This window comes from Pseudarthrobacter sp. O4 (genome assembly GCF_050157025.1).
GTDB lineage: Bacteria > Actinomycetota > Actinomycetes > Actinomycetales > Micrococcaceae > Arthrobacter.
On sequence record NZ_CP189591.1, the window covers coordinates 687,749 to 744,752 of the forward strand.

General features: G+C 65.1%; 49 protein-coding genes, 2 tRNA genes, 2 pseudogenes and 1 other annotated feature (1 of these 54 only partly in view). Of the genes and pseudogenes, 15 read left to right on the forward strand and 38 right to left on the reverse strand.

The window, feature by feature from the left end:
* The first annotated feature begins 250 nt into the window (after nt 1-250).
* Entirely contained in the window at nt 251-1,453 is a 1,203-nt protein-coding gene (locus tag ACQCSU_RS03135; protein ID WP_426978233.1) for an IS30 family transposase, read from the forward strand.
* 55 nt (nt 1,454-1,508) lie between these two features.
* Here ACQCSU_RS03135 and ACQCSU_RS03140 read toward each other — a convergent pair whose 3' ends face one another.
* From ACQCSU_RS03140 to ACQCSU_RS03150, 3 genes are all read right to left on the reverse strand, one after another.
* Complete coding sequence (locus tag ACQCSU_RS03140) at nt 1,509-1,907, reverse strand: DUF898 family protein (protein WP_426978234.1); 399 nt, start codon at nt 1,905-1,907, stop codon at nt 1,509-1,511.
* Between the two features lie 92 nt (nt 1,908-1,999).
* On the reverse strand, nt 2,000-2,650 hold the full coding sequence (locus ACQCSU_RS03145) for a DUF4352 domain-containing protein (protein WP_426978235.1): 651 nt from the start codon (nt 2,648-2,650) through the stop codon (nt 2,000-2,002).
* A gap of 45 nt (nt 2,651-2,695) precedes the next feature.
* On the reverse strand, nt 2,696-3,355 hold the full coding sequence (locus ACQCSU_RS03150; protein WP_426978236.1) for a hypothetical protein: 660 nt from the start codon (nt 3,353-3,355) through the stop codon (nt 2,696-2,698).
* Between the two features lie 237 nt (nt 3,356-3,592).
* Between ACQCSU_RS03150 and ACQCSU_RS03155 the strand changes: the two genes are divergently transcribed.
* From ACQCSU_RS03155 to ACQCSU_RS03180, 6 genes are all read left to right on the forward strand, one after another.
* Complete coding sequence (locus ACQCSU_RS03155; RefSeq protein ID WP_426978238.1) at nt 3,593-5,656, forward strand: hypothetical protein; 2,064 nt, start codon at nt 3,593-3,595, stop codon at nt 5,654-5,656.
* Nucleotides 5,656-7,299: a type I restriction-modification system subunit M gene (locus ACQCSU_RS03160; protein WP_426978240.1), complete on the forward strand. Its 1,644-nt coding sequence runs from the start codon at nt 5,656-5,658 to the stop codon at nt 7,297-7,299. Before ACQCSU_RS03155 ends, ACQCSU_RS03160 begins: the two co-directional genes overlap by 1 nt.
* A gap of 89 nt (nt 7,300-7,388) precedes the next feature.
* Nucleotides 7,389-8,504 (forward strand): restriction endonuclease subunit S, encoded by a 1,116-nt coding sequence (locus ACQCSU_RS03165; protein ID WP_426978241.1) that lies wholly within the window; start codon nt 7,389-7,391, stop codon nt 8,502-8,504.
* Nucleotides 8,501-9,634 carry a PDDEXK nuclease domain-containing protein gene (locus tag ACQCSU_RS03170; protein WP_426978243.1) on the forward strand — a complete coding sequence of 378 codons (1,134 nt, stop codon included), beginning with the start codon at nt 8,501-8,503 and terminating at the stop codon, nt 9,632-9,634. Before ACQCSU_RS03165 ends, ACQCSU_RS03170 begins: the two co-directional genes overlap by 4 nt.
* Before the next feature lie 37 nt (nt 9,635-9,671).
* Nucleotides 9,672-11,081: a hypothetical protein gene (locus tag ACQCSU_RS03175; protein ID WP_426979698.1), complete on the forward strand. Its 1,410-nt coding sequence runs from the start codon at nt 9,672-9,674 to the stop codon at nt 11,079-11,081.
* On the forward strand, nt 11,078-14,281 hold the full coding sequence (locus ACQCSU_RS03180) for a type I restriction endonuclease subunit R (RefSeq protein WP_426978245.1): 3,204 nt from the start codon (nt 11,078-11,080) through the stop codon (nt 14,279-14,281). The genes ACQCSU_RS03175 and ACQCSU_RS03180 overlap by 4 nt, the downstream gene beginning before the upstream one ends.
* Before the next feature lie 327 nt (nt 14,282-14,608).
* Here the strand turns inward: ACQCSU_RS03180 and ACQCSU_RS03185 are convergent, their stop codons facing one another.
* On the reverse strand, nt 14,609-14,869 hold the full coding sequence (locus ACQCSU_RS03185) for a type II toxin-antitoxin system RelE family toxin (protein ID WP_354243498.1): 261 nt from the start codon (nt 14,867-14,869) through the stop codon (nt 14,609-14,611).
* Entirely contained in the window at nt 14,866-15,114 is a 249-nt protein-coding gene (locus ACQCSU_RS03190) for a type II toxin-antitoxin system Phd/YefM family antitoxin (protein ID WP_354243501.1), read from the reverse strand. Before ACQCSU_RS03190 ends, ACQCSU_RS03185 begins: the two co-directional genes overlap by 4 nt.
* Nucleotides 15,115-15,641: 527 nt before the next feature.
* Between ACQCSU_RS03190 and ACQCSU_RS03195 the strand changes: the two genes are divergently transcribed.
* The 3 genes from ACQCSU_RS03195 to ACQCSU_RS03205 all read left to right on the forward strand — a co-directional run bounded on the left by ACQCSU_RS03195 (nt 15,642) and on the right by ACQCSU_RS03205 (nt 17,769).
* On the forward strand, nt 15,642-16,121 hold the full coding sequence (locus tag ACQCSU_RS03195) for a DUF2087 domain-containing protein (protein WP_354243504.1): 480 nt from the start codon (nt 15,642-15,644) through the stop codon (nt 16,119-16,121).
* 636 nt (nt 16,122-16,757) lie between these two features.
* Entirely contained in the window at nt 16,758-17,264 is a 507-nt protein-coding gene (locus ACQCSU_RS03200; protein WP_354187901.1) for a hypothetical protein, read from the forward strand.
* Between the two features lie 130 nt (nt 17,265-17,394).
* Nucleotides 17,395-17,769 carry a hypothetical protein gene (locus ACQCSU_RS03205; RefSeq protein ID WP_354187900.1) on the forward strand — a complete coding sequence of 125 codons (375 nt, stop codon included), beginning with the start codon at nt 17,395-17,397 and terminating at the stop codon, nt 17,767-17,769.
* 1,240 nt (nt 17,770-19,009) lie between these two features.
* On the opposite strand, the gene ACQCSU_RS03210 is transcribed toward ACQCSU_RS03205, so the two are convergent.
* The 6 genes and pseudogenes from ACQCSU_RS03210 to ACQCSU_RS03235 all read right to left on the reverse strand — a co-directional run.
* A complete protein-coding gene (locus ACQCSU_RS03210; protein ID WP_426978248.1) occupies nt 19,010-19,282 on the reverse strand; it encodes a hypothetical protein in 273 nt (90 codons plus the stop codon).
* Nucleotides 19,283-19,374: 92 nt separating this feature from the next.
* Nucleotides 19,375-21,132 carry a thiamine pyrophosphate-dependent enzyme gene (locus ACQCSU_RS03215; RefSeq protein ID WP_354243723.1) on the reverse strand — a complete coding sequence of 586 codons (1,758 nt, stop codon included), beginning with the start codon at nt 21,130-21,132 and terminating at the stop codon, nt 19,375-19,377.
* A 266-nt stretch (nt 21,133-21,398) separates the two neighbouring features.
* Entirely contained in the window at nt 21,399-22,913 is a 1,515-nt protein-coding gene (locus ACQCSU_RS03220) for an amino acid permease (protein WP_426978250.1), read from the reverse strand.
* Between the two features lie 74 nt (nt 22,914-22,987).
* The gene (locus tag ACQCSU_RS03225; RefSeq protein ID WP_354243516.1) at nt 22,988-23,932 is read right to left on the reverse strand and encodes a glutaminase; all 945 of its coding nucleotides are present in this window, start codon (nt 23,930-23,932) and stop codon (nt 22,988-22,990) included.
* Nucleotides 23,929-25,527 carry a PucR family transcriptional regulator gene (locus ACQCSU_RS03230; protein WP_354243517.1) on the reverse strand — a complete coding sequence of 533 codons (1,599 nt, stop codon included), beginning with the start codon at nt 25,525-25,527 and terminating at the stop codon, nt 23,929-23,931. The genes ACQCSU_RS03225 and ACQCSU_RS03230 overlap by 4 nt, the downstream gene beginning before the upstream one ends.
* Nucleotides 25,528-25,755: 228 nt before the next feature.
* Nucleotides 25,756-26,061 (reverse strand): annotated as a pseudogene (locus ACQCSU_RS03235) (fumarylacetoacetate hydrolase family protein); the annotation flags it as partial.
* A gap of 223 nt (nt 26,062-26,284) precedes the next feature.
* Between ACQCSU_RS03235 and ACQCSU_RS03240 the strand changes: the two are divergent.
* Nucleotides 26,285-26,599, forward strand: a complete 315-nt coding sequence (locus ACQCSU_RS03240; RefSeq protein WP_426978252.1) for a transposase — start codon at nt 26,285-26,287, stop codon at nt 26,597-26,599.
* Nucleotides 26,554-26,688 (forward strand) — a sequence feature (AL1L pseudoknot). (Overlaps the previous gene by 46 nt.)
* A 374-nt stretch (nt 26,689-27,062) precedes the next feature.
* Here ACQCSU_RS03240 and ACQCSU_RS03245 read toward each other — a convergent pair.
* From ACQCSU_RS03245 to ACQCSU_RS03295, 11 genes and pseudogenes are all read right to left on the reverse strand, one after another.
* Complete coding sequence (locus ACQCSU_RS03245) at nt 27,063-27,230, reverse strand: hypothetical protein (RefSeq protein ID WP_426978253.1); 168 nt, start codon at nt 27,228-27,230, stop codon at nt 27,063-27,065.
* 47 nt (nt 27,231-27,277) lie between these two features.
* On the reverse strand, nt 27,278-27,574 hold the full coding sequence (locus ACQCSU_RS03250; protein ID WP_354243523.1) for a hypothetical protein: 297 nt from the start codon (nt 27,572-27,574) through the stop codon (nt 27,278-27,280).
* A gap of 177 nt (nt 27,575-27,751) precedes the next feature.
* A complete protein-coding gene (locus tag ACQCSU_RS03255; protein ID WP_426978254.1) occupies nt 27,752-28,189 on the reverse strand; it encodes a DUF1003 domain-containing protein in 438 nt (145 codons plus the stop codon).
* Between the two features lie 288 nt (nt 28,190-28,477).
* Nucleotides 28,478-28,848, reverse strand: a pseudogene (locus tag ACQCSU_RS03260) (transposase); the annotation flags it as partial.
* A 182-nt stretch (nt 28,849-29,030) separates the two neighbouring features.
* A complete protein-coding gene (gene nrdF, locus ACQCSU_RS03265) occupies nt 29,031-30,005 on the reverse strand; it encodes a class 1b ribonucleoside-diphosphate reductase subunit beta (protein ID WP_024368367.1) in 975 nt (324 codons plus the stop codon).
* A gap of 95 nt (nt 30,006-30,100) precedes the next feature.
* On the reverse strand, nt 30,101-32,221 hold the full coding sequence (nrdE, locus tag ACQCSU_RS03270; protein ID WP_426979699.1) for a class 1b ribonucleoside-diphosphate reductase subunit alpha: 2,121 nt from the start codon (nt 32,219-32,221) through the stop codon (nt 30,101-30,103).
* Nucleotides 32,222-32,277: 56 nt separating this feature from the next.
* Entirely contained in the window at nt 32,278-32,754 is a 477-nt protein-coding gene (nrdI, locus tag ACQCSU_RS03275; protein ID WP_426978255.1) for a class Ib ribonucleoside-diphosphate reductase assembly flavoprotein NrdI, read from the reverse strand.
* Nucleotides 32,755-32,781: 27 nt separating this feature from the next.
* The gene (nrdH, locus tag ACQCSU_RS03280) at nt 32,782-33,027 is read right to left on the reverse strand and encodes a glutaredoxin-like protein NrdH (RefSeq protein ID WP_426978257.1); all 246 of its coding nucleotides are present in this window, start codon (nt 33,025-33,027) and stop codon (nt 32,782-32,784) included.
* Nucleotides 33,028-33,567: 540 nt separating this feature from the next.
* On the reverse strand, nt 33,568-34,962 hold the full coding sequence (locus ACQCSU_RS03285) for a class I SAM-dependent methyltransferase (protein ID WP_426978259.1): 1,395 nt from the start codon (nt 34,960-34,962) through the stop codon (nt 33,568-33,570).
* Nucleotides 34,959-35,690 carry a DUF1365 domain-containing protein gene (locus ACQCSU_RS03290; protein WP_426978260.1) on the reverse strand — a complete coding sequence of 244 codons (732 nt, stop codon included), beginning with the start codon at nt 35,688-35,690 and terminating at the stop codon, nt 34,959-34,961. The genes ACQCSU_RS03285 and ACQCSU_RS03290 overlap by 4 nt, the downstream gene beginning before the upstream one ends.
* Nucleotides 35,687-37,150 (reverse strand): NAD(P)/FAD-dependent oxidoreductase, encoded by a 1,464-nt coding sequence (locus ACQCSU_RS03295; protein WP_426978261.1) that lies wholly within the window; start codon nt 37,148-37,150, stop codon nt 35,687-35,689. Before ACQCSU_RS03295 ends, ACQCSU_RS03290 begins: the two co-directional genes overlap by 4 nt.
* A gap of 313 nt (nt 37,151-37,463) precedes the next feature.
* Here ACQCSU_RS03295 and ACQCSU_RS03300 point away from each other — a divergent pair, with 313 nt between their 5' ends.
* Entirely contained in the window at nt 37,464-38,384 is a 921-nt protein-coding gene (locus ACQCSU_RS03300; protein ID WP_426978263.1) for a LysR family transcriptional regulator, read from the forward strand.
* On the opposite strand, the gene ACQCSU_RS03305 is transcribed toward ACQCSU_RS03300, so the two are convergent.
* Nucleotides 38,371-39,777 (reverse strand): aldehyde dehydrogenase family protein, encoded by a 1,407-nt coding sequence (locus ACQCSU_RS03305; RefSeq protein WP_426978265.1) that lies wholly within the window; start codon nt 39,775-39,777, stop codon nt 38,371-38,373. The two genes, ACQCSU_RS03300 and ACQCSU_RS03305, sit on opposite strands and share 14 nt — an antisense overlap.
* A 99-nt stretch (nt 39,778-39,876) precedes the next feature.
* Between ACQCSU_RS03305 and ACQCSU_RS03310 the strand changes: the two genes are divergently transcribed.
* Nucleotides 39,877-40,383: a DUF2004 domain-containing protein gene (locus tag ACQCSU_RS03310; protein ID WP_426978266.1), complete on the forward strand. Its 507-nt coding sequence runs from the start codon at nt 39,877-39,879 to the stop codon at nt 40,381-40,383.
* Between the two features lie 91 nt (nt 40,384-40,474).
* Here ACQCSU_RS03310 and metE read toward each other — a convergent pair whose 3' ends face one another.
* Together metE and ACQCSU_RS03320 are read right to left on the reverse strand one after the other, a co-directional pair.
* Nucleotides 40,475-42,805: a 5-methyltetrahydropteroyltriglutamate--homocysteine S-methyltransferase gene (metE, locus tag ACQCSU_RS03315; RefSeq protein ID WP_426978267.1), complete on the reverse strand. Its 2,331-nt coding sequence runs from the start codon at nt 42,803-42,805 to the stop codon at nt 40,475-40,477.
* Between the two features lie 49 nt (nt 42,806-42,854).
* Nucleotides 42,855-43,841, reverse strand: a complete 987-nt coding sequence (locus tag ACQCSU_RS03320; protein WP_426978268.1) for a methylenetetrahydrofolate reductase — start codon at nt 43,839-43,841, stop codon at nt 42,855-42,857.
* Nucleotides 43,842-44,317: 476 nt separating this feature from the next.
* On the opposite strand from ACQCSU_RS03320, the gene ACQCSU_RS03325 reads away from it, so the two are divergent.
* On the forward strand, nt 44,318-45,058 hold the full coding sequence (locus tag ACQCSU_RS03325; protein ID WP_426978269.1) for a hypothetical protein: 741 nt from the start codon (nt 44,318-44,320) through the stop codon (nt 45,056-45,058).
* A gap of 91 nt (nt 45,059-45,149) precedes the next feature.
* Nucleotides 45,150-45,353, forward strand: a complete 204-nt coding sequence (locus tag ACQCSU_RS03330; protein ID WP_426978270.1) for a hypothetical protein — start codon at nt 45,150-45,152, stop codon at nt 45,351-45,353.
* 61 nt (nt 45,354-45,414) lie between these two features.
* On the opposite strand, the gene ACQCSU_RS03335 is transcribed toward ACQCSU_RS03330, so the two are convergent.
* The 13 genes from ACQCSU_RS03335 to obgE form a co-directional block, all read right to left on the reverse strand.
* Complete coding sequence (locus tag ACQCSU_RS03335; RefSeq protein ID WP_426979700.1) at nt 45,415-46,617, reverse strand: ROK family transcriptional regulator; 1,203 nt, start codon at nt 46,615-46,617, stop codon at nt 45,415-45,417.
* 133 nt (nt 46,618-46,750) lie between these two features.
* Complete coding sequence (locus tag ACQCSU_RS03340) at nt 46,751-47,911, reverse strand: class I SAM-dependent methyltransferase (protein WP_426978271.1); 1,161 nt, start codon at nt 47,909-47,911, stop codon at nt 46,751-46,753.
* Nucleotides 47,912-47,948: 37 nt separating this feature from the next.
* The gene (locus tag ACQCSU_RS03345) at nt 47,949-49,142 is read right to left on the reverse strand and encodes an NAD(P)-binding domain-containing protein (RefSeq protein ID WP_426978272.1); all 1,194 of its coding nucleotides are present in this window, start codon (nt 49,140-49,142) and stop codon (nt 47,949-47,951) included.
* 33 nt (nt 49,143-49,175) lie between these two features.
* The gene (locus ACQCSU_RS03350; protein WP_426978273.1) at nt 49,176-49,364 is read right to left on the reverse strand and encodes a PhnA domain-containing protein; all 189 of its coding nucleotides are present in this window, start codon (nt 49,362-49,364) and stop codon (nt 49,176-49,178) included.
* Between the two features lie 105 nt (nt 49,365-49,469).
* Nucleotides 49,470-49,542 (reverse strand) — tRNA-Ala (locus tag ACQCSU_RS03355).
* Between the two features lie 176 nt (nt 49,543-49,718).
* A tRNA-Ala gene (locus ACQCSU_RS03360) sits at nt 49,719-49,791 on the reverse strand.
* 153 nt (nt 49,792-49,944) lie between these two features.
* A complete protein-coding gene (gene rsfS / locus ACQCSU_RS03365) occupies nt 49,945-50,346 on the reverse strand; it encodes a ribosome silencing factor (protein WP_426978274.1) in 402 nt (133 codons plus the stop codon).
* Nucleotides 50,347-50,434: 88 nt separating this feature from the next.
* A complete protein-coding gene (locus tag ACQCSU_RS03370) occupies nt 50,435-51,814 on the reverse strand; it encodes a hypothetical protein (protein WP_426978275.1) in 1,380 nt (459 codons plus the stop codon).
* Between the two features lie 7 nt (nt 51,815-51,821).
* Nucleotides 51,822-52,502 carry a nicotinate-nucleotide adenylyltransferase gene (gene nadD / locus ACQCSU_RS03375; protein ID WP_426979701.1) on the reverse strand — a complete coding sequence of 227 codons (681 nt, stop codon included), beginning with the start codon at nt 52,500-52,502 and terminating at the stop codon, nt 51,822-51,824.
* Between the two features lie 55 nt (nt 52,503-52,557).
* On the reverse strand, nt 52,558-52,797 hold the full coding sequence (locus tag ACQCSU_RS03380) for a hypothetical protein (RefSeq protein ID WP_426978277.1): 240 nt from the start codon (nt 52,795-52,797) through the stop codon (nt 52,558-52,560).
* A 78-nt stretch (nt 52,798-52,875) separates the two neighbouring features.
* Nucleotides 52,876-54,288 carry a glutamate-5-semialdehyde dehydrogenase gene (locus tag ACQCSU_RS03385; RefSeq protein WP_426978278.1) on the reverse strand — a complete coding sequence of 471 codons (1,413 nt, stop codon included), beginning with the start codon at nt 54,286-54,288 and terminating at the stop codon, nt 52,876-52,878.
* Nucleotides 54,289-54,314: 26 nt separating this feature from the next.
* Nucleotides 54,315-55,526, reverse strand: a complete 1,212-nt coding sequence (proB, locus tag ACQCSU_RS03390; protein ID WP_426978279.1) for a glutamate 5-kinase — start codon at nt 55,524-55,526, stop codon at nt 54,315-54,317.
* On the reverse strand, nt 55,516-57,004 hold the 3' portion of the coding sequence (gene obgE, locus ACQCSU_RS03395) for a GTPase ObgE (protein WP_426978280.1). 101 nt of this gene lie beyond the right edge of the window; 1,489 of the gene's 1,590 nt are visible here — the last part of the coding sequence; its start codon lies off the right edge, out of view; its stop codon occupies nt 55,516-55,518. The genes proB and obgE overlap by 11 nt, the downstream gene beginning before the upstream one ends.

Below are 57,004 nucleotides of genomic sequence, written 5' to 3' on the forward strand. Positions count from 1 at the left end.
ATCTCGGCTCCCTGAGCGGGTCCCACGGAATCGGGAAGCTGGGCAGAGGAAATACACGCCTGCGCAGAAGGCTGAGTTCTTCGTCGTGTTCGACCGCGTCAAGAGCACGACGCAGGCCGCACGGGAGTTGGGACTGAATCCCGCAACTTGCGCCGGTTGGGTCCGTAAAGCCGGGCTGAAAAGCCATGGCAAAACGGGGACGGGTCCTCACCCAGGCCGGGATGAGTACTTCCGGCTGCGCAAGACCGGCGTGAGTCGGCGCAAAGCTGCCGCAGCGGTCGGGATACATCTCCGGACCGCCGAAGAGTGGGACCAGGGAATCCGTAAGTCCGGCGGCCGACGCATTTACCCGGATGGCCGAATCGTCGACTACAAACGTGGTGTGACCACCATGACCCCTCCCGCCGGCACGACCGGAACGACCCTGGTCCCCGTACCGGTATCAGCGTTGGAGAAATCTATCGATCCGCGGTTCCTGACCGTGCAGGAACGGGAGCTGATCCGGGACCTGCAGGCCGCCGGCACTTCGATCAGGGCGATCGCCCACGCCCTGGGACGATCGCCTTCAACGATCAGCCGCGAGCTGGCCAGGAATACCGATTCCCGGATGGGCTACCTGCCGCACGGGGCGCATCGGAAGGCCGCTGCCCGGCGGGCCCGGCCCAAGACGGCCAAGCTCGCTGGCGAGTCGGACCTGCGCGACTACGTGAAGGACAAGCTGCTCCTACGCTGGTCTCCGGAGCAGATCAGCCACACGCTGGTCGAAGAGTTCCCCGACAACCCGGAGATGCGTGTGAGCCCAGAGACGATCTATCAAGCCCTCTACGTCCAGGCCAGAGGCGGCCTCAAACGCGAGATACAGGCAGCGCTGCGCACCGGCCGGACCCGCCGCAAACCGCACCGCACCGGCGAGCAACGCACCCCCAGGTTCGTGGACCCGATGGTCATGATTTCCGAGCGCCCGCCCGAGATCGAGGACCGCGCCGTGCCAGGCCATTGGGAAGGGGACCTCATTACCGGCGCCTATAACCAGTCAGCGATCGCGACCCTGGTCGAACGGACCACCCGCTACGTGATGCTCGTCCACCTGCCACATGACCACACCGCCGAAACCGTCCGCGACGGCCTCGTCAAGACCATGGCCACCCTGCCCGCGCACCTGCGAGGATCCCTGACCTGGGACCAGGGCGCGGAAATGGCCACCCACAAATCCTTCACCCTTGCCACCGACATGCCCGTCTATTTCTGCGATCCCGCCAGCCCCTGGCAACGCGGCTCGAACGAGAACACCAACGGGCTGCTGCGCCAGTACTTCCCGAAGGGCACCGACCTGTCCGTCTACGGGCCTGAAGACCTCGAACACGTCGCGCAGGAACTCAACGGACGCCCACGCAAAACGCTCGGCTGGAATACTCCAGCCGAGCGTTTACGTGATTTACTACTAACCACCTAACCAACAGGTGTTGCAACGATCCCTAGAATCCAAGAAGGGTGCAGGGCCGTTCCGCTTAGGCGTAGACGGTCTTTTCGACCTTCCACTGCATCAGCCGCGGGTAGACCCAGAACGTGTAGATGCCCAGTGTGATGATGCTCAGGAGCAGCCACGTGATCCACAGTCCGAAGATGCCCCACCCGGTGCCGACAAACTGAAGCTGCCTACCGTGCAGGTAGGTGTTCTTGGCACGCCACCGTTCAACCAGAACGACGGCGAACGGGTAGCAGATCCCGATCGTGCAGATCGTGATCAAAACTCCGAGGATCTGGGTGCCGAACCACGTCGCGGCCCCACCGCGGAACTGGTAAATCTGGACAACGGGAACGGTTCCGACGCCGGCGGTCACCATGGTGCCGGGGCCTGCGGCAGGCGCCTGCCCATACGCCGAAACTTGCTCGTTGTTGATGCTCAAGGAATCCCCCAATTGATAATGCGATGCGTGAACAGTTGAACTGTAAAGCTTCACAATGGAGCCGGACGTTCCGACACGGCGCCGATGAAGCCCTACCCCGGGATCTGGATCCGTGCGGCTTCCTGCATCAGCGGGGTGGAGATCATCACGGTCGAAGCACCGGGCGCGATATCGAAAGCAATGAATCCTCGAGCCTTGTCACCCGGCAGAACGTCGCCGGAGCCAAGCTGGTTGTCCGCGAAGAGGCTCAGATCGGCTTTGCGCCCATTGGAGTCCTTGGCCGAGAAGTAGAACGGGTTGGAGCTGGTCTTCCCCGTCTCCGTTTCCCACAGGACGTCCAGGAGCAGGTAGCTGCCGTTCTTCGCAGGGGTCGCGAAGGCCGTGGTGGTGACAGCGTCCGTGCGAACTGCGGATACGACGGTGATCCGTGCGACGTCGCCGTTGCGCATCTTGGCGCTGAACGGAGCGCCGACGGCGGGTCCGGCCGGTGCCGCCGGTGAAGCAGCCGGCGCAGCGGCCGGTAGAGCAGTTGCCGAAGAGGCAGGTGCTGCTGCCGCAGGAGCCGAGGCCGCCGCCGGGCTCGCATCGCTGGCCTGCTTGGACCCGCCGGAGCAGGAGCCGAGGGCGATTCCCAGCACCAGGACTCCGGCCGGAATGAGAAAGCGCTTCTTCTTGAAGAACGGCCGCGGCTGAGGCGCTGCAATCGCAGCGGTCAAGGGCTGTCCGGAGTTCTCATGTGACATGTGGTGCCTTTCTAAAGGTGGATGAATTGTGTGTGCGTGCGGCTGCTACTGCTTTTCCCATTTGCCGCACCGGCTGGACTTGAAGTCCTGCCCGCCGGACAGCGCAACTGAGGGCCGGCCACCGCCGGGGAGATCGTTGTCGATGATGTTGCTGCCGTTGCTTCCGGTCGCGTAGATGCCCCAGTAGCAGGAGGAGCCGACGTCGGCTGCGGCCCGGTAGGTGCCGGCCTCGATGTCCTTGCCGACTGTCCAGGTGCCGTCGGCGATGGTGTTGGCTGCCTTGGTCTTCTCGGCGCCGGTCACCACCTCTTCGCGCTTCTTGACGGCCGCATCAGCAGTCTTCACGGCTGCATCTGCCTTGCCGACCTCTGCTTCGCGTGCCGTGACCTTCGCTTCGCGGGCGGCGATGCCGTTCTGGAAGGTGTCGTACTTCGATTTCATCGACTCGTAGCTGGACTTAGCCGAGTCGCGGTCCGACTCCACGGACGCTTTCTCCCCCGCCAGCGCCACGTAGGCGTCGCTGGACTTCGGGTCAGGCAGCGTCGTGCCGATGCCGAGTGCGCCGACCAACAGCGCCAGTACGGCGACGGCAGCGAAGATCCGCCTCTTTCGTCCCGGCTTTGCCTTTTCCCTGGCCGGCTGCGCCTCCTCCAGTACTTCTTTGATCTGCGTTCCCGCCGGCTCGTTGGTTTCGGTGTTCAACATGTTCTCTTCCTCTGTTCACGGATAGCTGCTGAGCGGCGGCGGGATACCGATCCCCCAATGCGTGGTTCCCCGCCGCCGTCGCAGCTCCGGAGGATTCCTTCGTAGCTGCAGAACGAAGCTATGGCTCCCTTGGGTGCCGCAGGTCAAAGAACACTGATAACCCCCGTTATCAGCACCTCACGCGAAAAGACGCCCCACACCGTTAGGCTGGGGGTCGACGTCGTCAGGAGGCGCAAAATGAACGAAACAGAAGCCCTGCGCATGACCCTTTCGGACGTCGCCGCCCTGGCACAGGTCCAGCGCCCCGTCGTTTCCATGTGGCGCCAACGCAGCGCCGGGTCTGCCCACCCGTTTCCGGAGCCGGCCGCGATCGAAGGCGGCCGCGAACTCTTCGACGCCGACCACATCGCCGCCTGGCTGGCCGCCACTCGACGGGGCAACAACCCGGAGGCGGCTAACGACGTCGCCGCCTTCGCCCGGATGCCCGGCACCGCCGCCGGCAGCGCCCAGAGAAACACACTCGACGCCCTCACAGCCCTGCTGACGCTCAAGACACTGACCGGCAAGGCGCTGGCGCAGCTGGGCCCGGCTGAGCTGCTGGACATCGCGGACGAGTGCGATCCCGATGACCTGTTCCTTTATTCGGAGCTGGAGGCCGCGGGAACGTCGCTTGCTTCCACGGCGGCGTTCGCCGACCGGCTGGTGGACAGTGCGTACAACGCGGCCGCCGCTTTCGAGCAACTGCTGGCGGCCCGGTTCCGGGCGGGGCTCCGGGAGCACGCAGATACCGCGCTCACCGACCCTGCCGTGGGGCTGGTTGCCGCGGCAGCTGTCGAACTGGCCGCGACGCTCGGCGGGAACCCCGTGTTTGCCGACTCCACACGCGGCGGCAGCGACCTCCTGATGGGCGTCGTGCACGCTTCCGGCGAAAGTGCTCCCGTCACCTTTCTGACAGCGGACGACGACGGCGGTGCAGGCCGCCTGGTGCGTCGCCGCCTGCGGGTTCATGGCGTGGACGGCGGACAGATCCGTGTCGATGCAAACGGTGAGTTTTCCGTCCGTGGAGCCGTGGTCCATGTGGCGCAGTATCCGTCCCCCGGCGAACCGGGCATGGACGCATCCCAGATCCTGTCCGCGGTGGAGCACCTTGCCCTGCAGATGGACGATCAGCAGCGGGCAGTCATCATCGCGCCGGCACGGGTTCTCTGCGATCTGCCGCTGGCCGCCGGGGCCGCCGGCCTGCGATCCGGGCTTCTGCGCACCGGCCGGGTGCGCGCCATCGTGCGGCTGCCCCAGGGACTGCTGCGTTCCAAGCCACGCGAGGCCCAGGCACTGTGGATACTGGGACCGTCGTTCGCAGAAGTGCCCATTGCCGAGCGTTGGACCATGGTGGCGGACCTCAGCACCCGTGCCCTCGCAGAAGACGTCAGCCAGGACCTCATCAGCGATATCGTCGCGTCGATGGGTGACCGCGCCACCATCCGCGCCCACTCCTTCCGCTTCGCCCGGCTGGTGCAGACCCGCCTCCTGCTGGCCAGCAGGAAGTCGTTGGTGGCAGCGCCTTCCCACGGCTTTACTCCGAGTTCCAGCGGCGCGGAGGCTGCCCTTCGGGTGGAAAAACTTGTACGCATGTTGCAGACCGGCGGACCTCAACAATCCGCCGAGGTGGCAGTACTCCCGGGAGATCCGAACGCGAAGGCTCAGCCCACCTCCGTCCAGGAACTCATCGCCGCCGGCAACCTCAAATACATCAAAGGGAACCGACTCGAGGATGCGGATCTGGCGCCACGCGGCGGGACTCGAGTCCTGGGGCCGGCCGAGCTGATCCACCCGCATACCGCCCCGTCCCGCCACCTCAGCCTCCTGGACTTCGCCGCCAGCAATCCGTCCGGGCGCCTCACCGAACCCGGCGACGTCGTCTTCTGCACCAGCCCCCGTCCCGCGGCGCTGGTGGACACGCAAGGCGGATCCGCCGTCGTCTTCCCCGCCCGCGTGCTGCGGATCGACGCCGGGGACCCCGGCGGGCTGCTGCCCGACGTCGTCGTCGCGGACATCAACAGCCTCCCGGCGGCGGACAAGTCCTGGCGCCAGTGGCGCCTGCGCAGCACGCCGGATGCCCAGCGTAAGAATCTGGGCGAATGGCTCGCCCAGCTGCAACACGAACAGCAAGAAGCCCGCGAACGCCTCGGGCGGCTGGAAGAACTCGCTACCCTGATTACGGACGGCGTCGCGGGCGGAAGCCTCACCCTGACAGACCCCAGCAGTAAGCTCGCCGAACCACAGACCGAAGGAACCCAGTAATGCCCGCCGCAAAGAGAAGTACAGCATTGAAGGTGGACCTCGCCCCGTCCACCATGAAGGAACTCAAGGACACCCTCTGGAAGGCCGCGGACAAACTGCGCGGTTCCATGGATGCCTCCCAGTACAAGGACGTGATCCTGGGCCTGGTGTTCCTGAAGTACGTCTCGGATGCCTTCGAGGAGCGCCGCGGGCAGATCCAGGCCGAGCTGGAGGCCGACGGGCTCAACGAGGAGCAGATAGCCCAGCTGATCGACGACGTGGACGAGTACACCGGCCGCGGCGTTTTCTGGGTCTCCGAACGGGCCCGCTGGACCTACCTGGCCGACAACGCGAAGGGCCTGCCGGCGATGGACGGCGCCGAGCCCAAGCAGAACGGCCAGCTCATCGACGAGGCCATGGACATGATCATGGCCGCCAACCCGACGCTGGCCGCCACGCTCCCCCGCATCTTCAACCGCGACAACGTGGACCAGCGCCGATTGGGCGAACTGCTGGACCTGCTGAACTCGGCCCGCTTCACCGGCCAGGGCGTCAGCAAGGCCCGCGACCTGCTCGGCGAGGTCTACGAGTACTTCCTGGAGAAGTTCGCCCGGGCCGAGGGCAAGCGCGGCGGCGAGTTCTACACCCCGGCCGGCGTCGTCCGGGTGCTCGTGGAGGTGCTCGAACCGAACCGCGGGCGGGTTTACGATCCCTGCTGCGGCTCCGGCGGCATGTTCGTCCAGACCGAGAAGTTCCTGGAGCACCACCAGAAGGAGGGCTCGGACATCTCCGTCTACGGCCAGGAGCTCAACGAGCGCACCTGGCGGATGGCCAAAATGAACCTCGCCATCCACGGCCTCAACGCCAACCTGGCCTCCCGCTGGGGCGACACCTTCGCCCGCGACCAGCACCCGGAGCTGACCGGCAACAACGGCGCGGACTTCATCATGGCCAACCCGCCGTTCAACATCAAGGACTGGGCCCGCTCCGAGTCCGACCCCCGCTGGAAGTACGGCATCCCGCCGGCCGGGAACGCCAACTACGCCTGGATCCAGCACATCATCTCCAAGCTCGCCCCGGGCGGCAGCGCCGGCGTGGTGATGGCCAACGGCTCCATGTCCTCCAACTCCGGCGGCGAGGGCGAGATCCGCGCCCAGCTCGTGGAAGCGGACCTTGTCTCCTGCATGGTGGCGCTGCCCACCCAGCTATTCCGCAGTACCGGCATCCCCGTCTGCACCTGGTTCTTCGCCAAGGACAAGTCGGCGGGCTCGCGGGGGTCCGTCGACCGGACCGGCCAGGTGCTCTTCATCGACGCCCGCAACCTCGGCTACATGGTGGACCGCGCCGAGCGCGCCCTGTCCGATGAGGACATCGCCAAGATCGCGGGGACTTACCACGCGTGGCGCGGCACCACATCGGCGGTTGAGGAAGGTCTGGCGTACGACGACGAAGCCGGCTTCTGCTATTCGGCCAGCCTCGCCGAGGTCAAGGCTGCGGATTACGCGCTGACGCCCGGCCGGTATGTCGGGGCGGCTGAGGTAGAGGACGACGGCGAGCCGATCGAAGAGAAGATCGCACGGCTGTCAAAGGAGCTATTCGAGCAGTTCGAGGAGTCCGAGCGCCTGGCGGCGGTTGTTCGGGAGCAGCTGGGGAGGGTCTTGTGAGGGCTGACATCAAATTCGGACAGCTATTCGCTGTCCCTCTTAGAAACGGCGTCAGCTATGCCTCGAGCCAACGAGGCTCAGGAATTCCGATGATCAATATGAAGGAGATATTTGCGTTTGACCGTATCTCTGATCAGAAATGCGAACTGGCGCCCCTCACCGAAAAGGAGCGTGGCCACAGTCTGCTGACGAGCTGGGACCTTCTCTTTGCCCGTCAGTCTCTGACCTATGAGGGAGCGGGCAAGTGTTCGATGGTGCTGCCGTTCGAGGGCGAACGCACATTTGAGAGTCACCTCATGCGAGTTCGAATATCTCGCGAGATTGCTTCTCCAGCTTTCTACTACTATTACTTTCGATCATCTCAGGGCCGCAGGAACATTGAAACAATCGTCCAACAGGTCGCAGCGGCCGGCATCCGCGGCTCCGATCTGGCAAGGCTGACCGTACCGTTTCCTCCACTTTCGGAGCAGCGGGCGATCGCGGAGATCCTGGGAGCGCTCGACGACAAGATCGCCGCCAACACCAATCTGGCTTCGACTGCGGAACAACTTGCGGCCGTCGAATTTCAACAACGAGTCCGGGCCCTGCCGTTTTCGGAGCAAACGTTTGGTGACGTAGCAAAGGTGAGCGGTGGTGGCACTCCGAGTACTTCCGTCCCGGAATTCTGGAACGGCGATGTGTTGTGGGCGACGCCGACCGATGTGACTGCTCTCCAAGGACCCTATCTGTCCGCCACTTCGCGCCGGATCTCGGAAGACGGGCTAGCAGCCTGCGCTTCCGACCTCTACCCGGCCGGCGCAATTCTCATGACATCTCGGGCAACTATTGGTGCATTCGCGCTGGCGCAGCAACCGATGGCCGTCAACCAGGGGTTCATCGTTGTTCAACCTCAAGACCCGGAGTTGCGTCTTTGGTTTTTTCACGAAATGCGGAGCCGGGTGGATGAATTCATTTCACTGGCCAACGGGGCAACCTTTCTTGAATTGAGCCGCGGCAACTTCAAAAAATTCAAAGTCAGGCTTGCTGAGCCACAGGTGATGAAGGAATTTGTCGCTGTGGCGGAACCGCTTCACGCCGCAGCCTCAAACGGCCTCTCGGAAAACACGAAGCTGGCAACCACCCGCGACACCCTCCTCCCTCAGCTCATGTCCGGCAAGCTTCGCGTGAAGGAAGCCGAGAGAGTCCTGGAGGAAGCCGGCGTATGAATCCGGACCAGGGTGCCATTGAGCCGGGATTGCGGAAGCACGCGAATGCTGCGTCGTTTCCGTCGACACCGGCCAAGAGCGCCATGCCCGCTTGGTACCCGCAGCTCTTGGATGCAATCGCCCAGCGAATCACGCTAGGTCGTCTCCGCGCCACCGCTGCCATCAACCGGGAGCTCTCGGCGACGAACTGGGCCATTGGCAAGCTGATTCTTGAGCGGCAGAACGACGAAGGGTGGGGCACCCGGGTCATTGACCGCCTTGCCGCGGACCTTAAAACCGAGTTCCCGGGCGCCAGGGGCTTCTCGCCTCGCAACCTGAAGTACATGCGAGCATTCGCCGAAGCGTGGCCCGAACAGGCAATTGTGCAACGCGTTGCACAATTGCCGTGGGGCCACAACGTGATACTGCTCGACAAGCTCAGCGATACCGAATCCCGCCTTTGGTACGCCGCGGCCGCCGTCGAGAACGGCTGGTCACGGGCGGTGCTGGTCCATAACATCGAGACCCGGCTCAACGAACGCTCCGGCAAGGCAGTCACCAATTTCACGGCGACGCTGCCGCCGTCGGACTCCGACCTTGCCCAGCAAGCCACCAAGGATCCGTATGTCTTCGATTTCCTCGCGCTGACGGACCGGCGCCACGAACGCGAGCTCGAGACGCAGCTGGTTCAGCACATCGAGAAGTTCCTACTGGAGCTGGGCCAAGGCTTCGCTTTCGTCGGCGAACAGGTGCGGCTGGAGATCGACGGTGACGAATTCTTCGCCGACCTCCTCTTCTACCACCTCAAGCTCCGCTGCTACGTGGTGATTGAACTCAAAGCGGTGAAGTTCGATCCGGGCTTCCTCGGGCAGCTTGGCATGTACATGGCCGCGGTCGATGACCTGCTGGCCTACCCGGACGACAAGCCCACCATCGGGCTCCTGCTGTGCAAGTCCAAGAACAACCTGGTGGCCGAATACGCGCTCCGCAGCTCATCCATGCCCATCGGAGTGTCCGAATGGAAGTCAGAAATCGTTAAGTCGCTACCGGAAGAATTCGCCTCCAGCCTTCCGAGTATCGAAGAGCTTGAGGCCGAACTGGCACAAGAGAATTCCATTACCGATCCGGCCAACCAGGGGGAGAAACCGTGATACAGAAGCAAATAGTTGTCAGTTCGGCGTGGGCATCATGATGAGGAGCCTGGCACCAGGCACCACCGTCGCCGGCCTAGTCGCCGACGGCAATCCGGACACATCGTGGGTCGTTGCAACCCTGTCGAATGATCCTAATCGAGGGCTTGAGGTGGAAATCCCGTACATTCGCTCGTCGGGCGATTCGCAGTTCACAACCCCCGAGCAGTGGTTCACGGATCACGACATCCCTTCTAATCTTCTGTTTCAATCAGAAGATGGCGACATTACGCTATTCGACTGCCATTTCACCGGGCGAACCGAGAACTTGGGCCGAGGCACCGCGTTCGGTCGACTGGGCGTTCGAGAGGCAGTCTTCCACAGACGGGACGGCGACCCGCAAAGCCCCTTAGAAGTGACCGAGGTGCGGTCAACGCTCGATGGGTTGAAGGAGTGGACTCAATTTTCCTCCATCTCCAAGACCGTCCACAGAACCGCAGAAAATCGCGCACAGAAGATGGTCATCGAAGTAGAAGCCTTGGACGTGGAGTCGTGGACTCACGGTGATGCGACCATGTTGCTAGAAACAACGTGGCGGGACTCCGATGACCCTAGCGGGCTCAAGGTAGTCGACTCGGTTGTTCTGACTAGCTCATTCGCCATACCGAAGCCAGTCAGCCGGCATTTAGCCGAGCAACGACAACTGGTCGCTCTTCTCAAGGTCATGTTCGAATGTGGCGTTCGCTTTCGCAGCCATGAGATAAGAGACTCGCGTTACACATCAAGACTGCTTTCGGGAGAGGTTTACGACAGACCTTATGTAGCTCTCGTGAGCCGCGCAACGGCTGGCGACTATCAAGAGCCGGTTCCGGACAAAAATTCGCTGCAGCATCCAATTGGGAGACTCGCCGATGTTGGAAACGATGGCCTTCATTTATGGAACCGTCTCTACTCAAAGTGGGAGCGCGTCATATTGCCAATTACCGCCGTGATTGGACGGTCGGCGCTTGTAGAAGACCGAATGACCAGCTCTGGAATTGCCATTGAAGCCGCTGGCGTGCTTTTAGAAATAGCCGCGGGTGAGGAGGTCACGTGGAGAGGGAAGAATCCGACTACAGCCACATACGCCCTCCGATGCATCTCAACTCTCGGCCTTGATTGGAGCCAGATTGCTGCATCCGAGGTCGGACTGGCCCGGGGCATCGCCAAGCGATACAACTCCATCAAGCATCCCAAACCGGGGCCCTTCCCCGATGCTCTGCAGAGCTACTTGATCTCGAACATTGCGGTCATGCTCGTACGCCTAGTCATCACGGCCAACATAGATGGCGCAGGAAGCCTGGTTGGCCGATATGCAGATGGGCATCTATTTGCGCAAAGGCTTCGAGAGTTCGAAGACAACAACTTGTACTTGGACGACGACGGTGAGTTCGTTGAACACCCCACAGCAGGAAAGTTGACCCCGTGAGCACAGCACCCGTCAAGATACCCGCGCTCGGCTTTTCGGAGGCCGACTGGGAAGGTATCGCACTTGACCGGCTGGCCGAGCCGCTGGGCTGGCAGCCCAAAGCCGGCCAGGACATCGCACCCGGCACGGACGAGCGCGATTCCTGGGATGAGCTGCTGATCAGGCCGCGCCTGCTCGCGGCCCTGCAGCGGTTCAACCCGGCGGTTCCCGTGCAGTACCTGCAGCAGGCGGTCGCGGAGATCGCCTCGCCGAAGTCCAACGACGCCCTCGCCGAGAACCACCGCATCCACGGCTACCTGGTGGACGGCTTCCGGCTCAGCTACATCGACGCCGACGGCACCGAGACCAACCCCACCATCCGGCTGCTCAGCACGGACCCGGATCAGAACCACTGGCTCGCCGTCAACCAGGTCACCCTCGTCCAGGGCGACTACAAACGCCGCTTCGACCTCGTGCTCTACTGCAACGGCATGCCCGTCAGCATCATCGAACTCAAGAAGGCCGGCAGCTCCCACGCCGACGTCGCCGCCGCGCACGCACAGCTCCAGACCTACCTGCGCGAGTTCCCCCTGGCCTTCCGCTTCTGCGTCTTCACGCTCGCCTCGGACGGCATCGAGGCCAAATACGGCACGCCGTTCACTCCCCTGAACCACTTCTCCCCCTGGAACGTCGACGACGACGGCGTGCCGGTGGCCCCCGGCTACATGGAAGCCGGCGAAGCCGTCACCCCGCTGGAGACAGCCCTGTACGGACTCTACGAACCGGAACGGTTCCTGCAGTTGCTGCGCAACTTCACCGCGTTCGACGGCGGCTCCGACGGGCTCACTAAGCGCATCGCCAAGCCGCACCAGTACTTCGCCGTGACCAAGGCCGTGGGCAGCACCGTCCACGCCGTCGAGAGCAACGGCAAGGCCGGCGTCGTCTGGCACACGCAGGGCTCGGGAAAGTCGATGGAAATGGAGCTCTACACCAACCTGGTGGCCCGGCACCCCAGGCTGAAGAACCCGACCGTCGTCGTCATCACGGACCGCAACGAACTCGACGGGCAGCTGTTCGAGGGCTTTTCCCGCAGCCTTCTGCTGGCCGAGTCGCCCAAGCAGATCAAGAAGCGCTCCGAACTGCGCGACGAACTCTCCAACCGCACCACCGGCGGCATCTACTTCACCACGCTGCAGAAGTTCGGCCGCAGCAAGGCCGAGAAGGACGCCGGCACCGACCACCCGCTGCTGTCCGACCGACGGAACATCATCGTGGTGGTGGACGAGGCGCACCGCAGCCACTACGACGACCTCGACGGCTACGCCCGGCACCTTCGAGATGCCCTGCCGCACGCCACACTGATCGCCTTCACCGGCACGCCGATCTCCTTCGACGACCGCAACACCCAGGACGTCTTCGGCGACTACATCGACATCTACGATCTCTCCCGGGCCGTGGAGGACGGCGCCACCGTGCCCGTCTACTTCGAGCCCCGGCTGATCAAGGTGGGGCTGGCCTCGGAGGTCACGGAGGAAATCCTGGACCGGGCAGCGGACGAATACACAACCGGCCTGGATGATACCGAGCGGGCGCGCATCGAGGCGAGCGTCGCCGTCGTCAACGCCGTCTACGGTGCGCCGCAGCGGATCGCGGCGCTGGCCGCGGACCTGGTGACGCACTGGGAGAACCGCAGCGCCCGGATGCACAAGTTCATCGAGGCGCCGGGCAAGGCCATGATCGTGGGCGGGACGCGGGAAATCTGCGCGAAGCTGTACACGGCGATCGTGGAGCTGCGGCCGGACTGGCACTCGGACGATCTGGGCAAGGGCAGGATCAAGGTGGTGTACTCGGGCAACGCGACCGACGTGCCGCCGGTCTCCGACCACGTGCGCCGCGATTCGTTGAACGCTCAGATCAAGGAGCGGCTCAAGGATGTGGACGACGAGCTGGAGCTGGTGATCGTCAAGGACATGATGCTCACCGGCTACGACTCCCCTCCGCTACATACGCTGTACCTGGACCGGCCGCTCAAGGGTGCGCTGTTGATGCAGACCCTGGCACGGGTGAACCGCACCTTCCGCGGCAAGGAGGACGGGCTGCTGGTGGCGTACGCTCCGTTGGCGGAGAACCTGGCCAAGGCGCTGGGCGAGTACACGCGCTCGGACCAGGAGAAGAAGCCGGTCGGCAAGAACATCGACGACGCGATCACGGTGGCGATGGAGCTGGTTTCGAAGATCTCCGCCCTGCTCTCTGGGTACGACTGGCGGGCGGTCCTGATGAAGGGCGGGCCGAAGGCGTTCCTGAACGCGGTCACCGGGGCTGTGAACTACCTGCGCGCACCGGAGACCCCGGGCAATCAGTCCTCCGATGGGGAGACGACGGCGGCGGCTTACCGCCGGCTGTCCAGCCAGCTCTCCCGTGTCTGGGCACTCTGCTCCGGCTCTGAGACGATGGCTGAATTGTTGCCGCAGATCAAAGTGTACGAGGAGATCCGGGTCTGGATGGCGAAGTACGACGCCGCCGACCGGCAGGCTTCCGGCGAGCCGGTGCCTGAGGACATCCAACGTCTGCTGGGCGAGCTGATTGCCACGGCCACATCTTCTGGTGAGATCCTCGACATTTACGAGGCTGCGGGTATGCCCAAGCCTTCCCTGGATGACCTGACCCCGGAGTTCATCGCCAAGACCCAGCAGGCCCGCAACCCGCAGCTGGCCATCGAGGCCCTGCGAAAGCTGATTGCCGACGAGTCGGCCGCAACGACGCGGAACAATGTGATCCGCCAGCGCGCGTTTTCCGAGCGCATCACCGAGCTGATGCAAAAATACACCAACCAGCAGCTGACGTCGGCAGAGGTCATTGCGGAGTTGGTGGAGCTGGCCCGTGAAGTGGCCGCCGAAGGCACCCGCGGAGCCCGGTTCACTCCCCCGCTGAACTCCGATGAGTTGGCGTTCTACGATGCGGTGGCCCAGAACGAGTCTGCGGTGGAGGTCCAGGGCGAAGGCGTCCTGGCCGATATTGCCCGGGAGTTGGTGTCCGTTATGCGGCGGGACGTCCGGACCGACTGGACCGTGCGCGATGATGTGCGGGCCAAACTGCGATCCTCGATCAAGCGGCTCTTGGTCCGCTTCGGCTACCCACCGGACAAACAGCCCGAGGCGATCAAATTGGTCATGGAGCAGATGGAATCCATGGCACCGCGGTTCGCAGAGGCACGGGGATAACACAAAGGAATGCTCCGCCGACGCCGGACCCCGCACCTCAACTCAAGGCTAAGCCGCGCAAGGTAGCAAGGGTCGGAGCGGCCAACGCCGCCCGCATCGTTCTAGGACTGTGTTGGCCTTGCTGCTTGCTCTGACGTGGATGGGAAGCAATCCCACTGGGAAACGAAGCCGGCAGTCCTTCCGATTGGAAGTCCCGGCTCAGAGCAGCCGCCGTAAAGAACGAACTCAATAATGGCGATACAAACGGCGACCCCCAGCAGTCGACCTCGGAGTTGCAGGCGAGCTAGTCATCCGCGGTGCGGAGGGTGCACGCAGGCGCCGCGCTGCTTATTTGCTGTAGACGTCGCGGCGATGGCCAAGGGTCACCACGACCACCAGCAGGACATCGTCGTGGATTGTATAAATGATCCAATAGTCGCCAACACGCACCCGAAAGCCCGGACGGCCACGCAAGGCGATGGCCTTGGGTGGCCTGGGATCGGATCCAAGGAGTGCGATAGCGCCTTGGATCCGATCGCGGTCGCTCGGGTGGACCTGTTTGAGGGCCCGAATTGCCGCAGGACGGACCTCAATCCGGTAGGTGGTCATGCCCAGCCAAGATCGGCTTTCACTTGGGCCCAGGGGATGTTTCCGCCCTCTTCGGCCATAGCCGCGTCGAACGCTGCGATGTCCTCGACTTCTTCCAGGGCATCGAGCATCTGCTCGTAGCGCTCCGGTGATACCAGAACGGCTGCCCGGCGCCCCCGGCGCTCAATGAATACCGGCTCGGATTCAGCCATGCTGAGGAGCTCGGGCAGATGAGCTCGCGCATCCGTGATGTTGATGGTCGACATTCGTTAAACGTACACCTAAGTGCACAAAGTGTACATGGGAGCCTTCGTGGAATAAAGAAGTGCCCGGAACCTCAACAGATGCCGGGAACTTCTTCGCCCGCAGCCGCCGTCCTTCATAAGTTATTCAGAAGCTGTGAGATGTAGATCTATTTGGAAGACCTTCCAACAGTTGACCGGGTAGAAATCTGCGACCAGCCGTCAAGCGAACTGGATCATGGTGGCCCGACTAATTGGAAGTTTGTGTCACCACTCCGTCGACCCGATCAGCAAGGGGCCGCGCTTAGCCGGACAGAGCCTAGTTCTCCTCTCGTTTGCGACCAAACGTCACCTCAACACCGCCAAGGCATCCTCAAGGTCCAGGCCGCCGGCCTGCCGCCCGCAGACCCTGTCCGTCACACCCGCGCAGGACTACGATTTTGCCTGTTGACCAAGCACACGGTGACCAGCACAGACGGGGGCAGACGCAGAGTGAGGAAAACGCTGTGACCGGAGGGACGAGGCTGAGCGGACCGCACTGGCGGCGAGTGGTGGCAGCCCTCGCCAACAACGACGCGCGGACCGCCTACGCGCAAATCGTGCTGGGCGCCAAGCCCCCCGACGTGGTTGCTGATCTGAATGACCAACGGCGAAACCGGGCCATCGCCGCTCTTCTTGAGTCAGGGCTCGTCGAACGGAATGCTGCCAACGAACTGGAGGCGTCTGAGTCGATCTTCCGCGACCTGCTCACGCAGCAACCCCGCCGACAGGCGCAGACCGGATTGGCTCGCTTCATGCGCCTGGGCAGGATCGAGAGGTATCCAGCCAACATGGCGGAACGGCGGGAGCTCCTGGCCTGGATTGTCAGCGAAGCCATCGAGCCGGGCGAACACCTAACGGAAAAGCAGGTAAATCAACGGCTCCTCAGTTATACCGATGATGTCATTATGCTGCGCCGCTACATGATCGACTTCGGACTATTGGAACGGACGCCCTCCGGCTCCTCCTACTCGCGGCACGACGAACCATAGGCTTCGAACTTGGCGTTCTCATAGCGTCAAAACCTGTCCGAGCGCAACAGCTTGGAAGAAGGTTGTATCCGGGCCCACGACGATGCACCGATCCCGTATGCTTCCACGCCCTGACCTACCCGCGCTGAACGACGATTCAGCCCCGGCGACCCGACCTCGCCAGCCTCCCCGCCTGTCGGGAAGACCGGGATTACTACCGCCGTCTCCGAGCCGCGCGGGAGTCCTGCGCCAACTGCTGTCGAGTCAGCAAGCGCCACATTCCCGGACCCACTGGCCGCCGAAGGTCACCGGCCGCGGGAGTGTCTAACGGTGGATCCAGAGTGGCCTGACACGCCGGCCGGTGCCTGGCAGGAAGGACTGATCGTGAGCGGAACCATGGATCCCATGACGACTGAAGTGGATCAGCAAGAGTTGGCGGGCCGGGGACGGCGGCGAAGACTGGCAGGCGTCCATCGCGAAAGCGTCCGGCACAATATGGGGGGCCTGGATGACTGAAGCCTCAACATTCGCCAAGGTTCTGCCAAGCATCGGCGCTTCCGGTTGAACAGCGCTCTGCTTCCACTTTAGGCTGACGGCAACCGGCGAGCCGGATCCCCGCCCGCACTGCCCGGGCCACACATGATTGGAGCATTACGCATGTCGATTGCAAAGAAGCTGGGCGCTGTCGTCCTGACCGCCGCCGTTCTCACCGGAGCAGGTGCCGGTGTGGCCAACGCGGCCCCGACCAAGTCCGCACACTCGGTCTCCGCGAAGGCGTCCGCAAAGGCCATCGAGGCGAAGGCCAAGGCGGAGTTGAAGAAGCAGGCGGCCGCCGCGAAGCTTGCCGCGGTGAAGGCCAAGGTCACCGCCCTGAAGGCTGCCGCCGAGGCGAAGAAGGCTGCCACCGTTGCGGATGCCGCGCAGAAGCGCGCCGCCCAGGAGGCCAAGAAGATCACCAAGAAGGCCACCCAGGCGCAGAAGCGTGAAACCGCAGCAGCGAAGTCGGCAGCCGCAAAGGCAGCCGCTGACGCGAAGGCTGCAGAGGAAGCCGCCGCCGAAGCTGCGGAGGCCGCCGCCGAGGCTGACGCGGAAGCTGCCGAAAAGGCGGCAGAAGCCGCGGCAGAGACCTCTGTCGAGCCGGTGGAGGAGTCCGCCGACGCCTGATTCGTACACCACTGGTAACACCCCCTTCCGATGCACCGGCCGCCAGCAGGTGGCCTTCGGGAAGGGGGTGTTGCCGTGTCCCGACACTTTCGCCGCATCGCCACACACAGCGATTTGGAAGACCTTCCACGTGGCAGCACAGCAACTCCTGGGCTTGACCCTGCAGGAGCGTCGAGTAGGGGCCAGTACCTGGCACGAGTGGTTCTCCGGGCTCGAACTCGCGTCGCCGGGCGAGTGGCAAGAGATCGCAGCCTGGCTGGTGGAAACTGGACACCTCGATTCCGACCAAGGGATGCTCTTCATGGGGCCCGAAGCTGAGCGAAAGTACGGCGGCATCCACTACCGGGACCTCATGGCCGTTTTCACTGCGGACCCACAGGTAGCAATACTGCACGGTCGCGAGGAAATCGGCTCCGTTGACCCAATGGTGCTCCAGCGCAAAGTTGACGGTCCGCGGCTTCTTCCGCTCGGACGCATGGCCTGGCAGGTGAACTACGTCGATTGAAAGCGCCACCGCGCCTACGTTGAACCGTCTGCAAAGTCCGCCGACTCCAAATGGTCAAGCATGCCGCAGCCCGCGTCCTATGCCCTGAGCGATGCAACGCGGCGGGTGCTGCTCGGGGCCACTCCCGCCGGCGTGCTGCCGTCCAAAAGGGCCGTGACCAAGTTGGGCGAGCTGCGGGAAGAATGTGCACACCGGGTTTCCGGTAATTCCACTGTCATGATCCGTGAGCCGAACGGGAGGCTTCGCTGGTGGACATGGGCTGGAGCTCGTGCCAACGCCGTGCTAGTAGATCGACACCGCCCGGGTCGGCGAGGAATCCCCGGCACCCGAGGCGCAATAACCAGTCTGAAGCTCGTTAGTCAATCCCCGCGGCTAGGCTGTCCATATGAACGACACGGCTGCTCCGATCGCTATCCTCGAAGCATCAGCTGAGGGAGCTCGACGCGGATGCCGATTCGGTCAGGCAACACGAGCAGGAAGATGGCTACATGGCTGGAAGCTCACAAAGCGGGCCCTGCACGACTTCCCGTGCAGGGCCCGCTTTGGTGGCAGCCAAAGGACCAAAAGCCCAAATACGTTTGCCAAAGACTAAGTAATTGGCAGAAGGACCATGCGTTTGGCGATCTAAACCTCTGGTCGACCAGCCGTCCATTTGGAAGACATCCAACCAGCCGTCCATATGGAAGACATCCAACTAGACGATGCGTTTCTTCCAACTAGGTAGAGGTTCTTCCAACTAGGTCGACATCTCACAGAAGCTGTGAGATGTAGATCTAATTGGAAGCACTTGCAACAACGAATCCGCGGAATGCCGCGGGGCGCTTGCCCGATGGTCTGGTCATAGTGGGCCGTTTAGTTGAAAGTTTGTAGCGCCGGTGCGTAGTTCGCCGAGTTGGTCTGCTGTGCCAACTTTCTGGCCTATTTCGGCGCACAAACTCCGGCACGGCGCAGCGGCGGGGCTAGAGACCCCGTAATCCTTACTGCGCAGATCTTGGTGATCCCTTCAGGGACGAGTACGAAGAGTCGGGCATGCGGCCGGGTCTGGCGGCGTGTGTATGAGGGCTGGCGGGAATACTGGCCGGTATCCATGAGGCACGGGCGAAGGTCCTGAGCCGGGTCGAGGCCCTTGTGGAGGCCCGCCCTCTTCATCCCGTCCTGACATCCAGCACCCGCGGCTTGACGAAAGACAACTGCGAAATCAGCGCCAGTCCCGCGCTCCAACGCCGTCCGCTGAGGAATTTTACTGATGCTGACCGGCTCGGTAAGCTCTGAGCGCATCTTCTCTGATCCACTTTCTGGTCAAGAAGACATCCAGAACACAAGACACGGCGAAGGCGATCCAAAAAATCCACGCAGGTGCGAGGACCGCAAAAACCAATGCCATGACTACAAGGATCACGGCACCAGAGGCATAGTTGTAGATCCGCCGCCCGGGAGTAGCTCCCAGCGCTTCTTGCCGCTCGCGAAAGTAGTTCAGCATGGCGCCCCCAAAAATCCATTCGGAATATTCCATCAGCGTATCGTGCACCGGCCGTGGTTCTACTGGCAGCTGCACAGGGGAAGCGGCCGTCGGAGTCGGGACTCCGACGACGGCCGCTAGTCTAGTCAGTAGGCTTTGACGCGCTGTTCGACGATGAGGTGGATGAGGGCAAACACCCCGTCCTGGTCGATGGCCTGAAGCGCTGCGTCGAGGGCGGCCGGCACGTCCTTGTCCCGGGTGACCGTGATGCCGAAACCGCCGAAGGCCTGGGCCATGAGGCCGAAATCAGGGTTCTTCAGCTGCGTACCCGAAACCCGGGACGGGTAGTGGCGTTCCTGGTGGGTGCGGATGGTGCCGTACTCCTGGTTGTCCATCACGATGATGAGCGGCGTGGCTCCGTACTGGGCGGCGGTGGCCAGCTCCTGGCCGTTCATGAGGAATTCCCCGTCGCCGGCGATGGTGACCACCCGGCGCTGCGGGCTGGCCAGCGAGGAGGCGATGGCGGAGGGCACGGAGTAGCCCATGGATCCGTTTCTGGCGCTGATCATGGAGGCGTAGCGCCGGGTGGGGAAGTACCGGTGCGCCCAGTTGGTGTGCTCGCCGGCCCCGAACGTCACCATGGCGTCCTCGGGCAGCCGCGGGACGAGGTTCGCCATCAGGGTGTCCATCTTTGCGGGCCCTACGCCCGGTGTGGCCGGGGGCAGGCTTGCGAAGGACGTCTGCTCGGCGCGCATCCGGGCCGTCCATGCTTTCCACTCGTCTTTCACGGGCAGGTCGATTTCAAGGAGATCCCGGACGAAGGCGTCCGGTTTTGCCACAATCTGCCGTGAGACCGGGCCGGAGCGGCCGCGCAAAGAGGGATCTATGGTGACCAGGAAGTTCTGCTTGTTCCAGTCCTGCCTGCAGACAAAACCGTCCGTGATCACATCGCCCGGGACCGTTCCGACGAAAACGAGCAGGTCGGTTTCCTCAAGCAGGTCGTACGTGGGGCGGGGGCGGCCGTAGCCGATCGGGCCCACATAGGACGGGGAGTCGAAGGGTACTGTTCCCTGCGTGCGCCATTCCGCGGCGGCCGGGATATGGTGCTTTTCGAGCCATCCGGTGAGCTGATCGGCCGCGTCCTGGGTCCAGTCGTTGCCGCCCGTCACAAAAAGGGGCTTCGAGGACTTTGCAAGGGCTGCGGCCAGTGCTGCGGCATCGGTGGTGCTCATGCCGCCCGTGGCCACCGGGATGGTGGGGTGCAGGGCAGGATCCACCAGTTGGCGGATGATGTCTTCCGGCAAGCCCACCACAACCGGGCCGGGCCGACCGCTCATTGCCGCGAACATGGCTTCGGCAACGATCTCGGACGCCCGCTCGGCGTGATCGAGGACCATGACGCGCTTGGCTCCTGTGTCGAACCAAGCCTTGATATCAAATTCCTGGAACGCTTCCCGGTCCCGGTGCGCAAACGGGATCAGCCCGACGAAGAGCAGCATCGGGGTGGAGTCCTGCCAGGCCGTGTGCAGGCCAACGTGGGCGTTTGCCGCGCCAGGCCCGCGGGTGACCATGGCCACGCCCGGACGCTGGTTCATCTTGCCGTCCGCTTCGGCCATGTAGGCGGCGCCGCCCTCATGGCGGCAGACCACGGTCTCGATGTCGGAACCGTGCATCCCGTCGAGGACGTCCAGGAAGCTCTCGCCGGGAACAACGAAGGTGCGTTCGACGCCGTGGGCCACGAGGGAGTCAACAATTACGTGCCCGGCGGATTTCAGGGTACCGCCGCCATTCAGGTTCGCCGGGATAGTCGATGGGACGGGCTGTACGGGGCCTTGGTTGATGGTGTCGCCTTCGAACGGCTGCGTGTCGGTTGCGGTCATGGTTGCTGCGGACTCCGTTGTCATCACTTCTTGTCTTCTCGGATTGGGTTGGGTTGGTTGCGTTGGGTGAGGGTGCAGGGCAGTTCCGCTGGAACCAGCGGAACGATTGGTGGTGCCTAGTCTGTTTCCGGTCCGGTGCAGAAGAAGCAGCCGTCCTCGCAACTGTCTGTCGCCTGGCTTTCCGTAGGCGAAGTGTTGGGACTCAGCGGATTTAGTAGCTTCATGGGGGCTTTCAGTCCTTTGGTGAGGGGATTGGGCAGCCGAACCGGGGGCGGTGGCAGGGTAATCGCTTAGCGGATTGGAGTCCGGTTGGCCACCACGGGGGCGGCGCCCGTATAGCCCTTCCGGGTCTCGGCGATCTCGTGGATCCGCTTCCGACAGGCATACCAGCCGGCCACCATCAGGGCAGAGGCCACGAGGGTCACCAGCAGCGTGAGCGGCGAATCGATGAAGACCATGATCAGCACGCCGAGCAGGAACAGAAGCGACAGATAGCCGGTGTAGGGCGCACCGAACATCCGGAAGGAGGGGCGTTCCACCCAGCCCCTGTCCGCCCAGCGCTTGAGCTGGATCTGGCACACCACGATGGTGGCCCACGTGACGATGATTCCCACCGAGGCCACGTTCAGCACGATCTCGAAGGCCTGCGCGGGCACCAGATAGTTCAGCGGCACACCCAGCAGCGAGACCACCGCCGTGAGGGCGATGCCGCCGTAAGGGACGCCTGCCCTGTTCATGCGCTGGGCGAACTTCGGCGCCGAGCCGGCCATGGACATGGAGCGGAGGATGCGGCCCGTGGAGTAGAGGCCCGCGTTGAGCGAAGACAGGGCGGCGGTGAGGACCACCAGGTTCATGATGACGTCCACGCCCTGGATCCCCAGCGAGCCGAAGAACGTCACGAAGGGACTCACACCCTTCTCGTAGGACGTGTACGGCAGCAGCAGCGCCAGCAGGATGACGGAGCCCACGTAGAACACGGCGATGCGGAGCACCACCGAGTTGATGGCCTTGGGCATGATCTTTTCCGGGTTCTCGGTCTCACCCGCGGCCGTGCCCACCAGCTCAATCGAGGCGTAGGCGAACAGCACACCCTGCATCAGGATGATCATCGGAAGCAGGCCGTTGGGGAAGATGCCGCCGTTGTCGGAGAGCAGGCTCAGCCCGACATCCTGGCCGTCCACCGGCGTGCCGAAGATGACAAAGTACGTGCCGATGATGAGGAACGCCCCCAGCGCCGCCACCTTGATCAGGGCGAACCAGAACTCGAGTTCGCCGAAGACCTTGACCGAGACGAGGTTGAGGCAAAGAACCACCACCAGCGCGATCAGGGCCCAGGCCCACTGCGGCACCGCCCCCATCCAGGGGACGTACTTGCCGAAGAAGTTCATGTAGAGCGCGGCGGCCGTGATGTCCACAATGGTGGTGGTGGCCCAGTTGATCCAGTAGAACCAGCCGGAGATATAAGCCGCCTTCTCCCCGAAGAACTCACGGGCGTAGGACACGAACGAGCCCGACGACGGCCGGTGCAGCACCAGTTCGCCCAGCGCGCGGAGGATCAGGAAAGCGAAAAAGCCGCAGACGGCATAGGCGATCACCAGGGACGGCCCGGCGGCGTTGAGCCGGCCGCCGGCACCGAGGAACAGGCCGGTGCCGATCGCGCCGCCGATGGCGATCATCTGGATCTGCCGCGCCTTGAGGCCCTTGTGGTAGCCGGCGTCTTCGGCATGGATCAGGGCATCCGGGGCATGGGCGTGGCCGCCGTCGGCCTCGTACAAACCAACCTCGTCATTGGGGTTGCTGGGCATGGGTGTTCCTTTCGACCTGTCAAAGATCTAAATGGGGGTACTAGCGGGAAATTGTGGGGACAGCTGGGGTCAGGTCAGAAGACTGACCACCCGGTGCGGTCGGACAGATCAGCGAGGGCCGCTGTCCCGGCCAGGGAATTGCCTTTGGAATCCAGCCGGGGGCTCCAGACGCAGATGGCGCACTCGCCGGGGACGATGGCCAGGATGCCGCCGCCCACACCGCTTTTCCCCGGAAGGCCGACGCGGTAGGCAAACTCGCCGGCCGCGTCATACATGCCGCAGGTCAGCATGATGGAGCTGATGCGTTTCGCCTCGCTCCTGGAGACGACGGTTCCCTGTGCTCCGCGGCCGTCCTGTGCGAGGAAGAGGCCGGCCTTGGCCATCTCCACGCAGGTCATCATGATGGAGCACTGCCTGACGTAGTTCTCCACGACCGATTCGGCGGGCCGCCGCAGGTTGCCGAAGTCCTTCAGGAAGTGGGCGAGGGCCAGGTTGCGGCTGCTGTTGGCGAGCTCACTCTTTGCGGCCACCTCGTCGATGAACGGACTCTGTCTTCCATTCTGGTGACCCACCTGACCGGCGAGGAAGCGCAGGACCTGACCAGCGGCGTCGGGAAATCTTTCCATCAGGTGGTCCGTGACCACCAGAGCGCCCGAATTGATGAACGGGTTCCGCGGAATCCCGTGCTCCACTTCAAGCTGCACAAGGGAGTTGAAGGACGTTCCTGACGGTTCGCGGAGCACCCGTGACCAGAGCGCATCGGGGTCATTGGCGCTGAGCGCCATGGCCAGGGTGAAGACCTTCGAGATGCTCTGGATGGAGAAGGGAAGATCGGCGTCACCGGAGCTGAACACGTCCCCGGACGTGGTGGCCACCGCAATTCCGAAACCGTCGAACGGCGGCGATGACAGGTGGGGGATGCTGGCGGGAACCGACCCTGCTTCACTCCGGGGCCGGTGGCTGCGGACAATGTCATCCAGGACCAGGCCAAGAGGCGGCGAATCGAGTGCTGTCATCATTTCTTGCCCAGATGCTCCTTATGCGTGCCGGCCCACTCCTGTATGTGAAGGAGGGCGACCAATGAATGGCGGGGATCGCTGAAGTTCAGGCCGGTAACCCGGCTGACCTTGCTGATCCTGTAGTAGACGGTATTCTTGTGCAGCTTCATCCGCTGGGCGCATGCGGCCACATCCAGCGACGCCTCGAAATAAGCCCGAAGGGTTTCGGCCAGCTCGCCATCGTCGCGGAGGAGAGCCCAGAGGCTGCGATGACGGAAGGCCGAGGCCGTGAAGTTCTCAACTGCTTCGTGGAAAAGGATGTCCGTTTCGAAATCGTCCACAGTGGCCACAGAGACGTCCCCGGACCGCCGCATGCAGCCGAGCAATGCCTCCGTTTTGCGGGTCACCGAATGAATCGACAGCAGATCGGGGGCGATTGGTCCCACTGCTGCGAATGGAGTGATGCCAAGATGCTTGCTGGCGTCCCTGACGATGGCCTCGGCAACGCTTCGAAGTCCGGCCTCGGCGTTGGTGGACTGGAGCGCCGGGATGATCACGGCGGTGTCGCCGTTGAACTGTCCCACTATGGCTGACGGTTTGTAGGCTGCCGCATGTATGGACGCGAGGTTGGCGAGCTCCCCATGTTTGAGGGCTGCATCGTCTGCCTGCGCTTCAGCGGCTGACATTCCTATCAGCATCAGCGCTGTTGGGCGGTCCGCGGGGATTTTCTCGCTGTGGGCGCTCGCCGCGGCTTCTGCCGGACCCGAAAGGATACGGACAATCCTGTCCTCGCGCATGTGCACCGACTGCTGGTTGCGGTAGCGGATGAGCTCGGCTGACACTCGCGCAGCTGATCCGGTCAATACATAGTCAACGTCCGCGCCGAAGCCATCCCCTGTTTCCTGGAGCCAGATGTACCCCATAACGCGATCGCCTGCGAACAAGGCGGTCGCGACGCGCTCCCTCAGACCGTCCTGGGGCCTGGCCGGAACTCTGACAGGCAGGCGGGTTCGATGCAGTTCGCGGTAGGCACCAAGATCCTTGAGGAGAAGTTCGTATTTGCGCGGACCACGCCGGGCCAGAATCGATGCCTTACGCAGCTCGTCGATGTCGTTCGACACCGTGGAGTAGGCCAGGACCTTGTTGGCAGCGTCCTCTATGACAACGTGGCTCGACGTCAGGCGGGCCGTCGTCTGAGCAATGGCGAACAGGTCTTCTTCCAACAGCGTCAGCACTTCGCTCTGGTAGCTGCGTGGCTGAATCCGGTCCTTGGCAATTGACAGGAGCCGGTCCCAGTCCGCGGCCGGGTCCACCAGAAAGAGACCCGTTCCGGCAGCCCGGAGCAGCTCTTCAGCTTCCCCTAATTCCTCGGGACTGCCCTTGACAGCCAGCACCAGGGGAGGATTCGTCAGAAGACGCCGCAGCGCCGGCAACGCAGAGCGTCCGCGAACCCCGATAAGCAGGACGAACGCAGCCCCGCCGTCGGAAGTCTCGTCGTCGGCGTCAACGATCAGGAAGCGCTCGATCGGAGAATCGGCGCGGGACGGTCGAAGAATGAGACTGGCGAAACCCAGAGGGAGATCCGACAGGATGTCGTCCACTGTAGCTGCGGCCATGTGCTTCCTTCTGACATTTGACACCCGTCCGGACGGCTCTGTCCGTACACCCAATGCTATCCAGAGCAAAGCCCGGAAAGTATGTATACGGGCCTAAAACCAGCGGTGCCTTTTCGGTCCCGGAACCAATGCCAACCCGCTGAGGACGACGGCGGGAGCTTCCCGCCGTCGTCCTCATCAGTTGCAGCCTTCCGCGGCCAGTCGGGCCGCCTTACCCCGTGTCGGTTATCAAGCGGTGAGCGCGGATTCCTGGACCAAGCGCTGGTCATGCAGATAATCGAACAGCTGCCGCAGGCCGAACGACCATTCCGGCAGCTCTTCCGCAGAGCCCACCCAGTTGACGAGAGCTCCGAGATGGCTGCTGCGGATGGTCACAACGTCGCCCAACTGCTGCGTGAACCCCTGCCCCGGCTCGTCCCTGTCCTGGGTCGGGGCGAAAAGGGTGCCTGTGAACAGCGCGAACCCGTCCGGGTACTGGTGGTGCTTTCCGAACGTCGCCGCCACGAGCTCTTCGAACGGCCGGCTGATCCTGGCGGTGGGGAAGCTCAGCTCGGCCGATGCACTCAGCGCACTCAACCAGATCGTGGATGTTGTGCGCGAGTCGATCCAGATCCACCAGACGGAGAGCACGAAGCGCGAGAAACTCAAGACGTATCGAGAGATCGAGGTCGCGCGGATCAAGGCATCCGAGAAGAATCTGCGGGAGTGAACCGTGCCGGGTTTGATGCCGCTTCCTTTTTTGTGAAGGATAGCGATTATGCCCAAGCGATACCCCCAGGATCAGCGTGAGCGTGCCGTGCGGATGGTCCTGGACCACCTCGGTGAGTACGACTCCGTTTTTGCCGCCTGTTCTGCCATCGGCCCGAAGCTGAACATCGGCAGGGAGTCCCTGCGCCGGTGGGTTCTCCAGGCCCAGGTCGACGCGGACGAACGCCCCGGCGTCAGCAGTGCCGATCAGGCCCGGATCAGGGAGCTGGAGAGTGAGAACCGTGAGCTGCGGGAGGCAAACGAGATCATGAAGAAGGCCTCGATTTTCTTCGCGAGGGAGCTCGACCCTCGCCGCCGCAAATAGCCGGATTCATCGACGAACTGCGTGCCGATGGCCACGGGGTCGAGCCGGCCTGCAAGGTCCTGCGTGAGCACGGCGTGCAGGTCGCCCCGCGGACCTACCGGTCGTGGAAAGCCAAAGCACCCGCCGCCCGGACCGTCACGGACGCCGCCATCGTCAAGGCGCTAAAGGACACGGCGTAGACACCGGAATCCCTGTACGGACGGCGGAAAATGACCGCCTGGTGAGAATGTCAATCAGACACGAGCCCAATTTGCCCTGGTATCGCAGTCTGATCGGGGACCAGCAGTGGCCTCATTCCCGCGTGGGTCAGGAACGTCAAACGGCCCTGGCCACAACTGGCCAGGCTTCAGCAGCCGATGAGCGACCGCGATTTCGAACAGTGACGGAGCGTTCCGGGAGCACCGCAGCTGAGGATTCCTAGCCAGGATTCCCGGGGGGCCCAGCGCGCAGGAGGGGGATAAAATTATCTCGCGATCGTGGTTGAAACCCATCCGAGGCAGTATCCGGCGAAGACCAACAGGAAGGGTTGCTCACCGGACGGTCCGCGAATGCTGAGAACCAGCATCAGGACCATAGCCCAAGTGATGGCCAGCGCGGTGCTGCAGTACCAGTAGCTCTTGACGCGGCTCATGAAGTTCTTCGTTCCGGTATCGATGGCCTGCTGGTGGTCCGGTGTTCTCAGGCCGGGGGACGTGGCTGGAAGTGGAGTGTTTCAAGATAGTTTTCGTCGTACTTGTCTTCCCGGGGTTCATCATTCGGGAAACCACCGGGAAGTGTGCCCTGGTTCAGGCCAGCCAGAAGGACATGCTCAAGCCCCGGCTCGGTGTTCATGGTCGTTGTCTGGACGGTTCCGGTGGCCAGACCCGGTATTTTGGCGTTGGCCATTTCATCGATTCCGGCCACGCCGGCTGCGACCAGGAGAAACCCCGCGACGGCTGCCAGCCCGGGAACTATTTTTCTTCTCCATGCGCTCATACCCTGATCATGGGCTCCCCACATGGGAACAGGGCACCGATTGCCTATGGGGAGGCTGTGAAAGCCAGTCCGCCCCGATGCTCATCCAGTGCCAGACACCGGCGGTGAGATCCACCGACCTCTGCGTTGTGCCCTGCGCACGGTGAAGTGCGCGGATATTGGGAGGGTAACGGCGTGTCAGGTGCCCGGGCTGCGGTCCAGGTCAAGGCCTTCCGCGGTCGCCAGCCTTCTTAGCTCGTGCAGGATTTCCAGTTGCTGGTTGTTGATGTCCATCAAAAGCTCGATCTCTTCTTTTGCTTTCACGTTGGTGTCGTAGTCGTGCTGCGCCATCGCCGCGGCGATCGCATCCTGGCGCTTGGCGGCGATAAGCAGGATGGCGCCTTGGAGCCCGGCCAGCATGGAGAGCAAGAGGTTCAAAAGAATATAGGGATACGGGTCCCAGGCGTTGTTCGCCAGCGCCCAGGTGTTGATGGCGGCCCAAATCAGCATGAAACCGATGAAGCTTCCCACGAAGGGCCAGCTTCCCATGCCGTTGCGCATGACATCGGCGGCCCGCTGGCCTCGTGTCAGGGATGCTTTGTGCTTGTCGTGCCAGGTCTGTACTCGATTATTCATGCCTCAGAGTAGTCCCGGCGGTTCAGGAATCTACGAGGGACTGAGACAGGCACTCTCAGGAACCGGTTGCCCAACCCGGTGTCAGCGACCGCCCAGTCGGCCAGCCCGACAAGGAGCTGACGGGCCCTACTACCGGGCGAAGCCAGCAGGGATGCCAGGAAGCGGATCCGGCTGCTGGAGCAGGAGAACGAGATCCTGCGCCGGGCCCCGTTTGTCGCATCAAAGCTTCATCGCGTGTTGTCAGCGAAACCCAGTAGGCAGCCCGGAGCACTTGTCCGGTCGGCCGGCCAACCAGCGGCACATTTTCACCACCGAATTCAGATTGGCGGGCTCAGCTTTTTGGGAATCGATGAATTCATACTTGCTCACTGCCGCTGCTCCCGCGCGAAGTAAGCGCTGGCCTTTTTCAAGAAGGCAGTCTCCGCCCGCAGCTCTTGAACTTCGCGCTCGAGCTCCTTCAGCCGGGCCCGTTCCGTCACCGTCAGCTCCGTCTCCGTGCCGCCGTTGGCCTCGCGGTACTTGATCAGCCAGTTGCGGAGCGTCTCGGGGCCGACACCGTACGCGGTGGCCACGTCCTTGATCGGCTTGGACGTGTTGATCACCTCGCGGCACAGCTCGTCCTTGAACTCCTGGGTAAATCGTCTGCGTGATGCTGTCATGCTGATCTCTACTTTCGGTAGACCCTCATTTTAAGAGGGCCCACTGTCCGAGATCTCCGCGGCAGCTCATACCGTGCAGGGGCGCCTTTAGTGACAGCTACTTGGAAGACTTCCAACTAGACGATGCGTTTCTTCCAAATAGGAAGCGATTCTTCCAAATAGGTCAACATCTCACAAAAGAACTAGAAGTCCCAGTCGTCATCCTCGGTATTAACAGCCTTGCCAATCACGTAAGAAGACCCGGACCCCGAGAAGAAGTCGTGGTTCTCGTCGGCATTGGGCGACAGCGCCGAGAGGATCGCCGGGTTCACGTCGGTGACGGATGCCGGGAACATGGCCTCGTAGCCCAGGTTCATCAGCGCCTTGTTGGCGTTGTAGTGCAGGAACTTCTTGACGTCCTCAGCCAGGCCGACGGAGTCGTAGAGGTCGTGCGTGTACTGGACTTCGTTCTCGTACAGCTCAAAGAGCAGCTCGAACGTGTAGTCCTTGATCTCCTGCTTGCGCTCCTCGGACAGGCCCTCGAGGCCCTTCTGGAACTTGTAGCCGATGTAGTAGCCGTGCACGGCCTCATCGCGGATGATCAGGCGGATCAGGTCGGCCGTGTTCGTCAGCTTGGCCCGTGAGGACCAGTACATCGGCAGGTAGAAGCCCGAGTAGAAGAGGAAGCTCTCCAGCAGCGTGGAGGCCACCTTGCGCTTCAGGGGATCGTCGCCCTGGTAGTAGTCCATGACGATCTGGGCCTTCTTCTGAAGGTTTACGTTTTCGGTGGACCAGCGGAACGCCTCGTCGATCTCCTTGGTGGATGCCAGTGTGGAGAAGATGGAGGAGTAGCTCTTCGCGTGCACGGACTCCATGAAGGCAATGTTCGTGTAGACAGCCTCTTCGTGCGGGGTGATCGCATCCGGAATCAACGAGACGGCGCCGACGGTGCCCTGGATGGTGTCCAGCAGGGTCAGACCGGTGAACACGCGCATGGTGAGCTGCTGCTCGTCCGGGGTCAGCGTCGCCCACGACTGCACGTCGTTGGACAGCGGGATCTTCTCCGGCAGCCAGAAGTTGTTGACCAGGCGGTTCCAGACGTCCACGTCCTTGTCATCCTGAATGCGGTTCCAGTTGATCGCTTCAACGTGGCTAAGCAGCTTGACCTTCTCGGTCATGTCATCCCCTAAAAGTTGGGTTCTTCGTGAAGTTAAGCGTACGACGGCGGGCGGGCTCCCGCCGTCGTACTTCAGCAGATATCAACCGATATCGGTTACAACATACAGCTGACGCAGTTGTCCACCTCAGTCCCTTCCAGCGCGAGCTGGCGGAGACGGATGTAGTAGATGGTCTTGATGCCCTTCTTCCAGGCGTAGATCTGGGCCTTGTTGATGTCGCGCGTGGTGGCGGTGTCCTTGAAGAACAGCGTCAGGGACAGGCCCTGGTCCACGTGCTGCGTGGCGGCGGCGTAGGTGTCGATGACCTTCTCGTAGCCGATCTCGTACGCGTCCTGGTAGTACTCCAGGTTGTCGTTCGTCAGGTACGGCGCCGGGTAGTACACGCGGCCCAGCTTGCCTTCCTTGCGGATCTCGATCTTGGACGCCACCGGGTGGATCGAGGAGGTGGAGTTGTTGATGTAGCTGATCGAGCCGGTGGGCGGGACGGCCTGCAGGTTCTGGTTGTAGATGCCGTGCTGCATGACGGAAGCCTTGAGCTGGCGCCAGTCATCCTGGGTGGGGATGTGGATGTTCTTGAACAGCTCCGCGACCTTCTCGGTCTGCGGGACCCATTCCTGCTCGGTGTACTTGTCGAAGAACTCGCCGGAGGCGTACTTGGACTTCTCGAAGCCGCCGAAGGTCTGGCCGGTCTGGATGGACAGCCTGTTGGAGGCCCGGATGGCGTGGTACACCACCGAGTAGAAGTACATGTTGGTGAAGTCCAGACCCTCTTCGGAGCCGTAGTGGACCCGCTCGCGGGCCAGGTAGCCGTGCAGGTTCATCTGGCCAAGGCCGATGGCGTGGCTCTGGTCATTGCCGCGGGCGATCGAGGGCACCGAGGTGATGTTGGACATGTCCGAAACGGCCGAGAGGGCGCGGATGGCGGTCTCGATGGTCAGGCCGAAGTCCGGCGAGTCCATGGCCTTGGCGATGTTCAGCGAACCCAGGTTGCAGGAGATGTCCTTGCCGGTCTGGTCGTAGGACAGGTCATCGTGGTACGTCGTGGGCTGGCTGACCTGGAGGATCTCGGAGCACAGGTTGGACATGATGATCTTGCCGTCGATCGGGTTTTCCCGGTTCACCGTGTCCTCGAACATGATGTACGGGTAGCCGGATTCGAACTGGATCTCGGCGAGCGTCTGGAAGAACTCGCGCGCCTTGATCTTGGTCTTCTTGATCCGGGAATCGTCCACCATCTCGTAGTACTTCTCGGTGACCGAGACGTCGGAGAACGGCATCCCATAGACGCGTTCGACGTCGTACGGGGAGAACAGGTACATGTCCTCGTCGCGCTTGGCCAGCTCGAAGGTGATGTCCGGGATGACGACGCCGAGCGAGAGGGTCTTGATGCGGATCTTCTCGTCCGCGTTCTCGCGCTTGGTGTCCAGGAAGCGGTAGATGTCCGGGTGGTGCGCGTGCAGGTACACGGCACCGGCTCCCTGTCGGGCACCGAGCTGGTTGGCGTACGAGAAGCTGTCCTCAAGGAGCTTCATCACGGGGATGACGCCGGAGGACTGGTTCTCGATCTGCTTGATCGGCGCGCCGACCTCGCGGATGTTGGTCAGCGCGAAGGCCACGCCCCCGCCGCGCTTGGACAGCTGCAGTGCGGAGTTGATGGAACGGCCGATCGACTCCATGTTGTCTTCGATGCGGAGCAGGAAGCAGGAGACCAGCTCGCCGCGCTGGCGCTTGCCGGCGTTGAGGAAGGTGGGCGTGGCCGGCTGGAAGCGGCCTTCGATGATCTCGTCCACCATCTGCAGCGCGAGCTGCTCGTCGCCGCGGGCCAGGTGCAGGGCCACCATGCAGACGCGGTCCTCGTAGCGCTCCAGGAAGCGCTTTCCGTCGAACGTCTTCAGCGTGTAGGAGGTGTAGAACTTGAAGGCGCCCAGGAAGGTCTCGAAGCGGAACTTCTTCTTGTATGCGCGGTTGTAGAGCTCGCGGATGAAGTTCATCGTGTACTGGTCGAGGGTTTCACGCTCGTAGTACTCGTTCTTGACGAGGTAGTCGAGCTTTTCCTCGAGGTCGTGGAAGAACACGGTGTTGTTGTTCACGTGCTGCAGGAAGTACTGGTGCGCAGCCTCGCGGTCGGCCTCGAACTGGATCTCCCCGTTGGGGCCGTAGAGGTTCAGCATGGCGTTGAGCTCGTGGTAGCCCAGGCCCTTGTACGCGGCCGGCATCTCGTGCTTCTCGTGCTTCTCGACGGCGGTGGGCGCGTGCGAGCCCGGGCCCTCAGTTACTGCTGTGTCTGCGACAGTCGTGTCCAAAACTCTTCCAATCCTTCTAGTACCCGCTGGACGTCCTCTGGAGTGCCCATGAGTTCGAATCGATATAGATGGGGGACGTTGCACTTCGCGGCGATGATGTCCCCCGCCATGCAGTAGTTGTCCCCGAAATTCGTGTTTCCCGCGCCGACCACTCCGCGGAGCTGTTGCCGGTTCCTCGGATCGTTCAGGAAGCGGATCACCTGCTTCGGAACGGAGCCCTCTCCCCCGGTGCCTCCGTACGTGGGAAGCACCAGCACGTAGGGTTCGGCTGCCACGAGCGCCGATTCCCTCGCGTGGAGGGGGATCCGGGCGGCGTCGATGCCCAGCTTCCTGACGAAGCGTGCGGTGTTCTCCGAGGTGGAGGAGAAGTAGATGAGGTGGCTGTGGGTGGTCCGCGCAGCGTCCGACGCCGGTACGGCGGCGGGTGCGGTTGCAACCGGTACCATGGGAGTCACCTCATTTTCAAGCAGTGCTCAGGCTACTGCGACGGCGGTGGCCTGCGCCAGTTCTTCGATCTTGTCCGGGCGGAAACCGGACCAGTGGTCCTGGTCCGTGACGACAACCGGGGCCTGCAGGTAGCCCAGGGCCTTCAGGCGCTCGAGGGCATCCGCATCCTGCGAGATGTCGACGCTCTGGTAGGTGATGCCCTTCTTGTCCAGCGCGCGGTATGTCGCGTTGCACTGAACACAGGCCGGCTTCGTGTAAACCGTAACGGTCATGGTTCCTGTCCCCTTAGTTGAAGTCTTTTTACTGCGAGATGTGTACTGCGTTTTGAGCTGAGTCGTTTTGAGCTGAGTCTCTGGTGCGGGGCCTCTTGCTGGAGCCCCTGGTAAGCGTCTGGTGCCAGTAGTCCGGGCGGGCCGATCCGGGACAGGAATCCTTATCCGTTACTGGCCTTGCCTGGCGAGCACTGCTGCTCCGCTGGAACTGTATGTCGATACTACATGTAGTGCACGAGCCCGATATGGACCCCAAGATGATGTATTACAAGTATGTCATTTTATGCACCGCCAGTCCACAGGCAGGGGCCCTCAAAATGTCCGTATTTCCGCCATTTTGCAGGACGAAATCCACAGGCTGTGGAGTACCTATGCACAATTAATCCCCCCGCGTGTCGCGTTGTGGACGGCGTGTCGCGGGCGTGGGACACGGCGGCCAACCGTGCCGTACAACACTGGATCTGGTGTCCGGGAACACGAAAAAGGCGGGCACCGTGGGGTGTCCGCCTTCCGTCAGCCTGAGGCGTCCAACAGCTGCTGCTAGCTGCTGGCCTCGCCCGCTGTCCGGCTGTCCAGCACGATCTGCTGCACGTCGAGGTAGCCGGTCTCGAAGCCGGCGCGGGAGTAGCAGAGGTAGAACAGCCACATGCGCTGGAAGATCTCATCGAAGCCCAGGCCGCGGACTTCCTCGGCGCGGGCCATGAAGCGCTCCTCCCAGAGCCGCAGGGTCTGCGCGTAGTGCTCCCCCATCGCGAGGCGTTCGCGGACCCGGAGGCCGGTCTGCTTTTCGGTGATGTCCTCGATGGCGCGCACTGAGGGGATTACGCCGCCCGGGAAGATGTACTTGTGCACCCAGGTGTAGCTGGAGCGGGTGGCCAGTAGCCGGTCGTGCGCGATCGTGATGGCCTGGATGGCCACCTTCCCGCCCGGGGCCAGGACGCGTTCGATCGTCTGGAAGTAGGTGGCCCAGTACTCGAAGCCCACGGCCTCGATCATCTCCACGGAGAGGACGGCGTCGTACTCGCCTTCGACCGCGCGGTAGTCCTTGAGCTCGATCGTGACGGCGTCGGCGTAGCCGGCGTCCGCGACGCGCTTGCGGGCCAGTTCCTGCTGTTCGCTGGAGAGGGTCACGGAGTAGACCGTGGCGCCGCGCTGGGCGGCCCGGAGGGCGAGTTCGCCCCAGCCGGTGCCGATTTCCAGCACGCGGGACCCCTTGGTGACCCCGGCCTTGTCCAGCAGCCGGTCGATCTTGGCCTGCTGCGCGGCGGCGAAGCCGTCCCAGGCGACGTTCTTCAGGGCCGGTCCCGATTCGGGGAAGAGCGCGCTGGAATAGGTCATGGTGTCATCCAGGAAGGTGGCAAAGAGCTCATTGGAGAGGTCGTAGTGCCGCGAGATGTTGGAGCGCGTGTTCTGCTCGGTGTTGCGTTCCTTGCGCGGCTGGCGCGGCAGGTACAGCGCCCGCAGCTTCTGCAGCGGTTCCGGAACGAGCGATCCGACGCGGGCGGCAAAGACCTCCATGACGGCGGTGAGGTCGTCAGCGTCCCAGTCACCGGCCATGTAGGACTCGCCCAGGCCGATCAGGCCGCCGTCGCCGAGCCGGGCCGCGAAGGCCGCCGGACGGTTCATGGTCATGACGGGGTACGTGTGCCCCGGCATGGCGGCCTTGCCGAGGACGGTGCCGTCGGGGTACCGGACTTCGAGCGGAAGCCGGCGGACGGCGGCCTTGAAGATGGCGTCCGCGGCCCTGCCGGCCACCCGGGCCTTAAGACTTGAGGGCACCGTGGCGATGCTTGGCCAGATGGCGGCGTCGACGGTGCTGGGGGCCTGGGGAACGGTGTACGGCACAGGGCCCGCGGGGACAGCGACGGGGCGCGCAGCCGGTGTGGCCTCGTGTCCCCGTCCTGCGGCGGATCCGGTCGCTTCGGTAATAGTCACTGAACTGCCTCCTGTGAGGGGTCGTGTGGTTTTTTGATGACGGGCAGCCCACGCGCCCAAAGCTTGATGCCCTGCCAGCGGATCTGGGCGCTCACCCGCAGGGGCGCCAGCGGAACCGCGAGCGCGGCGGCGAGGATGTTCCGCACGGTCGCTTCCCGGCGTTCGCCGTCCACTGTGGCGATGAAGGGCTGGTGCCCTTCCCGCTCGAGGACGATCGACACTACGAGCAGTTCGGCGGGTTCCGGAAGTTTCATCCGGTACTCGCCCGCGAGGTCGTTGAACGGTGAGACGTAGAAGGCCTTGGGCACGCTGGCCCGGCCGGCGTCGTCGGTTTCCAGCACGTAGCAGTGCCGTTCGCCGTAGGTGTTGTGGACCTCGGCGATGACGCAGCGCAGCTCCCCGGCCGCGTCATGGCACCAGAACAGGCTCAGCGGGTTGAAGACGTGCCCGAATACGCGGGCGCTGGCCAGCATGGTGATCCGGCCGCCGTCGAGCTCGATCCCCCGGGTGGAAAGGAACCGTTCAACGTTGCCCCGGAGGGTGCCGGCCGGGTCGCCCAGGTGGTCCGCAACGGAGAAGCCGGCGAGCGGCTTGAGGAACCGGGGCACCGGAGGGAGCCGGTCGACGTCGACGTACCAGCTGTAGCTGCGGTAGGTGAAGGCGTTGCGCAGCGGGGTGCGCCGCACATGCGCGATGGAGGTGCGGTAGATGGCTGCCGGCGCACTCATGCGCGCTCCGCGGAGACGGCGTGCAGATCCGGGTCGATGGCGACGGCACGGTACTGCCCGTTGAGCCCGGCTGCAGTCTCGGCTGCAGTATCGTCCGAGGACGCGTCCCAGTCGCGTCCGAGCCTTGCTGCGGCCCGGACACCGGACAGGGCGCCGTCCTCATGGAAACCCCAGCCGTGGTAGGCGCCGGCGAAGGCCAGCCGGCTGTCACCGAGCTCGAGGATCTGCTGCTGGGCCCTGAGGGACTCCGGGGTGTACTGCGGGTGCTCATAGACCATCCGGTCCAGCACGGTGCCGTCGGCGATGAGCCCGGATTCGCCCAGGCTCACGATGTAGGGCCGGCCGTCCGCCGGTTCCAGCCGCTGCAGCCGCGTCATGTCATAGCTGACCAAGACCTTGTCCGGCCGGGCGTCGCAGGACGGCAGCCGGTAGTTCCACGAGGCCTTGGCATTGTCGCTGGAGGGCAGCACGGCGGCGTCGCGGTGGAAGACGGTGTGGTTGACCGAGTACGGCATCCCGCCCAGGGCTGCCTGCTCCGCGGGCGAGGCATCGGAGAGCATGCGCAGCGCCTGCCCAGGGTGTGTGGCGATCACGACGGCGTCGAAGCTGCCGGTGTTGGATGTGCCGGGGCCGTGCCCCGTGGTCAGCTCCACTCCCCCCGGATGGCGGCGGACTGCCGTGACCGGGCTCGCGAGCCGGATGTCCGGCAAGGTGGCGGCGAGCTTGTCCACGTAGCTGCGGGACCCCCCGGTGACCGTGCGCCACTGGGGTGAACCCGCGACGCCGAGCAGTCCGTGGTGGCCCAGGAAGGTGAACAGGTAGCGGGCCGGGTAGGCCAGCGCGGTGGCGGGGTCGCAGGACCAGACGGCGCTCACGATCGGGGTCATGAAGTGCGAGATGAAGTAGCCGCTGAACTTTTCACGGGACAGGAACTCGCCCAGGGTCGGTTCCGGACCGGTCGGTTCCGGACCGGCCAGTGCGGCCCGGTCCGTCTCCGTTGCGGCCATCCCCGTCTCCGCGAGCAGGGCACGGGCCCGGCGGTAGAAGCGCATGACCTCCACCAGCATCAACAGGTACCGGCCGCGCAGCAGGGTGGACGGCCGGGGAATGATGCCGCGGCCCTTGGCCCGGGCACCGGCGTATTCGAGGCCGCAGCCGTCGCAGCGGATGGACATGCTCATTTCCGAGTCCTGGGTTTCGACGCCCAGCTCGGCGAAGAGCCGCAGCAGCGTGGGGTAAGTCCGCTCGTTGTGGACGATGAAGCCGGTGTCGACGCCGAGGAAGGAGCCGTCGGCCTGCGGCATGTCGTGGGTGTGGGCGTGGCCGCCGAGCCGGGTATCAGCCTCGAAGAGGGTGACGCTGTCCTGCTGGTTCAGGACGTAGGCGGCGGTCAGTCCTGCCACGCCGCTGCCAATGACGGCGACGCGCCGGCCCTCCGGGATCCCTGCTGCTTGCGACACTGATCTGCTCCTGTTGGCTTGCCGAAAGTTGGCTTGCCGAATGTTGGCTTGCCGAAATCGTCCTGGTGAATCGTCTTATGGGCAATTCGTAACCAAGGGGCAGCCGGATGAGTGTGAATTCCCAGCGGCCGCCCTCCCAGGGATTCTCCGGCATGAACCGCGCCGCGCCGTGGAGGCATTCCGCACGTGTCCCGGCGCGGCCGGGCAGCGGCGGCGCACGGGACGGGTCCCGGCCCGGCCGGATCGGCACGGATATGCCAGAATGAAGCGGGATTCCAGCTCCCGCCTCACTGCAACCACTGAAGGGCAGCCCTTGATCAACCCCGTCCATCTGCGGACCCTCGTTGAAGTGATCCGGCTGGGCTCCTTCGCGGCGGCCGCCGGCAGGCTCGGCTACACGGCGTCGGCCGTCTCGCAGCAGATGTCCGCCCTCGAACGCGACACCGGGGTCACCCTGTTCCAGCGCTCGGCGCGCAGCATCCAGCCCACCGAAGCCGCCGTCGTCATGACGCGGCATGCGGCCAAGGTGCTCACCGACATCGAAGCGCTCATGGCCGCGGCCTCCCGGACCCAGGACTCCACGAGCCAGGAGCTCCGGCTCGGCATCTTCCCCAGCCTCGCCACCTATGTGCTGCCGCGTATCCTGCAGAACCCGGCGTGGAAGAAGCTCGGGATCGATCTCCGGGTCTCCGTGGCTGAACCCGCCCAGACCATCCAGGGCCTGCGCACCGGCGGCGAACTCGATGTGGCCCTGGTCTACCAGGTGGGCCAGTCCGGACTCGCCTGGCCGCACACCGTGAACCGGCAGTGGATCGGCGACGACGACTTCCGGGTGGTGCTGCCCGCGGCGTGGGGCATCGGCACGGATTCGAAGGTCGCCGCGGACCACCTGTCCGACATGCCCTGGATTGTGCACCACCCGGGCACGTCCGACGCGACCGTGATCGAGCGGCTCTTCGCCAGCTGCAATCTGCACCCGCGGGTGGTGGCCTACAGCGACGATTTCCACGCCAGCCTGGAGATGTCGGCGGCCGGGCTGGGCGCCGCCCTGGTTCCCGAACTTGCCCTGCTGCACCGCCCGGCCGGGGTGGTGGTCCTGGACGTCCCGGAGATCCGGCTGGCCCGCAACGTCTTCGCCCTGCTGATCAACGAGAAGCAGACGGCGAAGGTTCAGCTGTTTGTTGAGCTGCTCGCGGACACCATGCACAAGTTCGGACCAACTAGCGCTTCTTGAACAGCTTCCCCGCCGGCGCCACGAGGGCGCTGATGATGCTGATGATCCTTTGCTTCGTCTTGTTGTACGGCGGGTAGATCAGTTCCAGGGTGTCCGGCCAGTATGGTTTGGCCAGGCTGGCCCGCTCGTGTGAGAAGGTGCGCACCGAGTGCTCGCCGTGATAGGCGCCCGTGCCGCTGCCGCCCACGCCGCCGAACGGCAGGCCCGGAACCATCAGGTGCGCCGCGGGCACGTCGAAGCACAGTGCCCCCGAGCTCGTCCCCTCTGCGAACGCCCGGCGGGTTTCGGCGTCATTGCTGAACACGTACAGTGCCAGCGGCTTGGCCCGGCCGTTGATGATCCGGATCGCCTCCTCGCGGCCGCTGACCGGCACCAGCGGCAGCAGCGGGCCGAAGATCTCCTCGTCCATCACGGTGTCCCCCGGCGCCGGCCGCAGCAGCGTCGGGGCAAAGTACAGGCTGGCGGCGTCGCGCTGCCCGCCGTGGACCACGGTGCTGCCGTCCGCGAGCGCGGCGAGCCGTTCGAAGTGGCGGTCGTCGACGATCCGGCCGTAGGACGCGCTCAGGGCGGAGTCCGGCCCGAACAGGGAACGGATGGCCTTGACCAGCTCGCGCTGCAGGGGCTCCAGCACCTCGTCCGTGGCCAGCACGTAGTCCGGCGCCACGCAGGTTTGCCCGGCATTCATGAACCGCCCCCACGCAATCCGTTTGGCGGCCTTGGACAGGTCCGTGGACGAATCCACATACGCCGGAGACTTCCCGCCCAGCTCCAGGGTCACCGGGGTGAGGTTCTCGGCCGCCGCGCGCAGCACCACCCTGGCCGCGGCCTCACCCCCCGTGAAGAAGATGTGGTCAAAGCGTTCCGCCAGCAGGGCGGTGGTCTCGGGGATGCCTCCCTGCACCACCTCGGCCGCGCCGGGCAGATACTCCGGAAGCCAGCGCGCCAGCGCCGCGGAGGTAGCCGGAGCGTGTTCGCTGGGTTTGAGCACCACCGTGTTGCCCGCGGCGAGGGCACCGGCCAGCGGGGCGAGCAGCAGCTGCAGCGGGTAGTTCCACGTACCGATGACCAGCACCACGCCGAGCGGGGTGAGCTCGGTCCACGCCCGGGCGGGCCGGACCGCCAACGGCACCGGCACGGGCCGGGGCCGCAGCCAGGATGCCAGGTTCTTCTCCAAATGCGCGGCTTCGGCTGTGACAAACCCGATTTCCGTCAGCAGCGCCTCGGTGCCGTGCTTGCCAAGATCACTGCCGAGGGCCGCCACGATGTCCGCCCGCCGCTCGGTCAGCATCCGGCGCAGATTGCGGAGCTGCACCAGCCGCCAGGCCAGCGGGCGGGTGGCGCCGCTGTCAAAAAAGTTCCGGGCGCGGGCGGCGGCAGGGGCAACGGTTTGCATCCGCTCAATGTACCCGCCACGGGCCGCGGGGCCGGTCCGGTACCGGATAAAACCTTGGGGATGCTGGAACGGAGCGGTTTTCAGGACTATGTTGAAGATATGAACAAGGTAGCGAGCAAGCACTTCGGAGACGTCGAGCTCAACCACGGAAGGGACCACAACTTCACCGCCAAGCACGAACTGGCGGGTCATCCCGTGGAACTTGACCTGAATGTCAACGCGCATGACCGCTTCGACGAAGCAGCCATGCACAAGGTTGACTACCGGCTGCGCTTCCTGCCTGAACTCGTGGACCAGGTCCGCGAAATGATCGCCGAGGAACTCGAGCAGGAGGGCACCAGCCCGCAGGAGTACCGGCACTTCCATTGCAACGCGATCAAGGACGAGCACCTGAAGAAGGTGTTCGGCGTCCAGGACAAGAGCCAGCTCACCGACGAGGTCTTCCTCAAGGCGCTGAAGCTGGGCCACGTGGGCATCTTCCCCGGCCAGCCGGAACGCTATTTCGTGCTGGACTTCACCCTCGGAGTGCATTTCACCGATGAGGTCCTGGTGGCCTCGGCGGACGAGGACGGCGTCGTGGACGACGAGATCCTCTGGGAGTCCTGACTCCGCCGCCGTCGCAGGACACAGCGGAACGTACGACGCCGGCCGGTCACCTTGCGAGGTGACCGGCCGGCGTCGTACGTGGTTGAGCGTGCTACTTAGCCGCCTCCAGCAGTTGCGCGCGGACCGTCCGGGTGGCGTGGACCAGGTTGCGCAGGGACTCCTCAGTCTCGGCGTAGCCGCGGGTCTTCAGGCCGCAGTCCGGGTTGACCCAGAGCTGGCGGGACGGAACGTGTTTGACGGCGGTGCCGAGCAGTTCGGTGACTTCCTGCTCGCCCGGGACGCGCGGCGAGTGGATGTCGTAGACGCCCGGGCCCACGCCGCGGCCGAAACCGTGGGACTCGAGGTCGTGGACGACCTCCATGCGGGAGCGGGCGGCCTCGATCGAGGTGACGTCGGCGTCGAGGCCGTCGATCGCGTCGATGATGGCGCCGAACTCGGAGTAGCACAGGTGGGTGTGGATCTGGGTGCTGTCCCCGGCGCCGGCCGTGGACAGGCGGAAGGACTTCACGGACCAGTCCAGGTACGCGGCCTGGTCCGCCTGGCGCAGCGGCAGGAGTTCGCGCAGGGCGGGCTCGTCCACCTGGATGACCTGGATGCCGGCGGCTTCCAGGTCCGCGATCTCGTCCCGGAGGGCGAGGGCGACCTGGTTGGCGGTCTCGCCGAGCGGCTGGTCATCGCGGACGAAGGACCACGCCAGGATGGTGACCGGACCGGTGAGCATGCCCTTCATCGGCTTGTTCGTCAGGGACTGCGCGTATCTGGCCCATTCCACCGTGATCGGGGCGCTGCGGGTGACGTCGCCCCACAGGATGGAGGGACGGGTGCAGCGTGAGCCGTAGGACTGGACCCAGCCGTGCACGGTGACGTCGAAGCCTTCGAGGTTCTCGGCGAAGTACTGGACCATGTCGTTGCGCTCGGGCTCGCCGTGGACCAGGACGTCGAAGCCGAGCTCTTCCTGCAGCTCCACGACGCGCTTGATCTCGTCCTTCATGAGCTGCTTGTACTGCTCCGTGCTGAGCTCGCCCTTGTTGGCGCGGGCCCGTGCGGTGCGGATTTCGCCGGTCTGCGGGAAGGAGCCGATGGTGGTGGTGGGCAGCGGCGGCAGGTGCAGGGCCTCGGTCTGCGCGGTCTCGCGGACGCCGTACTCGGAGCGGCTGAAGTCGGCGTCGGTCAGCGCGCCGATGCGGGCCCGGACCTCGGCGCGGCGGACGCCCTCGGCGCCGGCGCGGTCGGCGATGATGCGGGTGGCTTCATCGATGGCCGGCTGGACATCTGCTTCGTCACTCAGCAGGCCGGCGAGGGTGACAACCTCGGTGGCCTTCTGGTCGGCGAAGGCCAGCCAGCTGCGCAGCTGCGCGGACAGCTGGACTTCCTCGTCGACGTCGTGCGGGACGTGCTGGGTGGAGGTGGAGGTGCTGACGGCCAGCCTGGCGACGGACTTCTTGAGCTCCGCGATCTTGTCCGCGGAGGCCTGGAGGTCGTTGCGCCAGATGTTGTGGCCGTCCACGACGCCGGCGACGAGGGTCTTGTTGCCCAGCGCGGCCAGGGCAGCGGCGGAGGGGACCTCGCCCTTGAAGACGTCAAGGTGCAGGGCGTCGATGCCGGTGGCGGCGAGGGTGCCGAGCTGGCCGTTGAGCGCGCCGTAGGGGGTGGAGACGAACAGCTGAGGGCGGCTCGCGACGGCGGAGAGGACCTCGTAGGAACGGGCGACGGCGGCCTGGATCTCGACTGCGGGGATGTCCTGGTCCACCACGAGGGCGGGTTCGTCCAGCTGGACCCAGCTGGCGCCGGCGGCGGCGAGCTTCTCGAGCAGGGCGGCGTAGACGGGCAGGACGTCCTCGAGGCGGGACAGCGGGCTGAAGCCGGCCGGGGCGTCGTCGGAGGCCTTGCTCAGCAGCAGGAACGTGACCGGGCCGACGAGGTACGGGCGGGTCTCCACACCGTTGGCGAGGGCGTAGGCGAACTCCTCGACGATCCGGTTGGAGGTCAGCGCGAAGCTGGTCTCCGGACCGATCTCGGGGACGAGGTAGTGGTAGTTGGTGTCGAACCACTTGGTCATTTCGAGCGGCTGCTGATCCTTGGTGCCGCGGGCGAGGGTGAAGTAGCCGTCGATGTCGAGCTGGCCCTCGGCGTTGAGGAGCTTGCCGAAGCGGGCCGGCACGGCGCCGAGGTGGGCGGCGGCGTCGAGCACCTGGTCGTAGTAGGAGAAGGTGCCGGGAACGGCGGCGGCCTCGGTGAGGCCGAGTCCCTGGAGGCGCTTGGCGGTGCCGAGCTGGATTTCCTTGGCGGCGGCGTCCAGGGCTGCGGCGTCGATCTTGCCCGCCCAGTAGGCCTCGACGGCCTTCTTGAGTTCGCGGCGGCGGCCGATGCGCGGGTAGCCGAGGATCGAGGCGGAGGGGAAGGGGGTGTTCTCTTCAGTCATGGAAAGTCCTTGGTGTTGGTGGTTCGGTGCGGAGGGAAGCTGGTGGTGCCTAGCTGGCGAGCAGGCGGCTGGCAGTGCGCCGCGCGCTGTTGTGGCGTGATGCGCTTTGCCGGTGACCGCGGTGCGGGCGGGGCAGCGCGAGTTTGTCCAGCACCTCGAGGGCGCTGGCGTGTTCGTTGAAGGTGTAGAGGTGGATGCCGGGGGCGCCGGCCGCCAGGGCCGCGTTGGCCAGGTCCACGGTGGCGCTGACCCCGATCCGGTTGCGTTCGGCGTCCGTGTCCGCGGCGGCGAGGCGTTCGAGCAGTTCCGGAGCCGGTTCCACCCCGGTCAGTTCGCCCAGCCGGGTGAGCCGGCGGATGCTGGTGAGCGGCATGACGCCGGGAATGATCGGGATGGTGACGCCGGCCCGGCGGGCACGGGTCAGGAGATCCGCGTACTGCTCGGTGTGGAAAAAGACCTGGGTGATGGCGAAGTCGGCGCCGGAGCGCTGCTTGGCGAGCAGCACCTCGACGTCGTGGGCCTCACTCGGGGATTCCGGATGCCGGGTGGGGTACGCGGCCACACCGACGGCCACCTTGCCGGCGCACAGCAGCGCCGATCGGCGCTGCTCCACGCGGCGGATGAGCTCGATCAGGTCCTGGGCGTAGCGCAGTGAGCCCTCCGGCGGCGTGCCGCCGTCCTTGGGCTGGTCGCCGCGGAGGGCAAGGATGCCGCGCACGCCCACGTCCAGCAGCTCGCCGATGATCTCGGCAAGCTCCTGCGGGGAGTTGCCCACGCAGGTCAGGTGGGCCAAAGGCCGGAGCGTGGTTTCCTGCACGAGCCTGTTGATCAGTTCGACGGCGTTGTTGCGGTTGGAGCCGCTGGCGCCGTAGGTCACGGAGACGTAGTCCGGGTCCGTGGACTCCAGTTCGCCGATGGTGGTCCAGAGCGATTCCGCAGCCGCGGGCGACCGCGGCGGGAAGAGTTCGTAGGACAGCGCGACGGGTGCTGCGCCCGCCAGATTGGGATGGGTGTCGATAAGGCTTGGTGGAGACATTTGCGTCCTTGGCTGTGGACACTGACGCCAGGACGCCGAAAAACCGGATAACCGGAAGTCCGGAAAACACTGCCGTCAGTGAATTGAGTTTGGGGAACACGGAGAAAACTTCGGCAGGACGCAGCCGCGACTGTTACGCCTGACACGAAGTTGTCCGTGAGCAAATGTCAGGCCCACATGGGGGCACCCACACCCTCCTTGGCCGCCGTGGGGCTGGCCTTCAGCGGAGGATCGCTGACACGTTACCTCGGTAACTTGTCTACAACTGTAGGGGCCCCCGCGGGGGCATTCAAGTCGACTGCCGAATTAAGACGCGGCTTTACGCGACATCGCGGGTCCGGACAGAATTTTGTTCGCAGTTTGGGCCGATTGTGTGGTTCCTCGCGGGGGCTGGACACGAGTGAACTCTCGATATACGACCGAAGTCACGGACGACTGTTTGACCAACCTGTTTGACCAACCCGGAGGGCAGCTCAATGAAACAGCTACAAAGACTGGGGCTTATCGGCCTGCTTCTGGCGCCACTGCTGGGGGCCGGAATGGCCACCGCGGGGATCGCGTCTGCGGCCACCACAAGCTGCCAGCCCGCCACACCCGCACCGACTGACCCCTACCCCGGCACCACGGTCGTGGCCGACAACTTCGAATCAGGAAGCCTGGTTCCGTTCATCGTCCACAGCGCCGGAACCGGAACCGCCACGGTCTCGTCAGCACTGGCACACTCAGGCGGCTGCGCCGGCTACCTGCACGTAACCTCCGACCCCGGCGCCCTGGCTTACCGCTCCGCCCCTCTTCCCGCGGGCACCCCGGCCGCCTACGCAGATGGCTGGTTCAACATCACCACGGCCGGCCTGGCAGGCAGCAACGTACCCTATTTCCGGTTCTTCTCCGGAACCACCCGGGTCGCGGACGTCTACCGGTACAACAGCAACGGCCAGCTCTGGCTGCGCGTGACATCACCAACCGGCGCCTCCGTCTACACACGCCTGCTGGCCTCCAGCATCCCCCTCAGCTCCTGGCATCACGTCGTCACGCACGTCATTGCCAACACGAGCGCCACAACGATAGAGGTCTGGTTTGACAGCGTCATCGTCTATTCCAGCAACCAGGTCAGCACCGGATTCACCACCTTGTCGGCCGTGCAGCTCGGCGCCGAACACACCAGGCAGATGGGTGACAACTACCTCGACGACATCATCATCAAAAGCGGCTCGTAAAAGCAGGGCCGGGCCGGAGACTGCTGTGGAAGCGGAAACCGGGCCGATGGGAGCCCTCCCCATTGCGCGTGTGCGGGACTATCCTGTTGCCATGATCCAGCTTCCAGCCAGCTACCAGGAATATCTCGTCGGCAAGAGCGAGAGCTTCGTCAACACCGTACGGCCCATTCTGATGCAGTCCGCAGCGGACAAGTCACATGGCGTCCGCGTCTCCTACAACCGCGGCCCGACCGGCCACCAGGCGCACCTCGACGAATCCATCCCTTTCGGCACTGTCATCGAGGACATCGACTGATACCTACCCGGGAGGACGCCGGCCCCGGGAGGAGGCCTGCCCCGGCCTACCCCTCGAGCACCTACCCCTCGAGCAGGAGTCGCTGGGATCGCGGAGCGAGCGTGTGCTCGAGCACGAGGCAGGCCGCGCCGACTGCGCCGACGTCTTCGCCGACGCCGGTGCCCACCACCTCGATGGCGTGGATCTTCCGGGTGGCGCTGTTCTCCTCGACAAGCCCCGGGACCAGCGCCAGGTATGCCTGGGAGAGGCCGGTCCAGAACGGGCCGCCGAAGACCACACGGTCCACGTCCAGGGTATTAGTGACGGCCGAGACGGCGCGCGCAACAAGCACGGCGGATCGTTCGATGATGTCCGTGGCCAACTGATTCCCGGCGTAGGCGGCGGCGCAGAGTTCCGCGAAGCTCTCCTGGACCGCGGGGGCACTCCTGTCCTGCCGTGAGCCGTCCAGGACTCCGGCCGCTTCGGCCTGGGCCACCAGCACCTGCGGAATGCAGGAGGACTTGACGCAGCCGCGCTTGCCGCAATCGCAGGGCGGGCCGTCGGGGTCCACGGTGATGTGGCCGATCTCGCCGGCATTTCCGGAGGTGCCGCGCACTACTTCGTCGTTGAGGACGATGCCGCAGCCGATGCCTGTTCCCATGTACATGAACACGAAGCTGCCGGTACCGCTCGGGCCGCCTGCCCAGGTCTCGGCGACGGCCGCGCTGGTCACATCCTTATCCACCAGCGTGGACAGGCCGGTGGCCTCGGCCAGGGCGTCCCGCAGCGGGACCCGGTGCCAGCCAAGCAGGAGCGGCGGGTCAACGACGGTGCCCTCCTCAAGGTCAATGGGGCCGGGCGATGCGACGCCGAGCCCGGCGATCTTGGAGGGGTCCACGCCGGAGTCCTCGACGAGCTGCTTGATCTCCGCAGCAATGGTCTCAATGACGGCACCGGGGTCCGTGCCGGACGGCGTCGTGATCCTGGAGTGCTTGACCACGGCCCCCACCAGGTCCAACACAACGAACGTCACCACGGCAGGGTCAAGGTGCACGCCCACGGCGTACATGCCGGCCGGATTGAGCCGGAGCATGGTCCGGGGCTTCCCCGGGCCGGTGCCCTCCTTTCCGGCCTCGACGATCAGGCTCTGGTCCAGCAGCCGGCGGGAGATGTTGGAAATGGTCTGCGGCGACAGGCCGACGATCCGGGCCAGCTCCACGCGGCTCAGACCACCCGGGGAACGGCGGATGGCGTCGAGGATGACGGTGAGGTTGAAGTCGCCCATGCGGGGCAAATTTGTTCCGCGCCGTGGCGAGGTCTGGCGGATCTCAGTCACTGATTCCCCTCAACGTCTTCGGCTAAGCACTGCTTATCTCAGAATCGTACGTCACGCACCTGTTGCCGCCCACGCACCGGCTTCACACTCCGGCAGATTTCCGGACGCTCACCGTCACCGTGAATTTCGGGTTCCGCCCGACCTCGCGGGTGGGACCGATCAGCCGCTCCAGCGCGGGCCGGTAATGCAGATGGCTGTTGTACACCGTCCACAGCTCCCCGCCCGGCGCGAGGACCCGGCCCGCGGCCTCGATCAGCTTGATACCCGCACCGGCATGGATCGCGGCTCCGATGTGGAACGGCGGGTTCAACAGGACCAGTTCGGCGCTCCCGGCCGGGAGGGAACTCATGGCGTCGTCCTGGAGCGCCTCGATCTGCTGCTGGAGTCCGTTGGCACGGGCCGTGGCCCGGGCGGACTCGACGGCGGCCGCGGACTGGTCGGTGGCGATGACCCGGGCGCCTGGGTTGGCCCGGGCGTAAGTGGCCGCCAGGATCCCCGTGCCGCAGCCAAGATCAATGGCGTGAGCGGCGGACGGCATCCGGGGCAGGAAGTCCAACAGGAACCGGGTCCCGATATCCAGCCCCGTCCCGGCAAAGACGGCCCCGTGGGCGCAGACCGTCAGTCCCAGCTCCGCGTTGCCCGCGGTGACGGGGAAGGGCGGGCCGGCAGTGACCGGCCTCGGGCCGCTGGCCCGCAGGATGCGTGACTTCTGCCGGGCGAGCTGGGGCTGGACCTCGCCGAAATAGCGCTCCAGCACCGCGTTCATGCCCAGGCTCATGTGTTTGACGCGGCCGCCGGCCAGCAGCACGACGTCGGGAGCGGCGTACCGGGCCACGGCGTCGACGATTTCCTCGAGCTCGGCCAGGGACCTGGGCAGCTGGAGCAGCACGGCGGTGGCCCCTTCCAAGAGCGCGGCGCCGAGCGGGAGTTGTTCGAAGCCAGCCGTGATGCCCAGGGCATCGGCGTTGTTGCGCAGCGCGCGTTCGCCGGTGACGAGGTCCTGGTGGACGCGGACCGGCCAGGTTCCGGCTGAAGCGGCGACGGCGTCCAGGCCGAGCGCCCCAAGGGTCAGCGCACCGTAGCGGTCCCCCACGACCGCGAGCCGACTGCCGGGCGTCAGCATTCCTGCCACGGTGTCCAGCAGGAGCTTGTCCGTCGCGTCCCAGGCCTGGAGGCTGGCTGCCTCAACGTCCGGGAACCTCCGCAGCTGAGAAAAGAGCGATTCGAGATTGTTGTCCGCCACGCGCGGGCTGCCGCCTTGTCTGTTCAGGATTGTCTGTTCAGGATTGTCTGTTCAGGATTGTCTGTTCAGGCCTGGGTCTTGAGGGCCCCAAGGGTTCAGGGCCTGTACCAAACTTATCCTGCTCCGTCAGCATATTGAGGATGCCGGCCACGGCGGCCCGGCCTGCCCGGTTGGCGCCGATCGTGGAGGATGAGGGGCCGTAGCCGACCAGATGGACCCGCGGCTCCGAAGCCACCTGGGTGCCGTCCATCGCGATGCCGCCGCCCGGACCCCGCAGGTGCAGCGGCGCCAGGTGATCGAGCTCGGCGCGGAAGCCGGTGGCCCACAGGATCACGTCGGCGGCCAGGAAGCTTCCGTCGGCCAGCCGCACGCCGTCGGGTTCGATCGCGGTGAACATGGGACGCCGTTCCAGCGCGCCCCGGGCGGCCGCGGCGCGAAGGGCCGGGGTCAGGATCAGTCCGGTCACCGAGACGACGCTCTGCGGCGGGAGGCCCTGGCGGACGCGCTCTTCGACGAGGGCGACGGCGTCGCGGCCGGCCTGCCGGTCGAACCCGGCGTCCCGCCACACCGGTTCGCGCCGCGTGAACCACGTCGTCGCGGTGAGTTGCGAGATCTCGTCCAGCAAGCCGACGGCTGAAATGCCGCCGCCGACCACGATCACATGCTGTCCCCGGAACTCTTCGGCAGAAACGTAGTCCGCGACGTGCAGCTGACGTCCGCGAAAGCCGGAGCGCCCAGGGTAGATGGGCCAGAACGGCCGGGTCCAGGTGCCGGTGGCGTTGATCACTGCCCGAGCGGACCAGTCACCCCGGGAGGTTGAAATCCTGAGGCGTCCGGCCGGGTCGCCGTCCTCCCGGCGGACGGCATGCACCTTGACGGGCCGCAGGATGGCCAGTCCGAGCTCGTCCTCGTAGCCGCCGAAGTAGCGGCTCAGGAAGCTCGAGCTCGCCTCCTCCGGGTCGACGGACGGCTGCGGAATGCCGGGCAGGTCGCTGATGCTGTTGACGGTCGCCATCCGGAGGCTTTTCCAGCGGTGGCGCCACGCCCCGCCGGGGCCGTCCTCAGCGTCGAGCACGAGGTACGTCCGGGCCGGCGCTGCCAGTTCCCCAGCGGCGTCAATACCCGGGGCTTCCGTTCCCGCGGGGACGAAGCCGCGGCGCTGCAGGTGGTACGCAGCCGAGAGCCCGGCCTGGCCGGCGCCGATCACGACGACGTCGGCGGGCCGCGGCATTACTTCCGGCTGCTCAGGAATGGTGGGCCCCGCTCAGATTTTCTTGACGACGCTGGACTTGAGCTGCATGGGGCCGACGCCGTCGACCTTGCAGTCGATGTCGTGGTCCCCCACGCCGCTGGCGAGGCGGAGGCCGCGGACCTTCGTGCCGACCAGGAGCGCCCCCGGCTCGTAGGTGTAGTCGCTGGAGCATTCGGGGCACGGCGGCAGGGTCTCGTTCACGTGCCCAATATTAGCCGTTGCTACCGGGCCGGTCTGGCGGCGGGTCTGGCGGCGCGACGGCCGGAAAACGGTTGAGGCCCTACTCAATGAGTAGGGCCTCTTCGGTGGAGCTGAGGGGACTCGAACCCCTGACCCCCTGCATGCCATGCAGGTGCGCTACCAGCTGCGCCACAGCCCCGAAGTGTGCTGGGAAGAACCGTCTTCCCGGAAGCAACCTGATTATCTTAAACCACATTTCCCGCTGACGCGAATCGGCGCGCCGGACTGCCAGAAAAGCCCGGACCGGCCGGAACTATCCGGATCCGGGCACAAAAATATCCGCCGGAATCTTTACGATTCCGGCGGATCATCTTGTGGAGCTGAGGGGACTCGAACCCCTGACCCCCTGCATGCCATGCAGGTGCGCTACCAGCTGCGCCACAGCCCCGAATTTTCGCTGCTCCGACTCCGTCAGCTTACGCTGCCGGCTCCGGCTTTTCGTCCGGATCTCTCCGAAGCAACTCAAATATCTTAGAACAGCCTCTCGGAAAATTCCAAATCGGGCATATTCACGCTTTGGTCTGAAGGCTGCGCCAAACTGTTACTCCGTTTCGGAGGCGGCAGTGGCTTTGGCTGACGCGTCGTCGCCCAGCTGCAGGTCCACGACGGGGCAGTCCTTCCAGAGTCGCTCCAGGGCGTAGAACACGCGGTCTTCCTCGTGCTGGACGTGGATGACGATGTCGCCGTAGTCCAGCAGGACCCAGCGGCCACCGGAGCGGCCTTCGCGGCGGGTCGGCTTGAGGTCGAACTTGGTGAGTTCTTCTTCGATGCCGTCAACGATGGCGTTGACCTGGCGTTCGGACGGTGCCGAGGCGATCAGGAAGACGTCGGCCAGGGCCAGCCGCTCGCTGACGTCAAGGGCGACAATGTCGTCGGCGAGTTTCTCCGAGGCAGCTCGGGCTGCGTGGCGGGCTGTGGCGATGGATGATTCTGTTGCAGTCACGGGACTCCTTGTTGGGGTGAAAAAGCTCTTGAGAAAATGCTTGGGGGTGAGGCTGAGCGGCCGCAGCTTGCGGGACTAGCTTGCGGGACTAGCTTGCGAGGCCGGAGATGATCAGCGTGATTCCGACGATCAGCGCGAGAACGCCCAGGGCCAGCACGCCCAGCTGCAGCATGCGGAGGCGCCGGGCCCGGCCAAGGCCGGCCGTGGCCGCGTCGAGGGGATCGAGGCCGTAGGCAGTGTTTGCGGCCACCGGGGCCCTGCCGGCGAACTCCTCCTCCGACGCCGGCGGGACCGGACTGGCTGCGGCCGGATTCGCCCGCGGAGCTGCTCCGGACGCGGCCCTCGCGGCAGCCTCTGCACGGGCCAGCACACCGGCGCGGCCGGTCGCCGGGACTGAGCGCTGCCGGGACGAACCGGGACGGCGGCTGCCGGACTTCCGGCGATCTTCAACCCGGGGGCCCGGATTCGTGACGACCGGAACGTAGGACGTGGCAGGGCGTTTCATGATGGGCCGCTCCACGCCGGGGACCTGCTCAAATTCCAAGGGTGTGACCATGGCCAGGTTGCTGGCGGTCGAGGGATCGTTCCGCGGCGGTGCCGGCTGGTTGTTCTGTTCGGCCAGCTTCTGCTTGGCGGCGGCCCGGCGGTTGAGCACCGCGGCCCGCTCGGCCAGGGCGATCTGCTCAGCCAGCACATCAGGATCGACCGCCCCCGGGTCAGTGGCCTCGATGTGCTCCATCTTGGCCAGCTGGTTCTGAGCCTGCTGGGCCAGGAGTTCGCGAGCGGCCAAGGCCTGCTCGACGGTCATCCCCTGAGGCAGCTGGTCCGCGGCACCGGGCCCGCCGGTGCCGTCCTTCTTGCCGGTGTCCTTCTTACCGGTGTCCTTCTTACCGGTGTCCTTCGCGCCCTTGGCGGGGGCCGGTGGGGCTGCCTGGTCTGTGGCTGCCTGCTCCTTGGCTCCGGCAGCCTCGGCGGCGGCGGGCTTGGACGCAGGCTGGCCGACTACCGGGGTGGCCCGGGTCCGCGGTGACGCGGGGACAATCAGGTTGGCCGCGGTGGCGGGCGCGGTTTCGGCTGCCAGCTGCAGAAGCCTCAGCTGGCGCCGGGTGGGCGGACCGCCGCCGGCGAGGTGACCCTCTTTTTCGGCGAGCTCCTTGATCGTGCGGAGCGCGGCGCGGTCCCGCGCGCGGGCCTGCGAGGACCGTTCGGAGCCGCCGGGGTTCCGCACCGAATCCACGGGCCCGTCAGCTACCCTCCGGCTCCGTCCCGCGACGTCGGCCGGCGTCGGTTCGCCGGGGTCAACTGGGGTAGCCGGTCTGGGCGTTGCAGCCTTCGCGGCCGGCTTTTTTGTGGCAGGGTCAACCTCGCCGGGAGCCGCGGTACCCGGCTCCTGGCCCGCTTCCGGGCGTTCATCTCTAGCCTGTCGCAATTCGCGACGGCTGCGGACGGGAGGCTGTTCCTGACTCATTGCAAACTCATTCAGTGCTGGCTGGTTGGCTTATTTCGATAGCCCGGCTGTACCGGGCGGCTTCGTTCTCCGCTTCGATGCCGGCAGCACTTCCCTCCGGGTCCGCCGCTGCGTCGGCCACGGGGTCCGTGTCGCCGTAGTACAGTCCATATTTGGCGATGTACTGGACCACGCCGTCGGGCACGAGGTACCAGACCGGATTTCCGGCCGCCACCCTCGTGCGGCAGTCCGTGGAGGAGATGGCCATGGCCGGGACTTCGAGCAGGCTGACGTCCTTCCGGCCCATGCCGTCCAGCACGTGCCCGGGCCGGGTGACCCCGACGAAGTGCGCGAGCGACCACAGCTCGTCGATGTCTTTCCAGGAAAGAATCTGGGCCAGGGCGTCCGCGCCGGTGATGAAGAAGAGATCGGCGTCGGGGCGGAGCGTACGCAGGTCTCGCAGCGTATCGATCGTGTAGGTGGGTCCGGGCCGGTCCACGTCCACCCTGCTGACGGTGAAGCGGGGGTTCGAAGCCGTGGCGATGACGGTCATGAGGTACCTGTGCTCGGCCTCGCTGACCTTTCTCGCCGTCTTCTGCCACGGCTGGCCGGTCGGCACAAACACCACTTCGTCCAGGTTGAACTTGGCCGCGACCTCACTGGCCGCGACAAGGTGGCCGTGATGGATCGGATCGAACGTGCCGCCCATCACACCCAGACGCAGGCGGCGTTTGGCGCCGCGCTGCTTCACGGTGGCGGAAATATCAGTGGCCTTGGCCGTGATCGTGCTTGTTCGGGTGCTGGCGGTGCGGATCCGAGTGCTCGTCGACGGCCTCGTGGCGCCTGCCCAGACTGGAGTAGGACAGCGTGATGAACATCAGCACGAGGAGGATAGCGAACATCGAGCCGCCGATGACGAACGGCGGTGCAATGAGCGGCGCGAGTTCCTCGTGCCCGGATTCGCCAGCGGCGGCGATGATTGTGGCGATCTGCTGCGACAGCATGTTCTCCCCTAGACATTAAAATTTGACGACGGCGCTTGTCCCCGCCGTTCCGGACTTCTGTTCCATGTTACAGCGTTGCTACGCCCTGATCTGGCCCTCGCCCTGCACGATCCACTTGGTGGTGGTCAGTTCGGTCAATCCCATCGGGCCGCGTGCGTGCAGCTTCTGGGTGGATATCCCCACCTCGGCCCCCAGGCCCAGCTCGCCGCCGTCGGTGAAGCGGGTGGAAGCATTCACGATCACGGCGGCCGAATCGACCTCCGCGATGAAACGCTCGGCGTTGGCGAGGTCGTTGGTCAGGATGGCCTCAGTGTGTCCGGTGGACCACGCGCGGATGTGCCTGACGGCGTCGTCCAGGCTGTCCACCATGGCCACGGCCAGGTCCAGGTCCATGTATTCGGTGGCCCAGTCCACGTCCGTGGCGGGCACTGAGTCGACGGACGCCGGCAGCGCCGCGCGGATCCGCTCGTCGGTGTGCAGGGTGACGCCCGCGGCGCGCAGGGCGGCGGCCACGGCGGGCAGCGCGGTGGAGCCGGAGTGCACCAGCAGGGTTTCCACGGTGTTGCAGACGCTGGGCCGCTGGGTCTTGGCGTTCAGCAGGATCTCCACGGCCATGTCCTCGTTCGCTGAGGCGTCCAGGAAGATGTGGACATTGCCCTCCCCCGTCTCGATGACCGGCACCGAGGCATTCATCACAACGGACTGGATCAGTTCGCGGCCGCCGCGGGGAATCAGGACGTCCACCCTGCCCCGGGCGCGCATCAGGACGTTCGCGCCTTCGCGGCCGTACTGGTCCACCGTCTGCACGGCGTCGGCCGGCAGGCCCACGGATTCCAGCGCGTCGCGGAGGATGGTGACCAGGGCGGCGTTGGTGGCGGCCGCGGCGGTTCCGCCGCGCAGGATGACGGCGTTGCCGCTCTTGAGGCCCAGCCCGGCGATATCCACCGTCACGTTGGGCCGCGCCTCATAGATGGCGGCGACGACGCCCATCGGCACGTTGATCTGGCGCAGCCGCAGCCCGTTGGGCAGCGTCTGGCCGCGCACCACATTCCCTACCGGATCCGGAAGGGTGGCGAGGTTCTCCAGGGCGGCGGCGAGGGCCTTAACCCGGGCGTCGGTGAGGGTAAGCCGGTCCAGCAGGGCAGCGGAGGTGCCGTTGGCCCGCCCCGCGGCAACGTCCTTGGCGTTGGCGGCCAGGACCTGGCTCGTGCGCTCCAGCAGCGCGGTGGCGATTGCCCGCAAGCCACGGTCCTTCCAGGCGCGGTTGGCGCGGGCCATCCGGCGGGCGGCGTGGCGGGAGCGGTCGGCGATTGCGTGGACGGCGGCCTCGACGTCGGCTGCCCCGCCTGCACCAGAAGTCTGCTCCGAAGTCGCCTCCAGGGCTGCCGGAACCTCGCGGGCGCCTGCCGACGGTCCGTCCGCAGGGATCAGACCTTCGGCAAACAGCTTCTCGGCGAGCACGGCAGATCGGGGGGTCAGGGCCTCAGTCATGCTTCCAGTTTAGGCGAGCGGGAGGCTTAGACCAGCACCAGATCGTCAACATGAACAACTACGCGGTCATATCCGCGGCCCAGGGTCTTGCCAAGTTCCCTGGTGGACCGGCCGAGCATCTGCGGAAGCTCGTCGGCGGCGTAGTTGACCAGCCCGCGGGCGATCACGGTGCCGTCCGGGGATACCATCTCGACGGCGTCGCCGGCTTCGAAGGAGCCCTGGACGGCGGTGATGCCAGCTGGCAGCAGGGACGTGCGGCGGTCGCGCACGGCCCTGACGGCGCCGTCGTCGAGCACGAGGGTGCCCTGCACCGACGCCAGGTGCGCCAGCCAGAGGAGGCGGATCGGCTTACGGGAGCCGTTGACCGAGAACCAGGTTCCCACATCCTGGCCCGCCAACGCGGCGGCCGCATTGGACGTGGAGGTCACGAGGGCATGGATTCCGGAGCCTGCGGCGATCATGGCCGCCTCCACCTTGGTGACCATTCCGCCGGTGCCCACCCCGGCCTTGCCGGGGCTGCCGATGGAGACGCCGTCGAGGTCGTGCGGGCCCGTGACGTGCGGGATCCGCTTGGCGCCGTGCGAGGGTGGACCGTCGTAGAGCGAGTCGACGTCTGAGAGGAGCACCAGCGCGTCGGCGCGCACGAGGTGCGCCACGAGGGCTGCGAGGCGGTCGTTGTCGCCGAACCGGATCTCGTGGGTGGCCACGGTGTCGTTTTCGTTGACCACGGGCACGACGCCGAGGTTCAGCAGCCGGTTCAGGGCCCGGAAGGCGTTGGTGTGCTGGCTGCGGCGCATGAAGTCGTCGGCCGTCAGCAGCACCTGGCTGACCGTGACGCCGTGGGCGCCGAAGGCGTGCGTGTACCGGGCCATCAGGAGACCCTGGCCCACGCTCGCCGCGGCCTGCTGGGTGGCGAGGTCGCGGGGGCGCTTGTCCAGCCCGAGCGGGGCGAGCCCGGCGGCGATCGCACCGGAGGACACCAGGATGATCTCCGCGCCTTCGTTGTGTTTGTGCGCCAGGGCATCGGCGAGGTCCGTCAGGGCCTCTTCCGAGATGCCGCCCTTGATGCTGGTCAGCGAGGAGGAACCGACCTTGACCACGATCCGGCAGGCTCCGGACAGCACTGCACGGTCCGGAGCCGGACGGTCCGGGGCTGAACGGTCCGGAGCCGGACGGTCCGGGGCTGCACGCTCCGGGGTGACGGATGAACCGGGCACGATGACGGTCTTACTCGTCATCTGCTGCGCCCAGTCCACTCTCCTTGAGCGGCTTGGCGGCCCGGCGTCCGCTGACGGATTCGGTCCAGATGCCGGCCTTGCGCTCGGCTTCGAGCTCGGCGCGGGCTGCGGCCTTGGCCTCGCGGCGTTCGACCTGCTCGTCGCGCTTCTGCCCACGGGTCGGGCGGTCACCGATATCGGCGAAACGTACGTCCGTGCCGCGCGGGGATGCCAGCAGTTCGGCACCGGCCATCATGGTCGGCTCCCAGTCGAAGACGACGCCGTCGTCCTCGCCGATGACCACGGTGTCGCCGGGCAGGGCGCCCTGCTTGAACAGTTCGTTTTCGACGCCCAGCTTGGCAAGGCGGTCGGCGAGGTAGCCGATCGCTTCCTCGTTGGTGAAGTCGGTCTGCTTGACCCAGCGCACGGGCTTGTCGCCGAGCACGCGGAACAGCGGTTCCAGGTTCTTCTCCTCGCGGCGGATCTTGAAGCCGGATTCGTTCACCGCGCGGGGCTTGAGCACAGGGGCATGTACCTTCGGCGGCGCTGCGGCGAGAGCGTCGCGGGCGGCCTGGACGATTTCCGCCATGGCGAAGCCGAGCTGGCGCAGGCCCTCGTGGCTCGTGGCCGAGATCTCGAAGACGCTGTAGCCGCGGGATTCGAGTTCCGGGCGGACGAACTCGGCCATGTCCTTGCCGTCCGGCAGGTCCACCTTGTTCAGGGCGACGAGGCGGGGGCGGTGGTTCAGCGGAACGACTTCGCCGTCGGCTCCGCTGTAGCTCATGTCCACGGCGTACTTCTCAAGCTCCGCTTCGATGATGGCGAGGTCGGACAGCGGATCGCGGTCCGATTCGAGCGTGCCGCAGTCCAGCACGTGGACGAGGGCGGCACAGCGCTCAACGTGGCGGAGGAAGTGGTGGCCGAGGCCCTTGCCCTCGCTGGCACCCTCGATCAGGCCCGGGACGTCTGCGATGGTAAAGCGGACCTCGCCGGCCTGCACGACGCCCAGGTTCGGGATCAGGGTGGTGAAGGGGTAGTCGGCGATCTTGGGCCGGGCCGCGGACATGGCGGCGATCAGGCTGGATTTGCCGGCGGAGGGGAAGCCGACGAGCGCGATGTCAGCAATGGACTTCAGTTCCAGGACGACGTCGCTGGATTCGCCTTCGATGCCGAGCAGCGCGAAGCCGGGGGCGCGGCGCTTCTGGGAGGAGAGCGAGGCATTGCCGAGGCCCCCGATGCCGCCGGCGGCAGCGATGTATTCGGCGCCTTCGCCCACGAGGTCGGCGAGGACTTCGCCGGACTTGGACTTCACCACGGTGCCCACGGGCACCGGCAGGATCAGGGTTTCGCCGTTCTTGCCGCCGCGCCAGTCGCCCATGCCGGGGCCGCCGTTGGTGGCGTGCCGGTGCGGGGCGTGGTGGTAGTCGAGCAGGGTGGTCGTCTGGGGGTCAACGCGCAGGATGACGTCGCCGCCGTTGCCGCCGTTGCCGCCGTCGGGA

Coding starts and splice junctions, on each gene's coding strand:
- ACQCSU_RS03145 (WP_426978235.1), bottom strand. CDS start 2,650: ATGTCACATGAGAACTCCGGACAGCCCTTGACCGCTGCGATTGCAGCG.
- ACQCSU_RS03150 (WP_426978236.1), bottom strand. CDS start 3,355: ATGTTGAACACCGAAACCAACGAGCCGGCGGGAACGCAGATCAAAGAA.
- ACQCSU_RS03155 (WP_426978238.1), top strand. CDS start 3,593: ATGAACGAAACAGAAGCCCTGCGCATGACCCTTTCGGACGTCGCCGCC.
- ACQCSU_RS03160 (WP_426978240.1), top strand. CDS start 5,656: ATGCCCGCCGCAAAGAGAAGTACAGCATTGAAGGTGGACCTCGCCCCG.
- ACQCSU_RS03165 (WP_426978241.1), top strand. CDS start 7,389: ATGATCAATATGAAGGAGATATTTGCGTTTGACCGTATCTCTGATCAG.
- ACQCSU_RS03170 (WP_426978243.1), top strand. CDS start 8,501: ATGAATCCGGACCAGGGTGCCATTGAGCCGGGATTGCGGAAGCACGCG.
- ACQCSU_RS03175 (WP_426979698.1), top strand. CDS start 9,672: ATGATGAGGAGCCTGGCACCAGGCACCACCGTCGCCGGCCTAGTCGCC.
- ACQCSU_RS03185 (WP_354243498.1), bottom strand. CDS start 14,869: ATGACCACCTACCGGATTGAGGTCCGTCCTGCGGCAATTCGGGCCCTC.
- ACQCSU_RS03190 (WP_354243501.1), bottom strand. CDS start 15,114: ATGTCGACCATCAACATCACGGATGCGCGAGCTCATCTGCCCGAGCTC.
- ACQCSU_RS03200 (WP_354187901.1), top strand. CDS start 16,758: ATGTCGATTGCAAAGAAGCTGGGCGCTGTCGTCCTGACCGCCGCCGTT.
- ACQCSU_RS03210 (WP_426978248.1), bottom strand. CDS start 19,282: ATGGAATATTCCGAATGGATTTTTGGGGGCGCCATGCTGAACTACTTT.
- ACQCSU_RS03215 (WP_354243723.1), bottom strand. CDS start 21,132: ATGACAACGGAGTCCGCAGCAACCATGACCGCAACCGACACGCAGCCG.
- ACQCSU_RS03220 (WP_426978250.1), bottom strand. CDS start 22,913: ATGCCCAGCAACCCCAATGACGAGGTTGGTTTGTACGAGGCCGACGGC.
- ACQCSU_RS03225 (WP_354243516.1), bottom strand. CDS start 23,932: ATGATGACAGCACTCGATTCGCCGCCTCTTGGCCTGGTCCTGGATGAC.
- ACQCSU_RS03230 (WP_354243517.1), bottom strand. CDS start 25,527: ATGGCCGCAGCTACAGTGGACGACATCCTGTCGGATCTCCCTCTGGGT.
- ACQCSU_RS03240 (WP_426978252.1), top strand. CDS start 26,285: ATGCCCAAGCGATACCCCCAGGATCAGCGTGAGCGTGCCGTGCGGATG.
- ACQCSU_RS03245 (WP_426978253.1), bottom strand. CDS start 27,230: ATGAGCCGCGTCAAGAGCTACTGGTACTGCAGCACCGCGCTGGCCATC.
- ACQCSU_RS03250 (WP_354243523.1), bottom strand. CDS start 27,574: ATGAGCGCATGGAGAAGAAAAATAGTTCCCGGGCTGGCAGCCGTCGCG.
- ACQCSU_RS03255 (WP_426978254.1), bottom strand. CDS start 28,189: ATGAATAATCGAGTACAGACCTGGCACGACAAGCACAAAGCATCCCTG.
- nrdF (WP_024368367.1), bottom strand. CDS start 30,005: ATGACCGAGAAGGTCAAGCTGCTTAGCCACGTTGAAGCGATCAACTGG.
- nrdE (WP_426979699.1), bottom strand. CDS start 32,221: ATGCCGGCCGCGTACAAGGGCCTGGGCTACCACGAGCTCAACGCCATG.
- nrdI (WP_426978255.1), bottom strand. CDS start 32,754: ATGGTACCGGTTGCAACCGCACCCGCCGCCGTACCGGCGTCGGACGCT.
- nrdH (WP_426978257.1), bottom strand. CDS start 33,027: ATGACCGTTACGGTTTACACGAAGCCGGCCTGTGTTCAGTGCAACGCG.
- ACQCSU_RS03290 (WP_426978260.1), bottom strand. CDS start 35,690: ATGAGTGCGCCGGCAGCCATCTACCGCACCTCCATCGCGCATGTGCGG.
- ACQCSU_RS03305 (WP_426978265.1), bottom strand. CDS start 39,777: ATGCAAACCGTTGCCCCTGCCGCCGCCCGCGCCCGGAACTTTTTTGAC.
- ACQCSU_RS03310 (WP_426978266.1), top strand. CDS start 39,877: ATGAACAAGGTAGCGAGCAAGCACTTCGGAGACGTCGAGCTCAACCAC.
- metE (WP_426978267.1), bottom strand. CDS start 42,805: ATGACTGAAGAGAACACCCCCTTCCCCTCCGCCTCGATCCTCGGCTAC.
- ACQCSU_RS03320 (WP_426978268.1), bottom strand. CDS start 43,841: ATGTCTCCACCAAGCCTTATCGACACCCATCCCAATCTGGCGGGCGCA.
- ACQCSU_RS03325 (WP_426978269.1), top strand. CDS start 44,318: ATGAAACAGCTACAAAGACTGGGGCTTATCGGCCTGCTTCTGGCGCCA.
- ACQCSU_RS03330 (WP_426978270.1), top strand. CDS start 45,150: ATGATCCAGCTTCCAGCCAGCTACCAGGAATATCTCGTCGGCAAGAGC.
- ACQCSU_RS03335 (WP_426979700.1), bottom strand. CDS start 46,617: ATGGGCGACTTCAACCTCACCGTCATCCTCGACGCCATCCGCCGTTCC.
- ACQCSU_RS03345 (WP_426978272.1), bottom strand. CDS start 49,142: ATGCCGCGGCCCGCCGACGTCGTCGTGATCGGCGCCGGCCAGGCCGGG.
- ACQCSU_RS03370 (WP_426978275.1), bottom strand. CDS start 51,814: ATGAGTCAGGAACAGCCTCCCGTCCGCAGCCGTCGCGAATTGCGACAG.
- nadD (WP_426979701.1), bottom strand. CDS start 52,502: ATGGGCGGCACGTTCGATCCGATCCATCACGGCCACCTTGTCGCGGCC.
- ACQCSU_RS03380 (WP_426978277.1), bottom strand. CDS start 52,797: ATGCTGTCGCAGCAGATCGCCACAATCATCGCCGCCGCTGGCGAATCC.
- ACQCSU_RS03385 (WP_426978278.1), bottom strand. CDS start 54,288: ATGACTGAGGCCCTGACCCCCCGATCTGCCGTGCTCGCCGAGAAGCTG.
- proB (WP_426978279.1), bottom strand. CDS start 55,526: ATGACGAGTAAGACCGTCATCGTGCCCGGTTCATCCGTCACCCCGGAG.